The organism is Clostridium caldaquaticum, assembly GCF_023806125.1.
Lineage (GTDB): Bacteria > Bacillota > Clostridia > Clostridiales > Clostridiaceae > Clostridium_AT > Clostridium_AT caldaquaticum.
In genome coordinates, this window is the sequence record NZ_JAMSKT010000021.1 from 1 (window position 1) to 54,043 (window position 54,043).

44 protein-coding genes, 1 tRNA gene, 1 other RNA gene and 2 riboswitches are annotated in these 54,043 nt (G+C 32.1%); of the genes, 5 read left to right on the forward strand and 41 right to left on the reverse strand.

Annotation, left to right across the window (positions count from 1 at the left end; genetic code table 11):
• Nucleotides 1–8 precede the first annotated feature (8 nt).
• The 9 genes from M2651_RS12315 to smpB form a co-directional block, all read right to left on the reverse strand.
• Nucleotides 9–554 carry a hypothetical protein gene (locus tag M2651_RS12315; protein WP_252132652.1) on the reverse strand — a complete coding sequence of 182 codons (546 nt, stop codon included), beginning with the start codon at nucleotides 552–554 and terminating at the stop codon, nucleotides 9–11.
• A gap of 333 nt (nucleotides 555–887) precedes the next feature.
• Nucleotides 888–1,244 (reverse strand): DUF4351 domain-containing protein, encoded by a 357-nt coding sequence (locus tag M2651_RS12320; RefSeq protein ID WP_252132653.1) that lies wholly within the window; start codon nucleotides 1,242–1,244, stop codon nucleotides 888–890.
• Between the two features lie 37 nt (nucleotides 1,245–1,281).
• A complete protein-coding gene (locus M2651_RS12325) occupies nucleotides 1,282–1,521 on the reverse strand; it encodes a hypothetical protein (RefSeq protein ID WP_252132654.1) in 240 nt (79 codons plus the stop codon).
• 222 nt (nucleotides 1,522–1,743) lie between these two features.
• Nucleotides 1,744–2,137: a transfer-messenger RNA gene (ssrA, locus tag M2651_RS12330) on the reverse strand.
• A 234-nt stretch (nucleotides 2,138–2,371) separates the two neighbouring features.
• A complete protein-coding gene (locus M2651_RS12335; RefSeq protein WP_252132655.1) occupies nucleotides 2,372–3,298 on the reverse strand; it encodes an ABC transporter permease in 927 nt (308 codons plus the stop codon).
• Nucleotides 3,298–4,347: an ABC transporter permease gene (locus M2651_RS12340; RefSeq protein ID WP_252132656.1), complete on the reverse strand. Its 1,050-nt coding sequence runs from the start codon at nucleotides 4,345–4,347 to the stop codon at nucleotides 3,298–3,300. The genes M2651_RS12335 and M2651_RS12340 overlap by 1 nt, the downstream gene beginning before the upstream one ends.
• A gap of 20 nt (nucleotides 4,348–4,367) precedes the next feature.
• Nucleotides 4,368–5,873 carry an ABC transporter ATP-binding protein gene (locus M2651_RS12345; protein ID WP_252132657.1) on the reverse strand — a complete coding sequence of 502 codons (1,506 nt, stop codon included), beginning with the start codon at nucleotides 5,871–5,873 and terminating at the stop codon, nucleotides 4,368–4,370.
• A 75-nt stretch (nucleotides 5,874–5,948) separates the two neighbouring features.
• A complete protein-coding gene (locus tag M2651_RS12350) occupies nucleotides 5,949–7,061 on the reverse strand; it encodes a BMP family ABC transporter substrate-binding protein (protein ID WP_252132658.1) in 1,113 nt (370 codons plus the stop codon).
• Between the two features lie 127 nt (nucleotides 7,062–7,188).
• A riboswitch (purine riboswitch) is annotated at nucleotides 7,189–7,290 on the reverse strand.
• A 78-nt stretch (nucleotides 7,291–7,368) separates the two neighbouring features.
• On the reverse strand, nucleotides 7,369–7,839 hold the full coding sequence (gene smpB, locus M2651_RS12355) for an SsrA-binding protein SmpB (protein ID WP_252132659.1): 471 nt from the start codon (nucleotides 7,837–7,839) through the stop codon (nucleotides 7,369–7,371).
• Nucleotides 7,840–8,053: 214 nt separating this feature from the next.
• On the opposite strand from smpB, the gene M2651_RS12360 reads away from it, so the two are divergent.
• Nucleotides 8,054–9,454, forward strand: coding sequence for an aspartate ammonia-lyase (locus M2651_RS12360; RefSeq protein ID WP_252132660.1), 1,401 nt, complete (start codon nucleotides 8,054–8,056; stop codon nucleotides 9,452–9,454).
• 55 nt (nucleotides 9,455–9,509) lie between these two features.
• Nucleotides 9,510–10,745, forward strand: coding sequence for a [FeFe] hydrogenase H-cluster maturation GTPase HydF (gene hydF, locus M2651_RS12365; protein WP_252132661.1), 1,236 nt, complete (start codon nucleotides 9,510–9,512; stop codon nucleotides 10,743–10,745).
• 47 nt (nucleotides 10,746–10,792) lie between these two features.
• Here hydF and hydG read toward each other — a convergent pair whose 3' ends face one another.
• The 24 genes from hydG to M2651_RS12485 form a co-directional block, all read right to left on the reverse strand.
• A complete protein-coding gene (hydG, locus tag M2651_RS12370) occupies nucleotides 10,793–12,169 on the reverse strand; it encodes a [FeFe] hydrogenase H-cluster radical SAM maturase HydG (protein WP_252132662.1) in 1,377 nt (458 codons plus the stop codon).
• Nucleotide 12,170: 1 nt separating this feature from the next.
• A complete protein-coding gene (gene hydE, locus M2651_RS12375) occupies nucleotides 12,171–13,217 on the reverse strand; it encodes a [FeFe] hydrogenase H-cluster radical SAM maturase HydE (RefSeq protein WP_252132663.1) in 1,047 nt (348 codons plus the stop codon).
• On the reverse strand, nucleotides 13,214–13,471 hold the full coding sequence (locus tag M2651_RS12380; RefSeq protein ID WP_252132664.1) for a TM1266 family iron-only hydrogenase system putative regulator: 258 nt from the start codon (nucleotides 13,469–13,471) through the stop codon (nucleotides 13,214–13,216). The genes hydE and M2651_RS12380 overlap by 4 nt, the downstream gene beginning before the upstream one ends.
• A gap of 268 nt (nucleotides 13,472–13,739) precedes the next feature.
• A complete protein-coding gene (gene rnr / locus M2651_RS12385) occupies nucleotides 13,740–15,893 on the reverse strand; it encodes a ribonuclease R (protein WP_252132665.1) in 2,154 nt (717 codons plus the stop codon).
• A 153-nt stretch (nucleotides 15,894–16,046) separates the two neighbouring features.
• On the reverse strand, nucleotides 16,047–16,280 hold the full coding sequence (gene secG / locus M2651_RS12390; RefSeq protein WP_252132666.1) for a preprotein translocase subunit SecG: 234 nt from the start codon (nucleotides 16,278–16,280) through the stop codon (nucleotides 16,047–16,049).
• Between the two features lie 103 nt (nucleotides 16,281–16,383).
• Nucleotides 16,384–17,799 carry a glutamate synthase subunit beta gene (locus M2651_RS12395; protein WP_252132667.1) on the reverse strand — a complete coding sequence of 472 codons (1,416 nt, stop codon included), beginning with the start codon at nucleotides 17,797–17,799 and terminating at the stop codon, nucleotides 16,384–16,386.
• Nucleotides 17,800–17,801: 2 nt separating this feature from the next.
• Nucleotides 17,802–22,340 (reverse strand): glutamate synthase large subunit, encoded by a 4,539-nt coding sequence (gene gltB, locus M2651_RS12400; RefSeq protein ID WP_252132668.1) that lies wholly within the window; start codon nucleotides 22,338–22,340, stop codon nucleotides 17,802–17,804.
• A 261-nt stretch (nucleotides 22,341–22,601) separates the two neighbouring features.
• On the reverse strand, nucleotides 22,602–23,897 hold the full coding sequence (gene eno, locus M2651_RS12405; RefSeq protein ID WP_252132669.1) for a phosphopyruvate hydratase: 1,296 nt from the start codon (nucleotides 23,895–23,897) through the stop codon (nucleotides 22,602–22,604).
• 120 nt (nucleotides 23,898–24,017) lie between these two features.
• Nucleotides 24,018–25,553, reverse strand: coding sequence for a 2,3-bisphosphoglycerate-independent phosphoglycerate mutase (gene gpmI, locus M2651_RS12410; protein WP_252132670.1), 1,536 nt, complete (start codon nucleotides 25,551–25,553; stop codon nucleotides 24,018–24,020).
• A gap of 19 nt (nucleotides 25,554–25,572) precedes the next feature.
• Nucleotides 25,573–26,319: a triose-phosphate isomerase gene (gene tpiA / locus M2651_RS12415; RefSeq protein WP_252132671.1), complete on the reverse strand. Its 747-nt coding sequence runs from the start codon at nucleotides 26,317–26,319 to the stop codon at nucleotides 25,573–25,575.
• Between the two features lie 130 nt (nucleotides 26,320–26,449).
• A complete protein-coding gene (locus tag M2651_RS12420) occupies nucleotides 26,450–27,640 on the reverse strand; it encodes a phosphoglycerate kinase (protein WP_252132672.1) in 1,191 nt (396 codons plus the stop codon).
• 101 nt (nucleotides 27,641–27,741) lie between these two features.
• Nucleotides 27,742–28,752, reverse strand: a complete 1,011-nt coding sequence (gap, locus tag M2651_RS12425) for a type I glyceraldehyde-3-phosphate dehydrogenase (RefSeq protein WP_252132673.1) — start codon at nucleotides 28,750–28,752, stop codon at nucleotides 27,742–27,744.
• A 93-nt stretch (nucleotides 28,753–28,845) separates the two neighbouring features.
• Nucleotides 28,846–29,880, reverse strand: a complete 1,035-nt coding sequence (locus tag M2651_RS12430) for a sugar-binding transcriptional regulator (protein ID WP_252132674.1) — start codon at nucleotides 29,878–29,880, stop codon at nucleotides 28,846–28,848.
• Nucleotides 29,881–30,038: 158 nt separating this feature from the next.
• On the reverse strand, nucleotides 30,039–31,403 hold the full coding sequence (rpoN, locus tag M2651_RS12435; RefSeq protein WP_252132694.1) for an RNA polymerase factor sigma-54: 1,365 nt from the start codon (nucleotides 31,401–31,403) through the stop codon (nucleotides 30,039–30,041).
• 113 nt (nucleotides 31,404–31,516) lie between these two features.
• Complete coding sequence (locus tag M2651_RS12440; RefSeq protein ID WP_252132675.1) at nucleotides 31,517–32,467, reverse strand: ABC transporter permease; 951 nt, start codon at nucleotides 32,465–32,467, stop codon at nucleotides 31,517–31,519.
• The gene (locus tag M2651_RS12445) at nucleotides 32,467–33,564 is read right to left on the reverse strand and encodes an ABC transporter permease (protein WP_252132676.1); all 1,098 of its coding nucleotides are present in this window, start codon (nucleotides 33,562–33,564) and stop codon (nucleotides 32,467–32,469) included. Before M2651_RS12445 ends, M2651_RS12440 begins: the two co-directional genes overlap by 1 nt.
• On the reverse strand, nucleotides 33,557–35,077 hold the full coding sequence (locus tag M2651_RS12450; RefSeq protein WP_252132677.1) for an ABC transporter ATP-binding protein: 1,521 nt from the start codon (nucleotides 35,075–35,077) through the stop codon (nucleotides 33,557–33,559). The genes M2651_RS12445 and M2651_RS12450 overlap by 8 nt, the downstream gene beginning before the upstream one ends.
• Before the next feature lie 84 nt (nucleotides 35,078–35,161).
• Complete coding sequence (locus tag M2651_RS12455; protein WP_252132678.1) at nucleotides 35,162–36,289, reverse strand: BMP family lipoprotein; 1,128 nt, start codon at nucleotides 36,287–36,289, stop codon at nucleotides 35,162–35,164.
• 321 nt (nucleotides 36,290–36,610) lie between these two features.
• Entirely contained in the window at nucleotides 36,611–37,450 is an 840-nt protein-coding gene (locus tag M2651_RS12460) for a DegV family protein (protein ID WP_252132679.1), read from the reverse strand.
• Nucleotides 37,451–37,467: 17 nt separating this feature from the next.
• On the reverse strand, nucleotides 37,468–37,935 hold the full coding sequence (gene trmL / locus M2651_RS12465; protein WP_252132680.1) for a tRNA (uridine(34)/cytosine(34)/5-carboxymethylaminomethyluridine(34)-2'-O)-methyltransferase TrmL: 468 nt from the start codon (nucleotides 37,933–37,935) through the stop codon (nucleotides 37,468–37,470).
• Nucleotides 37,936–38,029: 94 nt separating this feature from the next.
• Nucleotides 38,030–38,854, reverse strand: a complete 825-nt coding sequence (locus tag M2651_RS12470) for a Cof-type HAD-IIB family hydrolase (protein WP_252132681.1) — start codon at nucleotides 38,852–38,854, stop codon at nucleotides 38,030–38,032.
• Between the two features lie 109 nt (nucleotides 38,855–38,963).
• A complete protein-coding gene (locus tag M2651_RS12475; RefSeq protein WP_252132682.1) occupies nucleotides 38,964–40,007 on the reverse strand; it encodes an N-acetylmuramoyl-L-alanine amidase family protein in 1,044 nt (347 codons plus the stop codon).
• A gap of 218 nt (nucleotides 40,008–40,225) precedes the next feature.
• Nucleotides 40,226–40,310: transfer RNA gene (locus M2651_RS12480), tRNA-Leu, on the reverse strand.
• Between the two features lie 134 nt (nucleotides 40,311–40,444).
• On the reverse strand, nucleotides 40,445–41,893 hold the full coding sequence (locus tag M2651_RS12485) for a VanW family protein (RefSeq protein WP_252132683.1): 1,449 nt from the start codon (nucleotides 41,891–41,893) through the stop codon (nucleotides 40,445–40,447).
• A gap of 155 nt (nucleotides 41,894–42,048) precedes the next feature.
• On the opposite strand from M2651_RS12485, the gene M2651_RS12490 reads away from it, so the two are divergent.
• Nucleotides 42,049–43,089 carry a M42 family metallopeptidase gene (locus M2651_RS12490; RefSeq protein WP_252132684.1) on the forward strand — a complete coding sequence of 347 codons (1,041 nt, stop codon included), beginning with the start codon at nucleotides 42,049–42,051 and terminating at the stop codon, nucleotides 43,087–43,089.
• A 39-nt stretch (nucleotides 43,090–43,128) separates the two neighbouring features.
• Here the strand turns inward: M2651_RS12490 and M2651_RS12495 are convergent, their stop codons facing one another.
• Nucleotides 43,129–44,199 (reverse strand): TolB family protein, encoded by a 1,071-nt coding sequence (locus M2651_RS12495; protein ID WP_252132685.1) that lies wholly within the window; start codon nucleotides 44,197–44,199, stop codon nucleotides 43,129–43,131.
• A 149-nt stretch (nucleotides 44,200–44,348) separates the two neighbouring features.
• A complete protein-coding gene (locus M2651_RS12500; RefSeq protein WP_252132686.1) occupies nucleotides 44,349–45,152 on the reverse strand; it encodes a CPBP family intramembrane glutamic endopeptidase in 804 nt (267 codons plus the stop codon).
• 283 nt (nucleotides 45,153–45,435) lie between these two features.
• Nucleotides 45,436–45,560, forward strand: a riboswitch (cyclic di-AMP (ydaO/yuaA leader).
• A 3-nt stretch (nucleotides 45,561–45,563) separates the two neighbouring features.
• Here M2651_RS12500 and M2651_RS12505 point away from each other — a divergent pair.
• Nucleotides 45,564–46,403: a hypothetical protein gene (locus M2651_RS12505; protein ID WP_252132687.1), complete on the forward strand. Its 840-nt coding sequence runs from the start codon at nucleotides 45,564–45,566 to the stop codon at nucleotides 46,401–46,403.
• Between the two features lie 42 nt (nucleotides 46,404–46,445).
• Here M2651_RS12505 and M2651_RS12510 read toward each other — a convergent pair whose 3' ends face one another.
• From M2651_RS12510 to M2651_RS12530, 5 genes are all read right to left on the reverse strand, one after another.
• Nucleotides 46,446–47,441, reverse strand: a complete 996-nt coding sequence (locus tag M2651_RS12510) for a serine hydrolase (protein WP_252132688.1) — start codon at nucleotides 47,439–47,441, stop codon at nucleotides 46,446–46,448.
• 212 nt (nucleotides 47,442–47,653) lie between these two features.
• Entirely contained in the window at nucleotides 47,654–48,799 is a 1,146-nt protein-coding gene (gene thiI, locus M2651_RS12515) for a tRNA uracil 4-sulfurtransferase ThiI (protein ID WP_252132689.1), read from the reverse strand.
• A complete protein-coding gene (locus M2651_RS12520) occupies nucleotides 48,796–49,935 on the reverse strand; it encodes a cysteine desulfurase family protein (protein ID WP_252132690.1) in 1,140 nt (379 codons plus the stop codon). Before M2651_RS12520 ends, thiI begins: the two co-directional genes overlap by 4 nt.
• A gap of 115 nt (nucleotides 49,936–50,050) precedes the next feature.
• Nucleotides 50,051–50,818 carry a prolipoprotein diacylglyceryl transferase gene (gene lgt, locus M2651_RS12525; protein WP_252132691.1) on the reverse strand — a complete coding sequence of 256 codons (768 nt, stop codon included), beginning with the start codon at nucleotides 50,816–50,818 and terminating at the stop codon, nucleotides 50,051–50,053.
• Between the two features lie 130 nt (nucleotides 50,819–50,948).
• Entirely contained in the window at nucleotides 50,949–51,650 is a 702-nt protein-coding gene (locus tag M2651_RS12530) for a phosphatase PAP2 family protein (protein WP_252132692.1), read from the reverse strand.
• A 405-nt stretch (nucleotides 51,651–52,055) separates the two neighbouring features.
• Between M2651_RS12530 and M2651_RS12535 the strand changes: the two genes are divergently transcribed.
• Nucleotides 52,056–53,051, forward strand: coding sequence for an alpha/beta hydrolase (locus M2651_RS12535; protein ID WP_252132693.1), 996 nt, complete (start codon nucleotides 52,056–52,058; stop codon nucleotides 53,049–53,051).
• A gap of 58 nt (nucleotides 53,052–53,109) precedes the next feature.
• On the opposite strand, the gene M2651_RS12540 is transcribed toward M2651_RS12535, so the two are convergent.
• Nucleotides 53,110–53,943, reverse strand: coding sequence for a TerC/Alx family metal homeostasis membrane protein (locus tag M2651_RS12540; RefSeq protein ID WP_252132695.1), 834 nt, complete (start codon nucleotides 53,941–53,943; stop codon nucleotides 53,110–53,112).
• Between the last annotated feature and the right edge of the window lie 100 nt (nucleotides 53,944–54,043).

Below are 54,043 nucleotides of genomic sequence, written 5' to 3' on the forward strand. Positions count from 1 at the left end.
TGCCTATATTATTGACAGAGTTTGTACAGAATATACATTTTCATAAATTTTTGTGCCTTGAGCACAGCGAAAGGAATGATAGTTAATATGCAAAGTGCAAATGAAAATATTAAAAAGTAAAAACATGCTTTTTTTAACTTCTTTGCTTTCATCATTATTATTAAATTATATCCAAGCTGCATACCAACGGTAAAAGCTGAAATAAAAAGCATTACAGGTATATATACCTTAAAAAGAATTGCTAAAATTTGATTTATTAAAAGTAAAATAAGATATGATATAATGAAGAATTTATTTTCTCTGCAATAAATAATTTTATCCTTACACTCAAATTTAATAAAAAATCCTGAAATTATACCAATAATAAGACCTGAAAATATCCAGAAGTATGGGACATCACTTTTTATTGTTTTTGTAAATAATATATATGAAAAAAACTGCAAAAACATTGAAATAAAAATTAACCATATGACAATTTTTCTGCTTTTGTTAGACTGGAAAATAGCCATAGTAATACTTAAAAGTACAAGAGCAATGCCTAAAAAAGATATCATACATCCTCCTCCATATGACATTGTTTTTTATACATTATTTTTGAGCCAAATTATAAATAAAAAGTAACTCATCTCCTTCTATAATACGGTAAAATGATCTGTTCTATTTTATATTTTGTAATATTATACCATATTTTTCAACATAATAACATCTATAATTTTACAACAAATTCCAACAAAAAGCACATAGTTTAGGGTTAATTCACCATTTATCATACTTCATAAATTCCACTTAACTTTTTCAAAAAAGCCCTGATTTCTCAAGGCTTCAGGCTGTTGAATTTTTACTTTTTTCGCTGTCTACTTAACTGAGAAGGATTCAATAAAAAGTTATCATTTGAAATATTTCATTACTTCATCTATACTTTCTATTTCTAATATATCCTCAACTATTATCTCTAAAACTGCAACATCTACAGTTTCAATTTTATTTTTTATTTCATTAGGTAATATCCCAAATTTTTTTGTAAGAAGTTTTATTACTGATTTTGTCAATACCTCTTTTTTTCCTTCTTTTCTTCCCTTTTCTAAACCCTCTTCTAATCCCTTTTCTAACCCTTCTTTTCTAAAAATATCTGCTAATGTCATGATATTCTCACTCCCCTCAATAAATGTTTTTTCTATCTCCTTTGCTATTTTTTCAAAATCATTTCTTGTCATATCATTATATGAACTAAATATGTATCTCATATAGGTCTCAAAATATTGTACGCCTGTTTATTTATCTTCAAGTTCTGATAAATAAGTTGCTGCCTTTACAATAGAATCCTGTATCCCTCTCACATCTTTTGTAAATATGTCTCTGTGCAAGCAAAAAAAATGCTAAAAGTAAATATCTGCCCACTTTTCTATCATTGTGTTTTAATTTTTCTCTGTTTAGTTCCATCTTAACAACCATTAGCCATATTAAAATTAAATAAGTTATATTAAATATTATTTCTGTCATTCCTCTAATACTCTCTGACATAAGTCATCCCCCATAAAAATAAAATTACATTATATACATATTTACTAAATAATAAATTAAGTACTAATCCTTTTAATTATCTTTAGACAACTATTTAAATTCCTATATAAGTTATAAATGAATATGTACTGTTTCCTGTCAAGTAAATAGTGATATGCTCATTCAAAAAAGCCCTGATTTCTCAAGGCTTCTATCTATTGTATCAAAATCGTAGTTCAAATATGGTGGAGGCGAGGGGAGTCGAACCCCTGTCCGAAAGCAGAAATACCTAAGCATCTCCGAGTGCAGTTCTTGTATTAGTGGTTAGGCGACACACCTGAAGGTATTGTCCCCAACCTGTTCCCTCTGCTAGACGCCCAAGAACTGGCTTCTAGTTTCAGTAGCTTCATAAATTCCGTTCCCTAGGCAAAGCTTACTAGGGCTCGTTTCACCGCTGTCGACGCCAGACTCTAAGCCGCGGTACTCTTAGGCTGACGTTAGCAGACTAAGCTGCTAAAGCTAAATTATCGTTTTTAGCGTTTATATTTAATCCCATAGTTTTTTAAGGCGGGTCCACAGGTTCCCTCCACTCGCTTCCCAGATACTCCGTACCCCCGTCGAAACCAAGTACGCCCCCAGGTCATAATCAGATAACCTGTATCTGATTTATTATTATGAATTATAATTTAAACTTATGCTAAATTAAATTCATATGTCTTATCGACAATACTTATAATACAGCATATAAAGTAAATTATCAATAGTTATTTTAGTTCAATATAATCAAGTTTTGCCCTAAAATGAACTATTTACCTTACATGGTTAGTTTATTATATTCCATAAATAAATATTTTGCAATATCTATTCATTTTTATCTTTCTTCTCTAAAATAAGCTAATCCTAGAGATTTTGGCGAAGAGTTCTTTTTTGACTTTCTAACAGATAAAACAACTAAAATAACTATAGTCACTAAATAAGGAAGCATTCCTAAAAAATAAGGTGAAATAAAGCTGTTTTCGATTCTGAAGCCTATTATGTCAAGTCCTCCAAAGAGATATGAACCTAAAATCGCTTTATAAGGATTCCAGGCTGCAAAAATAACTAATGCTACTGCTATCCAGCCTCTTCCTGCAGTTATGTTTTCCTGCCAGGTTGGCACATGAACTAAGGATAAATATGCCCCTCCAAGACCTGCTAGAGCTCCCCCTAGAAGTATATTTACATATTTATACAAATTCACATTTATGCTTACAGCATCTGCTGCAGCTGGGTTTTCACCTACAGCCTTAAGGTTTAAACCTGCATTAGTTTTATACATATACAAACCTACTACTATAACTATTATATATGATAAATAAATAAACAAATCCTGCTTAAAGATTACTTCACCAAAGAAAGGTATATCTCCAAGCAAAGGCAGCTTTATCGGCATAAAGAAATTTTTTATACTTTCAGGAAGAGATTGACCTACGACCTTTTGTCCAAGCAAACTTGAAAGTCCTGAACCAAATATAGTTAAAGTAAGTCCTGTTACTACTTGATTTGCTCTTAAAGATACAGTTAATACTGCATAAATTAAAGCTCCAAAGGCGCCTGCTGCCATAGCAGCAATTAACGCAGCAAATGGATTTCCAGTATTATGTCCTATTAAAAAGCCTAAAACTGCACCAATAAGCATCATGCCTTCTACTCCTAGGTTTAAATGTCCTGCTTTCTCTGTTAATATTTCCCCTAAAGTTGCAAGTAGAAGCGGAGTACCAGCAACTATTGCTGCATGTAAAAAAAGCCCTAAATCCATTACTGAACCCTCCTTAAAGTCAGTTTATACCTCATAAATAGTTCACTGCCTAGTACAAAAAATAATATTAAAGCTTGAATAACATAAGCTGCAGCATTAGGAATTCCAAATGCTGTTTGTATATAAGAGCCCCCTTCTACAAGTCCTGCAAAAAGTAAAGACACAATTAAAATAATAATAGAGCTTAGATTTGAAAGCCATGCTATGATGATAGCTGTATTTCCTGCTCCGCCAGTTACTTCAATAGATAATGTCTGCGAAACTGCAGAAGCTTGTATAAATCCAGCAAGTCCACATAAGGCCCCACTTATGCAGATAGCTATAAGCATAGTTTTATTAATATTAATTCCTGCATACCTTGCAGTATTCTTACTTTCTCCAAGAACCGCTATTTCATAACCCAACTTGCTTTTCTTCATTATTATATAGAACACTATTACTATAATAAGTGCAATTATCCAGCCTGCGTGTATACCGAAAACTTTAGGAAGTATAGCATTTTTAGAAAAGTTAGCTATTTTAGGGAAATTCATCGCCTTTTTATCTCTCCATGCATCATACTGAAGAAAAGTTATAAATTTCAATGCTATATAATTAAGCATCAAAGTTGTTATAGTTTCATTAGTATTTAAATACACCTTTAAAGCACCTGACAACATTGCCCAAAGAGCACCAAATACTACGGCTGATACTGCCATCAGAATAAGAAGCAAAGGTTTTGGAAGTGTACTTAAATTTAACCCAACCAATGCAGCTCCAAAGGCTCCCATTAAAATCTGACCTTCTCCTCCTATATTCCAAAACTGCATTTTGAAAGCTACAGAAATTCCTATGGCTGTTATAACTAAAGGAATTGTTTTTATAATAGTTTGTTTACTCCTATAAAATGACCCAAAAGAACCCTTTATCATACCTGCAAAAACCTTAATAGGATCAAAGCCCATAATGGCTAAAAATATGCCTGCAGCTGCTAAAGCCAGAATTATAGCAATAATTCTTACCTTTATACTACTAATTTTACTTATTTCTTCTCTTTTAATAAGCCTCATTAAAGCAATACCTCCATTCCTTAACTTACACCAACCATCATAAGTCCGAGCTTTTCTCTTGTAGAATTCTCTGAATTTATTATTCCACTTACTTTTCCGTCGCAAAGTACCATAATTCTATCGCAAAGCTGCATTAATACATCTAAATCTTCTCCTATAAATAAAACTGAAGTACCACTTTTTTTAGCTTCATTTATTAAATTGTATACAGTAAAACAAGTATTGATATCCAATCCTCTAACAGGATAAGCCATCACTAGAAGCCTAGGCTTTAAACTTAATTCCCTACCTAACAGGATTTTTTGAATATTTCCACCTGATAGATATTTAATTGGGTAATTAATACTAGGAGTTTTAATTTCTAAGGATTTTTTAAGTTCCTTCGCCTTTTCCGCTACTGGTTTTCTATCAATTATAAACCCTTTTTGAAGATGATAAGACTTTAAAAGAAGATTATCTACCATATCCATAGAAGCTACCAATCCCATACCAAGTCTGTCTTCAGGTATAAAACTCATGCTTATACCTCTTTTTATAAACTCTCTAGGGTTTTTACCTTCTATATTTTCACCATCAAAAATAATAGCTCCTGACTTTGCACTTGCTATACCTGCTATAGCTTCGCAAAGCTCCTTTTGACCAGAACCAGCAATGCCTGCAACACCTAAAACTTCTCCTTCTTTTATTGAGAAGGAAACATCTTTGACAGCCTCAGCACCTTCTTCGTTTAAAACTGTAAGATTTTTAACTTCTAAAAGTTCTGCACCTACTTTAGTATTAAGCTTTTCTATTGATAAATCTACAGCTCTTCCAACCATCATTTCAATTATTTCATTTTCATTTGTTTCTTCTTTAAGTACAGTTTTTATTGTTTCGCCTTTTCTAAGGATAGTTATTTTATCACAAACTTCCATAACCTCGTCCATTTTATGAGAGATAAAAATAATGGCACAGCCCTGCTCCTTCATTTTTCTCATTATTTTAAAGAGCTTTTCTGTTTCCTGAGGAGTAAATACAGTGGTAGGTTCATCTAAAATCAATAGTTTTGCCCCTCTATACAGAACCTTTAATATCTCTAAATTTTGTTTTTCACCTACAGACATATCTGAAACATACTTATCTAAATCTATTGCTAGTCCATACTTTTCGCAAAGATTTTGTACGTCTTTATCTATTTTTTCTTTTTTACTAAATAAATTTTTCTTTTGTCCCAGCATAATATTTTCTCTAGCTGTCATTGCATCAACAAGCTTAAAATGCTGATATATTGTTCCTATACCGCATTCTATGGCATCCTTTGGTGAAGTAAATCTAACTTCCTTATTATTATATTTAATTGTTCCGCTGTCTGGTGTATAAACACCTGAAATAATACTAATTAATGTACTTTTTCCTGCTCCGTTTTCACCAAGCAGAGCATGAATTTCTCCTGGATAAATAGAAAGATTTATATTTTTGCTGGCAGTAACCTTGCCAAAACTTTTATGAATATTTTCTAGAACTATTAAAGGAGTGGTCTTGTTCATTTTTACCTCCATATATAAATTGGAACTGAAGCCTAAGCTTCAGTTCTCTCTCATTCTTTTATAATATTACTAAATTTAGTTAGCTGGTATAGTTCCATCTACACCTTCTACAAACCAATTCATATTCCAAACTTCATCATCTGATAATGTATTTCCTTTTTCAACTTTTACATTACCCTTTTGATCTTTAATTTCTCCAGTAAAGATCTTAAGTTTACCATCCTTGATATCTGCTTTTGCTTTTTCAACAGCATTCTTTGCTTCTTCTGGTACAAGTGAAGTTAATGGGGCTTGATCTACTACACCATCTGCATATGATCCCCAGTACTTCTCTGACTTCCAGGTTCCATCCATAATAGCTTTAACTTGTTTTACATAATATGGTCCCCAATTCCAAACTGCAGATGTTAAATTAGCCTTTGGAGCTGTCTTGCTCATATCTGTATTATAACCAATAGAAAATACACCCTTAGCTTCTGCTGCCTGTTGTGGTCCTGCTGTATCCTGGTGTTGTGCAATTACATCTGCACCGCTATCAATAAGTGCTAAAGCTGCATCTTTTTCTTTTGCTGGATCATACCAAGTATTTGTCCAGGTAACTTTTACTTTTATATTTGGATTAACTGATTTAGCTCCTAAAGTAAATGCATTAATATTTCTTATTACTTCTGGTATAGGGAAAGCACCTACAAAACCTAGTGTATTTGTTTTAGTTTTTAGTCCAGCTACAATACCGTTTAAGTACATCATTTCATGAATTTTTCCAAAATACTGTCCCATATTATCTGCCATCTCATAGCCTGAACAATGTAAGAACTTTATATCTTTATGTTCATTAGCAGCTGCAAGAAGACCTTCTTGAAAACCAAAGCTTGTACCAACAATAACCTTAGCACCTTGCTCTATCATGTCTTCAACTACTTTTTGAACTTCTGCCTTATCTTCTTTTACAGATTCCTTATAAATGGTTTCTACCTTACCCTTTAATTCATTTTCAAGATAAAGTCTTCCTTGATCATGAGCATATGTATAGCCCCCATCACCTATAGGCCCTACATATATAAAACCTACCTTAAGCTTAGTTTCCTCTTTGCTTGATGCAGGTTCTGTTTTTTGTGTGCTGCATCCAGTTAATACTAATGAAGCTGCTGCAATTGTAGTAACAAATAATTTTACAATTTTATTCATAATTAAGTTCCTCCTTTAAAAAATTTATTATTTAACTTAACTTACTAAATAATGTTAAAAAAACAAAATTCCTGAACACTACCTGTCCAGGAATGCATAATTACTTTATATTTATATAAATAAAATTAAAAAGCAATTACACATTCGTAGTCAGGTAATTTACGGCAACCTGGTAGAAACGCCTGAACCATATCATCAAGCATATACGAAGTGAATATTTTTTTATTTTTTTTAAAAAACGTTCGTGTAACCCACAGCTATATATTATACTAATAATAGATAAAAATCAACAGTTATTTTTATTTTTTTAATATCTATATTTTTCTTTCATTTGTCTATCAATATCTCTCTTAGCAGCTCTTTCCAGCATATCTTCTCTCTTATCATAATTATGCTTACCTTTTGCTACTCCAAGAGCTACTTTTACTCTTCCGTTTTTCAAGTAAAGCGATAATGGTATTAATGTATAGCCTTTTTGTGCTATATAACCTGCAAGTTTCATTATTTCCCCTTTATGAAGGAGAAGCCTTCTGTCTCTTAATGGATCTTTATTGAAAATATTTCCTTTTTCATAAGGACTTACGTGCATATTTCTAACTATAACCTCTCCATTTTTTACTTCAGCATAGCTATCCTTTAAATTCGCTTTTCCGCCCCTTATTGATTTAACCTCAGTCCCTACAAGCTCAATTCCCGCTTCATAAACTTCTTCTATAAAATAGTCATGTCTTGCTTTTCTATTTTCTGCAAGAGTTTTATTGCTCTTATCCTTTGCCATAAAACCACCAACTTTTTAAATATTTATAGTAATTTATTATATTACATTCAAGTAGTACAAGTCAACATTGCATTTCATCATAACTTCAATAACAATATAGCTTTAATAAAATTATAATGCTATAATTATTTAGAGATTTATTGGGAGAACCAGTTTCAAGTATTAACTTGTACTTGTTGTTCCCTATAGATAAAAGGGTAAAGGATTGATTAAAGTGGACTTTAGAATAGAGAAAGATTTATTAGGTGAAAAATATATTGATGATTCAAATTATTTTGGTATAAATACTGTAAGAGCTATTGAAAATTTTGATTTAAAAGGCAAGTTTGTCAATTTAAATTTAATTAAAGAAATTGCTCTTATTAAAAAAGCTGCTGCTATTGTAAATAAAAGTTTAAAAAAACTTCCAGAAGAAAAAGCTGATGCAATAATAAAGGCTAGCGAAGAAGTTCTAGAGGGTAACTTTGATGATGAATTCAAGATTAGTGCACTTCAAGGCGGTGCAGGAACTTCTACTAATATGAATGTGAATGAAGTAATTGCAAATAGAGCAATTGAAATACTTGGAGGAAAAAAAGGCGAGTATAATATTATACATCCGCTTAATGATGTTAATATGTCTCAGTCAACAAACGATGTATATCCAACAGCTTTAAGAATTGCTGCTATTCGTCTTATAAGAATTTTAAGTAATTCTCTTGCGGATTTGCAGGAAGCTCTTCAGGTAAAAGAAAATGAATTTTCCCACATAATAAAATTAGGCAGAACTCAGCTTATGGATGCACTTCCTATGATGGTTGGACAGAGTTTTGGTGCCTATGCCAAAGCCATTGAAAGAGACAGATGGAGAATATACAAAGTAGAAGAGAGACTTAGACAAGTTAATATTGGCGGAACTGCCATAGGAACAGGGTTGAATGCAACAAATAAATTTATATATATGCTTACAGATGTAATTCAGGACTTAACCAGGCTTGGTATTGCAAGATCAGATTTTCCTATGGACATTACTCAAAATTGCGATGTGTTCGTAGAAGTTTCAGGCCTATTAAAATCCTGCAGTGTTAACCTTTTAAAAATCTCTAATGACTTAAGGCTTTTAAGTTCAGGTCCAAAGGGTGGAATCGGAGAACTTAATCTGCCGCAAATGCAGGCTGGTTCAACTATAATGCCAGGCAAAGTAAATCCTGTAATACCTGAAATGGTAGCCCAAATTAGTATAAAAGTAATTGCAAATGACAGTGCAATTACTATGGCAAGCTCCATGGGCCAGCTTGAGTTAAATGCCTTCACTCCTCTTATAGCTGAAAGTCTTCTTGAGTCTTTAGAATTATTAAATAAAGGTGTTATTATTTTTAAAGAAAAATGTATACAAGGAATAACTGTCAATGAAACAAGATGCAGAGAAAATCTTGAAAAATCTACTGCACTTGTAACAGCTCTTGTACATCACATTGGATATGACGCTGCCAGCATTATTGCAAAGAAATCATTATCTGAAGGAAAGACTATAAGAGAAATTCTTTATGAAGAGAATATACTAACTAAAGAAATGATAGATAAAATATTGAGTCCATATGAATTAACAAAGCCAGGCATACCTGGTAAAAAGTAAATTTCAGGTGAAGCATAACTTTATATGCACCCCATCATTTAAAGGAGGAATTCTAATGAGTTTAAATGAAACACCACGAGGTGAAAGAGTTCATATTGCATTATTCGGAAGGAGAAATGCTGGTAAATCAAGTATTATAAATGCAATAACAGATCAGGAAATAGCCATAGTATCAGATATAAAGGGAACCACTACTGATCCTGTATATAAGTCTATAGAAATATTGCCCATTGGCCCCTGCGTTATAATTGATACTGCTGGGCTTGATGATGCAGGAGAACTTGGAGAACTTAGAAAGAAAAAAAGTCTAGAAGTATTAAGTAAAACAGATATTGCTCTTGTAGTAATAGATATGTCTGTTGGAATCACAGATTATGATAAATTTATTATAGAACAAATAAAAGAAAAGAAAATTCCTCTTCTATGTGTTTTGAATAAGATTGATAAAGCTGAAATAAAATATGAAGAAATACAATCTCTTGAGAAGAAACTAAATATACCGGTAGTAACTGTATCTGCAGTTACAAAGCAAGGTATAAAAGAACTTAAAAATAAAATAGTTTCTATATTACCTGAAGACGAAGATAAATTCAAAATTGTTGGAGACCTTCTTAGCCCTGGTGATTTTGTTGTGTTAGTTACTCCTATTGACAAAGCTGCACCAAAGGGAAGATTAATACTTCCCCAACAGCAGACTATAAGAGATATATTGGAAAGTGATGCCATTTCCATAGTTACTAAGGAATACGAATTGAAGGAAACCTTAGAAGGTCTTTCTAAAAAGCCAAAATTAGTTATTACAGATTCTCAGGTTTTTCTTAAAGTAGCAGCAGATACTCCAAAAGATGTTCTAATGACCTCATTTTCAATACTATTTGCAAGATATAAAGGTGACTTGGTAGAACTCATTAGAGGTGTCAAAGCTTTAGAAAAGTTAAAGGATGGAGATAAAATTCTAATATCAGAGGGCTGTACTCATCATAGACAGGCTGATGATATAGGCAGAGTTAAAATACCTAGATGGATAAGACAAATTACTGGAAAGCAAGTAGATTTTGAGTTTTCCTCAGGGGTAACTTTTACTGAGGATGTTAAAAAATATGCGCTTATAGTACACTGCGGCGGCTGCATGTTAAATAGAAATGCTATGATCTCAAGAATAAACGATGCCAAGGAGTATGATGTACCTATAGTTAACTATGGAATTTTAATTGCTTATGTTCATGGTATTTTAGACAGAGCCCTTGAACCTTTTCCATTAGCAAAAATGATTTGGGATGAAGAAGAATAATACAACACAAAAAATACCAGAGCACACTCTGGTATTTTTTGTAAATTCTAAATAAATAAATCTCTTTCTCCAGCTTTAATTCTCTCAATATTATCTAATACAAGCTTTTTAATATCTTCTCTAACTATTTTTTCAGCTTCACTTTTTATCAATTCTTCTGCTTTTTTATATAATTCTTCATCTCCATAATCCATTACGTACTCCATAAGAGTCATCATAGCATTAGGTCCACAGACATTCTGAATTTGCCCTGATTTAGCAAGTCTCATAAATCTGTCCCCAGTCCTTCCACTTCTGTAACAGGCTGTACAGTAGCTTGGCAAATGCTTATCATCAATCAGCTCTTTTAATATTTCCAAGGGGCTTCTATGATCTGATATGTCAAATTGATCTACACTTTTATTTTGCTCTCTTTCCTTATATCCCCCAACGCCTGTAGAAGAACCTGCGCTTATTTGAGATACCCCATACTTAATAAGCTCTCTTCTCATCTCTGCACTTTCTCTAGTAGACATAATGATGCCGGTAAAAGGTACTGCAATACGAGTAACAGCAACTATTCTTTTAAAGGTTTCATCATCAATTAAATATGGGAACTCATTCAGGTTCATACCCTCAGCTTTTTTAAGCCTTGGGAAAGATATTGTGTGAAAACCTACCCCAAATTTTTCTTCCAGGTGCTCGTTGTGCAGCATAAGTGCCAAAACTTCAAATTTAGGATCAGCCAGCCCAAACAAAACTCCTGCACCAACATCATCTATACCAGCTTCCATTGCCCTGTCAAAAGCAGTAAGATGATATTCATAATCACCTTTTATACTCTTTGGATGCATTTTTTCATAAGTTGGCTTATGATAGGTTTCTTGAAACAAAATATATGTGCCTATCTTCGCCTCCTTGAGTTTTTTATAATCCTCAACTGTAGTTGCAGCAATATTAACATTAACTCTTCTTATACTTCCTGTATCAACTTGTGTACTGTAAATAGCTCCTAAAGCCTCAACAATATAATCAATATTACAGTTTACAGGATCCTCTCCTGCCTCTAGTGCTAATCTTTTATGTCCCATTTTTTCTAAAATTTTAACTTCTTCCTGTATTTGCTCCATAGTAAGCTTTTTCCTAGGAAATTTATTATCTCTTTTATAGCCGCAATAAATACAGTTATTTACACAATAATTGCTAACGTATAATGGTGCAAATACAACTATTCTATTTCCGTAAATAGATTCTTTTATTTCCCCTGCTATAGAAAACATCTCCTTAAGCAATTCCTCATCCTCTAGATGAAGAAGAACTGCTATATCCCTGTGCGAAAGCCCTTTTCTTTCTCTTGCTTTTTCTAATATAGCTTTAACTTCTTCTTTCGTACTATTTTTAGTTTCCTTTAACAAGCCTTCAATATACTCATGATTAATAAACATATTAAAATTTCCCCCAATCTTTATAATCTCCTCTTGACATATCAACAGAAAATCCTGCTTTTTTAATTCTTCCTTCTATGCACATTCTGCATTCAGCCGCTTCATCACCTGTGCAAATCTTGCCATCATACAATGCATATTTTTTTCTTACACTCGTTGGCGACAAATTAGGCATCACTACATTAGCTCCTGCCTTAATTCCTTTTTCTCTTCCTATTGGATCAATGCTTCCTAAAGCTGTAGTAGCTGGCAGCAGTACCTTAGGCAGCAAAAGCCTTATTATAGCAAGCATTATAATAGTTTTTTCAAGTGTTCCTCCTTTTTCCTTACCTAATGGAGTATCCTTATGAGGAATAAATGGTCCAATACCAACCATATGAGGTTCTAATCTCTTTAAAAATACTAAGTCTTTAACATAATCTTCATTTGTCTGTCCAGGCAGTCCTATCATAAAGCCTGCCCCTACCTGATAGCCAATAGCTTTTAAATCAAATAGACATCTAATCCTGTTATCAAAACTCATTCCAGGATGAAGCTTTTCATAAAGCTCCCTTGAGGCAGTTTCGTGTCTTAAAAGATATCTGTCTGCCCCTGCTTCATAAAACCTCTTATAAGAATCATAACTTTTTTCACCTATAGAAAGGGTTATTGCAGTGTCTGAATATCTATTTTTAATAGCCTTGACTATTTGAACTATTTTCTCATCTGTAAAGTAATCGTCTTCTCCACCTTGAAGCACAAAGGTTCTATAGCCTAGTTTATAACCTTCACTGCAGGCTTCTAAAATTTCATCCTGTGTAAGTCTGTATCTATCGGCAAGTTTGTTTGCTGCTCTAATACCACAGTATTTGCAGTTTCTTTTACAGTAGTTAGTAAACTCAATAAGACCTCTCATAAATACTTTATCTCCGTAAGTATTCATTCTTGTTTCATGAGCTTTTTCTATTAAATAATTCTTATCCTCATCATTTAAGTTATTAAGAAGCTCAAGAAGTTCCTCTTCCGATAAGTTGTGCTCTAAATAAAGTTTATCAATAATGAATTTCATCCTTGAATCTCCTTTTTTGATATAGCCGTTTTCACTAAAACATGGTTAATATTACCTAACTTACCAGTTAAACTGTTTATATCATTTAGTTCTCCAAGTACTGTTATGCTAATAACTGCAATACCTTCCTCTTCAAAAGGAATTCCCATTCTACCCTTTACTATTCCTTTAAAACTAGAAACAACTTCATTAAACTCTTTTTGACATAGTTTAGGTTCTTCTAAAATTGCACTTATTACAGCAATCTTTTTCATGTATTACCTTCATCCTCCCCATACAACCTATAGTTTTAAAATAAAAAAGCTTTCCAAAAGGAAAGCTAAATTTACATAAAACTACAGCCTATGAAATAAAGCAAGGCCAATATGTATATTTCTTTCCTTTCAGATTAGAATTCTCTTTTCTGTTAGGTAATATATGCATTTATCAAATATATGAAGAATGCTCTTTATATATTTGAAGTTCTACTATGTTAATATTTTATCAATTTTTCACTGCTGTTGTCAAATAAATTTAATGATTTTAAAAATTAATTTTTTCATCAGTTTCCTCTTTATCTTCCTCTTCCTCAACCAGCTCAAAATATATTTCTCTTAAGTCTATATCTACCTTTGATACTTTAACTTTAGCCTCATCTCCAAGCCTGTATATCTTCTTAGTTTTCTCACCTATAAGACTTAATTTTTTTTCATCAAATATATAATAGTCATCATCAAAATCACTTATATGTATCAAGCCTTCAATAGTATTAGGCAGCTCTACAAACACACCAAAGCCGGTTACAGAAGATATTATACCATCAAAAACTTCACCAATTCTATCAGCCATATATTCAGCTTTTTTAAGATCATCTACTTCTCTTTCAGCCTCCTGAGCTACTCTTTCCATTTCTGAAGATTGCTTCGAGGCATATTCTACTTCTTTATTTAATCTATTAATCCTATTTTCATCAATTTGACCATTTATATATTCTTTTATAATTCTATGAATAATAAGGTCTGGATATCTTCTAATTGGAGAAGTAAAGTGGCAATAATACTTTGCAGCCAAGCCAAAATGGCCTACACACTCTGGAGCATATCTTGCCTGCTTTAAGGAGCGAAGGAGAAGAGTGCTTACAACTGTTTCTTCTTTTTTACCTTTAATTTTTTCAATTATCTCCTGCAGTGATTTAGGATGTACATCTTTAGTCCACTTTACAGCATAACCTAAATTGTGCACAAATTCATGAAATATATTTAATTTTTCTTCGTCTGGATCTTCATGAATTCTGTAAACAAAAGGTATATTAGCCCAAAACATGTGCTCAGCTATTGTTTCATTGCAAACAAGCATAAATTCTTCAATTATTCTATTGGCAATTTCTCTTTCATAAGGTTTTATTTCTATAGGTTTACCTTTTTCATTTAAAATTATTTTACTTTCTTCAAACTCAAAGTCTATAGCACCTCTGCCCATTCTTTTTTTATGAAGTATATTGCAAAGCTCCTCCATAGCCTTGAAATCATCATACAGATACTCATATCTTTTTATCAAATCTTCATCTTTATCCCTTAAAATCATTGTTACATCAGTATATGTCATTCTCTCGTTTGTTTTTATTACGCTTTCAACGATTTTATGATCTAAAACCTTTCCGCTTCTATCAATTTCCATAAAACAGCTTAATGCTAATCTATCTACCTTTGGATTTAAGCTGCATATTCCATTTGACAGCTTTTTAGGAAGCATAGGAATAACCCTGTCTATTAAGTATACTGAAGTACCTCTTTTAAGAGCTTCTCTATCTAACGGATTTTTTTCTCTTACATAATGAGATACATCGGCAATATGAACCCCTAGTCTAAAGTTACCATTTGACAGTCTTTCTATAGATACAGCATCATCCAAATCCTTTGCATCTTCTCCGTCTATAGTTACCATCTGAAGATTTCTTAAATCCTCACGTCTTGTATATTCTTCCTCTGGTATTTCATCAGGTATATTTTCAGCATATCTTTCAACTTTAGAAGGAAACTCTTCAGGCAATCCATGCTTTTTAATTATAGTTAGGATATCTATACCTCTGTCTCCTTTGTTTCCAAGTACTTCTACTATTCTTCCTTCCGGGTTTCTCCTCTTTTCAGGCCAGCTTGTTATCTCTACAATTACTATTTGACCTGTCTTAGCACCGTTCCTTTCACTTTTAGGTATAAAAATATCTTGGTATATTCTTTTATCATCAGCTACTACAAAACCAAAATTTTTACTATCTTCATAAGTACCTATTATCGTTTTGCTTCCTCTTTTAAGAATTCTGATTATTTCCCCTTCTCTTCTCTTTCCTCCCTGTTCTTCTTTGGTTATCTTTGCTATTACCTTATCACCGTGCATTGCACCAGCCATATTAGCTATAGAAATAAAAACATCTGGTTCATTTATTTCTGGAATAACAAATCCATAACCCTTCTGATGTCCCTGCAGCTTTCCTACCACCAATCCCATTCTTTCGGGAACACCATAATGGTTTGTTCTAGTTTTAATTATTTCACCGTCCTTCTCCATATCATCTATAGTATCCTGAAACATCATAAATTCATCTTTACTAATATTAAAAGCATAAGCTAATTCATATACTGACATAGGCTTATAAGCCTTCTCTCTCATAAATTCTACAACAGCTTCTCTTATATTCAATGTAACATCTCCATTCTCAATACATTATTACTTTTTCTTATTTTTCCTATTTATTGAAATTATATTCTTAGAGTTATCCTATTTTGACGTTTATCTTGATTTTATAATAAAATAAAAAAGTACGGCCTCACAGACCATACTCTAGCAGTTTTACTATTCTACTAAATTTAACGCAATTACAACTGCGGCAAATAAAATAGAACATATAACAGTTAATCTTGCCATAACAGCTTCATAAGTTCTAGCTTTATTTTTGCTGTAATATGTATCTGTACTTCCTCCACCTATAAATCCAGATAAGCCACTAGTTTTGCTTGGCTGCAACAATACTGAAACTATTAATACCATTGAAATTATTACAAGTGCAACTATTAGTGCAATTCTCATATCAATATACCTCCCATAAAATTATACATTGATATTCTATCACAATAAAACTAATATTACAATCTTATTAGTGTTTCAAAAGGGGCGCAAAAAAGCGCCCCTTTTAATCATTCATCAAATATTCATCAACACACTGTGCTACCTGTCTTCCGTCATTTATTGCTCTTACTACCAAAGATTGACCTGTTCTCATGTCTCCTGCAGCAAATACACCTTTTCTTGAACTCATATAATTTTTATCTGTTTGTACGTTGCCTCTTGCATCAAGAACAAGTCCAAACTCTTTCAACATTCCTTCATGCTGTGGTCCCAAAAATCCCATAGCAAGTATTACTAAATCTGCTTTCTGCTCAAATTCTGTACCTTCAAGCTCCTTCATTACAAACCTGCCGTCCTTCTTTTCCCACTCTACTTTAACGCCATGGATTTTTGATACTTTTCCATTAGTACCTGTCAGCTTCTTAGTAGATACACACCACTCTCTAGTGCATCCCTCTTCATGAGAAGTAGATACCTTTAAAGTTTGAGGATACATTGGCCAAGGCATTGTTGCATCTCTTTCAACAGGTGGCTTTGGCAGAATTTCATATTGAATGACTTCTTTTGCCCCCTGCCTTATAGCTGTACCAATGCAGTCTGCACCTGTATCTCCTCCCCCAATAACTACTACAGTTTTATTCTTTGCATTAATTTCTGTATTCTTAATTTCACCTGCATTACATTTATTTTGCTCTGTTAAAAACTCCATAGCAAAATGTACACCTTCAAGCTCTCGTCCTTCTACCTGTAAGTCTCTTCCTACAGAAACACCACCGGTTAATAAAACTGCATCAAATTCCTTTTCCAAATCCAAAGCAGAATAATCCTTTCCTATATAAGTATTAACTTTAAATACCACTCCTGCCTCTTCCATAAGCTTTACTCTTCTGTCTATAACCTGTTTTTCAAGCTTAAAATCTGGAATTCCGTAGCGTAAAATTCCGCCAGGCTTATTATCTTTCTCAAATACAGTAACTGAATGTCCAAAAGAATTCAACAAATCAGCAGCAGCAAGCCCTGCTGGTCCTGAACCTACAACAGCAACTTTTTTACCAGTTAAAACCTTCGGCTGATTTGGTTTTACCCATCCATTTTCAAAAGCCGTCTCAATTATAGCAAGCTCTATTTGTTTTACAGTTACTGCCTCTCTGTTAACTCCTAAGGTGCAGGAACCTTCACAAAGTGCAGGACAGATTCTGCCTGTAAACTCTGGAAAATTACTTGTAAGAGAAAGCTTTTTATAAGCCTTCTCCCATTCAGATTTATATACCATATCATTAAAGTCTGGAATTAAATTTGCAACCGGACAAGCCCAATTACAAAACGGAACTCCACAGTTCATGCACCTAGCTGCTTGAGTTTTAAGTTTATCTTCACTTAGTTGACCAACTATTTCCTTATAATCCTTTGTTCTCTCTTCTATTGGTCTTTTTGGAGGATTTTCTCTTTCATAATCTTTAAAACCTGTTAACTTACCCAAAATCAAGCACCTACCTTTCCAACTGCAGCTTCAGTCTCTTTAAGCTCATTTAATATTTTCTTATAAGCAGTAGGAATTACTCGTTTGAATTTTTCTATATACTTATCCCAATTTTTAATAATTTCCTCTGCTCTTTTACTGTTAGTATTTTCAAAATGTTCTACTATCAGGCTGTATACTTTATCAGCATCCTCTTTTGGAAGTGCTTCAATTTCAACCATTTCCTTATTGCATCTTTCTTCTAGATTAGAGTTTTCATCCAGCACATAAGCTATTCCTCCGCTCATTCCTGCTGCGAAGTTTCTGCCTACACTTCCTAAAATAACTGCTGTTCCGCCTGTCATATACTCGCAGCCATGATCGCCAACACCTTCAACTACTGCAGTAGCACCACTGTTTCTCACTGCAAAACGCTCTCCTACAAGACCGTTTATAAACAATTTACCACTAGTAGCTCCATAAAGTATAGTGTTTCCTGCTATAAAGTTTTTGTGCTGCTCATAGGAAATTCCTTCTGGAGCTTTTAGAATTATTTTTGCTCCTGACAAGCCCTTTCCAACGTAGTCATTTGCCTCACCTTCAAGTATTAAGGTTAATCCCTTAATACCAAATACACCAAAGCTTTGACCAGCAGAGCCTTTGAATCTGAATGTCAAAGTATCTTCTGGAAGACCGTCATGACCATATATTTTAGCTATTTCACCGCTTAACATAGCACCAACAGATCTATGTGTATTTCTTATTTCAAAATTTGCACTTATTTTATTCTTTTCATTACCCTCAAGCACATTTTTGGATAATTGAATAAGTCTAAAATCTAAAGAAGTTTGTAAACCATGATCTTGAGACATAACACAATAGGATTTAATTCTCTTTGGAACGTCTGGTTTATATAACACTGTATCATTAAGTTTCAATAATTTAGCTTTTTTATTTTCTATATTAGTCTTAACTTCAATTTTATCAGTTCTTCCTATCATTTCATTAATAGTTCTGAAACCTAAACCTGCCATTATTTCTCTAACTTCTTGTGCAATAAAAGTTAAGAAGTTTATTACATACTCTGGCTTACCCTTAAAGTTTTTCCTTAACTCTGGATCCTGAGTTGCTATACCCATATCACATGTATTGCTATGACATTTTCTAAGCATAGTACAGCCTAAAACTACTAGTATGCTTGTAGCAAAACCAAATTCTTCCGCACCAAGAAGTGCTGCTATAGCTACATCTCTTCCTGTTTTTAACTGTCCGTCAGTTTGAATTCTAACTCTGCTTCTAAGATTATTTAAAAGCAGTACTTGGTGAGTTTCAGAAAGACCAAGTTCCCATGGAATACCTGTATGCTTGATAGAAGATATAGGTGAAGCTCCTGTACCGCCATCATAACCGCTTATTAAAATAACATCTGCGTGAGCTTTTGCAACACCAGCTGCGATAGTTCCAACACCTACTTCTGATACCAGCTTTACGCTTATTCTAGCAGAAGGATTAACGCTCTTTAAATCAAAGATAAGCTGCGCTAAGTCTTCAATAGAATATATATCATGGTGCGGCGGTGGTGATATTAGGTCTATTCCTGGTATGGAATGTCTCACTCTTGCTATTTCTACATCTACCTTACCTCCAGGAAGCTGACCTCCTTCTCCCGGCTTTGCTCCCTGAGCAATTTTTATTTGAAGTTCCTCTGCATTTACTAAATACTCTGTAGTAACTCCAAACCTTGCAGAAGCCACTTGTTTTATAGCACTTCTTCTATTATCTCCATTAGCATCCTTATTGTACCTTGTAAAATCTTCTCCGCCTTCTCCAGAATTGCTTTTACCTCCAAGCCTATTCATTGCAATTGCAATAGTTTCATGAGCTTCCTTGCTAATAGAACCGAAGGACATAGCTCCAGTACAAAAACGCTTAACAATTTCGCTTACAGGTTCTACTTCCTCAATAGGAATAGGATTGCTGTATTTTAAATTAAACATTCCCCTTATTGTAGCTAAGTTATCTTCCTGATTGTTAATAAGGGATGCGTACTCTTTATATTTATTATAATCTCCTGTTCTTGCAGCTATTTGTAACTTTGAAATAGTATCAGGATTAAATAGATGGAATTCTCCGCCTTTTCTCCAGGAATATTGACCTCCTACATCTAAATCTGATACCGGCTTTCTAACACTATTAAAAGCTTTCTTATGTCTTTCAAGTGTTTCTTCTGCTAAAACTTCCAAGCCTATACCGCCTATTCTAGAAGGTGTTCCAGTAAAGTATTTATCAATTAACTCTTGCCCTAAACCTAAAGCCTCAAATATTTGTGCTCCTTGATAGCTTTGAAGTGTACATATTCCCATTTTAGATAATATTTTTAGCAATCCTTCATTTATTGCCTTCAGATAATTGTATTTTGCTTTTTCACTATCTAAATTTCCCAATCCATTTTCTTTAGCTAAAGCATCAATAGTTTCAAAAACAAGATAAGGATTTATAGCTGTAGCACCATAACCCAATAATAACGCAAAATGAGTTGTTTCTCTAGCTTCTCCCGTTTCTACAATTAAAGAAACCTTAGTTCTTGCTTTCTTTCTTATAAGGTAATGATGCACTGCTGATACTGCAAGCAAGCTAGATATAGCAGCCTCATCAGCACTTATATTTTTATCGCTTAATATTAAAATATTATATCCTTGCTCTACTCTTCTGTAAGCTCTTGCACACAACTCATCGATTGCTTTTTTAAAGCCTTCTACTCCTGTATCATATTTAAATGTTGTAGACACAGTAACTGTTCTGAAACTTTTATTTCTTAATCCTTTTAATTTATTTATTTCTGTATCTGTAAGTATTGGCTTTTCAATTTCAATAAAAGCACTTTCTTCTCCGTCATGATTTAATATATTTTCTTGAGTTCCTATATAGTTAGCTAATGACATTACTATAGATTCACGAATTGGATCAATAGGAGGATTAGTAACCTGTGCAAATAGCTGTTTAAAATAAGAAAATAAAATCTGATTTTTATTTGAAAGCACAGCTAATGGTGCATCATTTCCCATTGAACCTACAGGTTCCTTACCTTGTACTGCCATAGTTTTTATTATAGTATTAACATCTTCAAGACTGTAACCAAAGGCAACCTGCTTTTCCTTAAGTGAATGAGACTCTACATCTTTATCTTCTTCTGAAACCTCAATATCATTTAATCTGACTTTTGCTTTTTTCACAATATTTACATAGTCTACAGTTGAACATATATCTTTCTTTAGTTCTGCATCCTCAATAATTCTGCCTTGATTTGTGTCAATTAAAAACATTCTTCCAGGCTTAAGTTTTCCCTTTTCAGATATTTCTTCAGGGTTAAAATCTAACACTCCTGCTTCGGATGCTATTACTGCAAGTCCATTTTTTGTAATAACATATCTTAAAGGTCTTAATCCGTTTCTATCTAAAGTTGCACCTACTCTTACTCCATCGCTGAACATTACAGCTGCTGGTCCATCCCAAGGCTCTATTAGTGAACCATGATACTGATAAAAAGCTTTTTTATACTCTTCTAAATCATGTTTTCCCTGCCATGCTTCAGGTATTAACATCATCATAGCATGGGTGATATTTCTTCCATCCTTCTCTAAAAGTTCTAAAACATTATCTAAGGACGCAGAGTCACTGCCATTTGGATCTAAAATAGGAAAGAGTTTTTTAATTTCACTGCCAAAAGTTTTAGATTTTAAAACTCCTTCTCTTGCATTCATCCAGTTTCTGTTACCTCTTATAGTATTAATTTCTCCGTTGTGTGCTAAGTATCTAAATGGCTGAGCCAATTGCCAGTTTGGGAAGGTATTTGTACTATATCTTTGATGCACTAAGGCAATTGCACTTTTAAAATTAATATCGTCTAAATCTATATAATATCCTTTAATTTGATGAGCTTGAAATAAACCTTTATATACTATTGTTCTGCTGGAAAGACTGCATACATAAAAGTACTCAGAACCTCTTTTTACACGAGTTCTTACCTCATTTTCTGTTCTTTTTCTTATTATATATAGCTTTCTCTCAAAAACCTCTTGATTTTCACAAGTACTTTCAATAAAAATTTGTCTTATAGTAGGTTCTGTGCTTTTTGCCTGTTCCCCAATGACTCTGTTATCAACAGGCACATCTCTCCATCCAAGTACCTTTTGTCCTTCTTCTTCAACAATTCTTTCTAAAATACCCTCACAGCTTATTCTATAAGCTGGTTCTTTAGGCAGGAAAATCATCCCTACAGCATATTTATCTTTAGAAGGCAGATTAATTCCTATACTGTCACATTGAATTCTAAAGAATTCATCAGGAAGCTGAACTAAAATACCTGCTCCATCTCCAGTATTAGGATCTGAACCAACTGCTCCTCTATGAACTAAATTTACTAAAACTTGTAGTCCTTTTTTTATAATGTTATGACTTTTTTCTCCTTTTATATTCACTACAGCTCCTACACCACAGCTGCCTTTTTCATATTCAGGTGAATAAAGCCCTTGTTTTTCCGGGAAACCTAAAGTATAACTCATGCAATTACCCCCTATCTATTTATATAATATTAATTATATAGAGAAAATGAATTTTTTCAATATAATTCTTGCATTTTTTTAATAATTATTTTAGTTTTTGATATCAATCTACATTTGAAAACAAATACATTGACAAAAATTTATTAATCAGCATCTACGGTTATGTGGAAAAAAATTGAATTTGTAAAATGTAATGGTTTCAAGTTTAATATGTGCTAAATAAAAAATGTGAGGGTCTAACCCCTCACATTTTTTATTTAACTATTTCTTTATATTATAGAAAGCTTTAAGTCCTCTATACTCAGCCATATCTCCTAATTCTTCTTCAATTCTTAGAAGTTGGTTGTATTTAGCAACTCTTTCGCTTCTTGCAGGTGCACCAGTTTTGATTTGTCCTGCATTAACTGCAACAACTAAATCTGCAATTGTAGTATCTTCAGTTTCTCCAGATCTATGGGAAACTACTGCAGTATATCCTGCTCTTTGTGCCATTTCTATAGCATTAAGAGTTTCTGTTAATGTTCCGATTTGGTTAAGCTTTATTAGTATTGAATTAGCAGTACCTCTTTGAATACCCATTTCAAGTCTTTGAGTATTAGTTACAAATAAGTCATCACCAACTAATTGTACTTTATTACCAAGTTTTCCAGTAATAAGTTTCCAACCTTCCCAATCTTCTTCTGCCATACCATCTTCTATAGATATTATTGGGTATTTATTAACAAGATTTACATAGTAGTCAACCATTTCAGCTGGAGTAAGAACTTTTCCTTCTCCTTTTAGATTATACTTTCCATTTTCAAATATTTCTGATGATGCTGGGTCAAGTGCTATAAATATTTCTTTTCCTGGAGTATATCCAGCTTTTTCTATTGCTTCAACTATAACTTGAATAGCTTCTTCGTTTGACTTAAGATTTGGAGCGAATCCTCCTTCATCTCCTACTCCTGTTTCATATCCTTTGGCTTTTAAATTAGCTTTTAGTGCATGGTAAACTTCAGCACACATTCTTAGTGCCTCACTGAAAGATGGTGCACCTGCTGGCATTATCATGAATTCTTGAAGGTCAACATTGTTGTCAGCATGCTTTCCACCGTTGATAATATTCATCATTGGAACTGGTAGTACTTTAGCATTAACTCCACCTATGTATTGATATAAAGGAAGTCCAAGGTAATTTGCAGCAGCATGAGCTACAGCAAGTGATACTCCAAGCATAGCATTAGCTCCAAGTTTTGATTTATTATTTGTTCCATCAAGAGCTATCATAGCTTTATCAATTGCTACTTGATCAAATACATTCATTCCTATTAGTTCTGGTGCTATAACGTTATTTACATTTTCAACAGCCTTAAGAACTCCCTTACCATTATATTTTTCCTTATCTCCATCTCTTAATTCAACAGCTTCATAAATTCCTGTTGATGCTCCTGATGGTACAGCAGCTCTTCCTATTGTTCCATCTTCAAGTGTTACTTCTACCTCAACAGTTGGGAAACATCTTGAATCAAGAATTTGTCTTGCAACTACATCAACAATGTCTACATGCATTTTCATTTTAAAAACTCCTTTCAAACTTTCAAATATATATAGTCTCTGTAGAATGTTAAGATACAGGTATATATTTAATAGGTAAATACCCAATCTATATTTTTCTACAGTAGATTAACTAAATAATTATTTTATTAAAGATTTTCCAGTCATCTCAGCTGGTATCTGAAGTCCCATTACCTGAAGCATTGTTGGAGCTAAATCAGCAAGTATTCCATTACTTCTTAGTTCTTTTCCTTTTGCTTCCTTTGAAATATATAGAAGAGGAACCGGATCAGTTGTATGAGCTGTCATAGGTTCTCCTGTAGAGAAATCTATCATTTGCTCAGCATTTCCATGGTCTGCAGTTATAAATACAGTACCATCCTTTTCTAATATTCTCTCCACTACTCTTCCAAGGCATACATCAACAGCTTCAACAGCTGCCTTTGCTGCCTCAAACACACCAGTATGTCCTACCATATCTGGATTAGCATAGTTCAAGATTATCATATCATACTGATCAGTGTCAATTCTTCTGATAACTTCGTCTGTAACTTCATAAGCACTCATCTCAGGCTTTAAGTCATATGTTGCAACCTTTGGAGAAGGTATTAGTGCTCTATCTTCTCCTTCATTAGCAGCTTCTACACCGCCGTTAAAAAAGAAGGTAACATGTGCATATTTTTCAGTTTCAGCAATTCTAAGCTGTTTTTTGCCTAATTTACTAATATATTCACCTAAAGTATTAGTATAGGATTCTGGCTTAAAAGCAACTGAAACATTTTCTATTGTTTTATCATACTGTGTCATACAAACAAAATTTAAATTTAAGCTTTCTCTTTGGAAACCATCAAATACTTTGTCGTTTATAGCTCTGGTAATTTCTCTAGCTCTATCAGGTCTAAAGTTAAAGAAAATTACTGAATCTCCATCAACTATTCTTCCTATAGGAGCTTCATTTTCAAGAATAACTGTTGGAAGTACAAATTCATCAGTTTTATTGTCATGATAGGATTTTTCTATAGCTTCTGCTGAAGAACCTGCTGTTTCTCCTTCACCAAGTACCATTGCGTTATAGGCAAGCTGAACTCTCTCCCAACGCTTATCTCTATCCATTGCATAATATCTTCCTGATATTGTTGCAATCTTTCCACAGCCTATCTCTTTCATATAATTTTCCAAGTCAGCTAAAAAATCCTTTGCTGAACCTGGCTGAACGTCTCTTCCGTCCAGGAAAGCATGAATATATACTTTCTTTATACCTTTTTCCTTGGCAAGCTTAATAAGTGCTTTAAGATGATCTATATGTGAATGAACACCTCCATCAGAAAGCAGTCCAAGAAGATGTAATGAGTTATTTGTTTTCAAAGCTTTCTCTATAGCTTCATTAAATTCCTTCTTTTCAAAAAAATCTCCATCTTCTATCGCCTTAGTTATTCTTGTCAATTCTTGATAAATTATTCTTCCTGCTCCAATATTTAAATGTCCAACTTCAGAATTTCCCATCTGACCTCTTGGAAGCCCAACATCCATACCGCTAGCTCCCAATTGAGTATGTGGATATTCCTCATAGTATTTATCAAAATTCGGCTTATTTGCAGCAGCCACTGCGTTACCATCTACTTTATCTGATATTCCAAATCCGTCTAGAATCATTAGCATAACTGGTTTCTTTGACATGGCTTTTCCCCCTACCTAATTAAAAATTAACAATTGCTGCGAAATCTGCTGCTACTAAGCTTGCTCCTCCAACTAATGCTCCATCTATATCTGACATTCCCATTTGCTCAGTTATAGTTGAAGGCTTTACTGAACCTCCATATTGAATTCTTGTTTTATAAGCTACTGCAGAACCATAAAGTTCAGCTACAACCTTTCTTATAAATGCTATAGTTTCATTTGCCTGCTCTGAGGTTGCAGTTTTACCTGTTCCTATAGCCCAAATTGGTTCATAAGCAATAACTATTTTCTCAGCCTGCTCTGCTGTCAATCCGGCTAAATCAAGCTTTATCTGCCTTGCTATAACCTCTTCTGTTATGTTTGCTTCTCTTTCTTCAAGAGATTCTCCAACGCAAAGGATTGGAATTATGTTGTGTGCAAAAGCAGCTTTAACCTTTTTATTTACACTTTCATCAGTTTCATTAAAGTATTGTCTTCTTTCACTATGTCCTATTATAACATAATCAACACCTATAGCTTCAAGCATTCCAGGAGCAACTTCACCTGTAAAAGCTCCTTTTTCTTCAAAGTGAAGATTTTGAGCTCCTACTTTTATATTAGTTCCTTTAACAGCTTTAACTACAGCATCTAATGCTAAAAACGTAGGACAAACTACAACTTCACACTTAGCATCCTTTACCAAAGGCTTTATTTCTTCAATGAAGCTTACAGCTTCATCAACAGTCTTATGCATTTTCCAGTTACCAGCTATAATTGGCTTTCTCATTTAAAACACTCCTGACTAATTTTTTTGCATATATCTATCTCCATATATCATAAAAAAATATATAGAGATAGATTTGTATATAACTTCAGAATTCTTGTACCTTGTAAATTGTATTAATTACAATTTTTTATTATTTATCATTTAAAGCTGCAATTCCAGGAAGAACCTTACCTTCTAAGAATTCTAATGAAGCTCCTCCACCAGTTGAAATGTGAGTCATCTTGTCTCCAAAGCCAAGATTATTAACAGCTGCAGCACTGTCTCCTCCACCAATAATTGTAGTAGCTCCTGATTCAGCCATAGCCTTGGCAACAGCTACAGTACCTTCAGCAAAATTCTTGAATTCTGCAACTCCCATAGGTCCATTCCAAATAACTGTTTTAGCAGTTTTTACAGCATCAGCAAACAACTTCTCTGATTTTGGTCCAATATCTAAGCCCATATATCCTTCTGGAACGTTTTGATCTTCTGTAATTTTAGCTTCAACATCTGCATATTCTGGTGCTACTCTATTATCTACAGGAAGCAGTAATTTAACTCCCTTAGCCTTAGCCTTTTCCATCATTTCCTTAGCATAGCCAAGCCTTTCTTCATCAAGAAGAGACTTTCCTATTTCATAACCTTGAGCCTTAAAGAAAGTATAAGCCATTCCTCCACCTATTATAAGTGTGTCAACTTTTTCAAGAAGATTATCTATAACTGCAATTTTATCAACAACCTTTGCACCTCCAAGTATTGCGCAGAAAGGTCTTGCTGGATTTTCAACAGCATCTCCAAGGAATTTTAATTCCTTTTGAATTAAGTATCCACATACAGCTGTATCAACAAACTTAGTAACCCCAACTGTTGAACAGTGAGCTCTATGAGCTGTTCCAAACGCATCATTTACATATACATCAGCTATGGAAGCTAAATCTTGTGAGAAAGAATCTTCATTCTTTCCTTCTTCTTTTCTAAATCTAGTATTTTCAAGAAGTATAACGTCTCCTTCTTTTGCATTTTCTACAGCCTTTCTAGCATTTTCACCAACTACATTGTCGTCTGCAGCAAATACTACTTCTTTGTTTAAAAGTTCAGATAATCTCTTTGCAACTGGAGCAAGAGTTAAATTTGGATCTGGTCCCTTAGCCTTTCCTAAGTGAGAGCAAAGAATAACTTTTGCTCCATTTTCCATTAAGTACTTAATAGTAGGAAGTGCTCCATTTAATCTATTTTCATCTGTAATCTTTCCATCCTTCATTGGAACGTTAAAATCGCATCTTACTAGTACTCTCTTGCCTTTAACTTCGATATCTTCAATAGTCTTTTTATTAAAATTCATACAACTCTCTCCTTTACATTATAATTAATATATGTAAACTGAATAAAGGTCTGGGTTTATAGCCCGAACTACAAAACCAGACCTAAATATTATGCTCTAAATTATAGTCTATCAGCTACGTACTTAGTTAAATCAGCTAATCTGTTTGAATAACCCCACTCATTGTCGTACCAGGATATAACTTTAACCATGTTTCCACCTATAACCATTGTAGATGGTCCGTCAATGATTGATGATCTTTCATCTGCTCTGTAATCCATAGATACTAGTGGTAATTTTTCAAATCCAAGTATTCCCTTTAATGAACCATTAGCAGCTTTTTCAAGAGCAGCGTTAACTTCTTCTACAGTAACGTCTCTTTCAAGCTCAGCAACTAAGTCTGTGCAGGAAACTGTTGGAGTTGGAACTCTTAAGGAGAATCCATTTAATTTTCCTTTTAATTCTGGAAGAACTAATGCAACTGCTTTAGCAGCTCCAGTAGTTGTAGGAATCATTGATTCTGCTGCAGCTCTAGCTCTTCTTAAATCGCTGTGAGGTGCATCAAGAATTCTTTGATCGTTTGTATATGAGTGAACAGTTGTCATTAAACCTTTAACTATACCGAATTCTTCATGAAGAACCTTAGCAAATGGAGCTAAGCAGTTTGTAGTACATGAAGCATTTGAAATTATGTTGTGGTTAGCTGGATCGTATTTATCTTCGTTAACCCCAAGAACTATTGTTATATCTTCGTTCTTAGCTGGTGCTGAAATAAGAACTTTCTTAACTCCAGCCTGCTCCATATGAGCTTTAGCTTTAGTTGCATCTGTATAGAATCCTGTTGATTCTATAACTATTTCTGCTCCAACAGTTGCCCATGGAATGTTCTTTGCTTCTCTTTCAGCAAATATTTTTATTTCTTTTCCATCAACTACTATTGAATTGTCAGTAGCTTCTACAGTACCATCATACTTTCCAAATAATGAGTCATACTTTAAAAGGTGTGCAAGTGTTGCTGGAGTAGTTAAATCGTTTATTGCAACTACTTCAAGTTCGCTGCCATACTTTTTAACTAATGCCTTGAACACATTTCTTCCTATTCTTCCAAAACCATTAATACCAACTTTTACCATTTGATATTACCTCCTATGATTTAAAATTAAAATTAATTATATATAAAATATAATTTGACAAATTTAATAAAATATACAGCAAACAATAATAGTTTACCCTTTTTTGTCTATAATATTTATTATTTCTTTAGCAGCACCCTCATCAGTTATAAGAACTGTATTCTTAATATTTCTAGCCGCGGCTACTATAGACTCAGCCTTGCTGCTTCCAGCAGCTACTGCTACTAAGTTATTAACATTCTTAAGGGCTGCGGTATCAACCATTATGGTAGATGCTGAAAATATTATTTCTCCAGCTTCATTGAAATAATACCCAAAAGCTTCCCCAACTGCACCTTTTCTTTTTAATTCTTCTATTTTTTCTTCCGTTAGCCCTCTTCTAGCAGCCATAACTTCTGCCCTTCCTATGCCATAAATAATAATATCTGAATTTTTAATATTATCAACAATTTCCTTTACATCATTTTCATTTAATATGGCATTTAAAGCTGTACTGCTTAAATTATCAGGGACATGTAATAATTTGTAATAGGCTCCAAGTTTCTGGGCTAAATTGGCAGCAAGATTGTTTGCCTGCAGCTCAACACTTCTACCCATTCCGCCTCTTGCCGGCACAACTAGAACATTTTTTAGATTAGAAATTCTTGGAACACTGTCAATTACTGCTTTAATAGTAGAACCACCTGTTAAAGCTATAATGGAATTATCTTTTATAAGCTCTTTTACAAAAGCAGAAGCAGCTTTCCCTAATTCTGAAAGTACAGTTTTATCATTATCTACATCTCCTGGAACTACTATAACCTTTTTTAAACACAATTCTTTTTTTATGTACTCTTCAATCTCTGAAAGACCTTTAAGTTCATGAATAAAATCTTTAAGCTTTTCTACTACTTCTTCACCTTCGTCTGTTAAACTCATACCTGCAGTATTTATATCTATAAGATTTTGATTTTTTAAAAAGTTAATCTCTGTTCTTACGATTCTTTCTCCAAGTTCTAAACTATTAGCAAGTATCCTTCGTCCTATGGGCTGATTATAATAGATAGTTCTTAAAATGTTATATCTCTTTTGTAAAAGTTCTAATATTTCAGGAACAATTTTCTGAGCAGATTTCAAAATATCATGCAATAAAAACACCTCTTTGGCCCTCAAACGTCCCAGTCATTCATTTCTTGTCCCACTTATATTATAAATTAAATACTAACTTTTTTAAATTAGTATTTTTAAAAAAAATGTTAACAAAGTGTAAACAAATTAGATTATATATGTAAGAAGGGAAGAAAATACTAAAATCTCCTTCTTTTGCTTGAGGACTTTATATTCATTTCTTCCCTATATTTTGCCACAGTTCTTCTTGAAATATTCATTCCTTTTTTATTTAAATAATCACATATTGCTTGATCTGATAAAGGCTTGGACTTATCTTCTTTATCTATTAATTCTTTAATTTCTTTTTTTATAATAGTAGTTGATACATCCTCTTGGCTATTATGGGATAGTTTAGTTGTAAACAAATCTTTTATTTTTATAGTACCTCTATTAGTATTTATATACTTTTCTTTTATAGCCCTGCTTACAGTGGATTCATGCATATTTATACTTTCACTTATATCCTTTAATGTCATTGGTTTTAAATATTTTTCACCATAATCAAAATAATCCTTTTGCATTTCTAGTATCTTTGCAAGAACTTTATAAATAGTGCTTTTTCTATGCTCAATACTTTTAATTAAAAATAGAGCATTATTTATTTTATCCTTTACATAGGAAGCAGCTTCACTATCCTCGTCCACTTGGATAATTTCCTTGTATTTTTCATTTATGGTAAGTTTTGGTGATAAATCCTCATTCATTATTATATGGTAGTCATCACCTATTTTCCTAATATACGCATCAGGCGTAATATATTTTACTTCATCTCCTGTATAAAACCCGCTAGATGGCTTAGGATTTAATGTTTTTATTATATCAACATACTCCTGAACTTTTTTTAAATCGATTTCCAGAGTCTTGGCAATAACCCCGTATCTGCTTTCACCTAAATTCTCTAAGTGATTTTCTATTATGGCATATAAATTTATATCCTGACATCCTTTTCTCTGAAGCTGAAGCTTAAGACATTCTTTTAAATTTCTTGCAGCTATTCCAGGCGGATCTAAACTTTGTACGAGAGAGAGAGCTTTATTTGCCAACTCCTTTTTTATTTTTAATTCTTTTGAAATTTCTTCAATTTCTAAGTCCAAATATCCCTTGCTATCTAAGTTGTCTATTATAAATTCACAAACTTCTTTAAGCTTTGCTTCTATAGACATATCGATAAGCTGCTCTATCAAATACTGTCTTAATGATTTTTTCTCATAAACAAAATTAAAAGGTGAAATTTCCTCTTCATCATTTTTATAATAATATTGATGACTATAGTTATCAAATTGAAGATATTTTACAAGTTCTTTATAATCCAGCCTATTTTTTATCTCGCTTTCATTTGAGCTATCATTATAAGAAATCTCTAAAACAGGATTTTCCTGTGCTTCTCTATCTATATGCTCTTGAAGTTCCAATCCCGACATCTGCAAAATTTTTATAGAAAGCTGCATCTGCTGAGTCATCACTAATTTTTGCTCTTGAGTTAAATTCAAATTGAAGTTCATATTCATGATATCTCATCACCATTTCTAATATAGACTTATAACTATTATAACATACTTTAAAATATAAGCCATACTTATGAAGTATGGCTTATAAGTTTAATTATTAAATTTTTCTAACGCTTTCCTGGATCATAAGGTTCTCCTGCAGCTCTTGGTCCTGCTGCATTTTTAGAAAACAACACCAAGGCTACTAAAGTAGCTACATAAGGAAAGGTATTAAATACTATATTAGGCATATTTTTTATTGCAGGAAAAAGCACTGACATTTCTGCAACAGTTTTAGCGAATCCAAAAAATATAGTTGCTGCCGCAACGCTCCAGGGCCTCCACTTGCCAAAAATTAAAGCAGCTAAAGCTAAAAATCCTAATCCCGTAAAGGTGAGGTCAGAGAACTCCTTATAAACAGTGTTTAAAAGTATTCCTCCTCCAAGTCCAGCAAGCATACCAGAAAGCACAACTCCTATATATCTTATTTTAAGTACATTAATACCTAATGAATCTGCTGCATGAGGATTCTCTCCACAAGCTCTCAGTCTTAATCCAAAGGGGCGATAGTATAATACATACCAGCTTACAGCCACAATAGCTAATACTATAAACGTTGTATAATAAACGTCTTTAAAAAATAAAGGTCCAATTACAGGTATATCCGAAAAAAACGGAATATCAGCCTTATCTAAGCCTATTACCTTTATTATGGCTCTTCCTTCATTTAAACTTCTAGCTAAAAAAATTGTTAATGCTGCTGACAATATATTAATGGCAGTCCCGCTAACAACCTGGTCAGCTCTCATAGTTATGCTTGCAAAAGCATGAAGAAGAGAAAAAATACCTCCTGCTAAAGCTGCAGCAATTAATGAAACATACACAGTTCCTCCCCCTAAAGAGTCTTGAAGTTTAAGCGTTACAATTGCTCCCGCAAAAGCACCAACTCCTAAGAGTCCTTCAAGACCAATATTTACAACTCCGCTTCTTTCACTGAATAATCCACCAAGAGCAATGATAAGCAGAGGTGCTATATATGCAACAGCTAAAGGAACAACAGTAATTAATATTGGCCACATTATTTGCCGCCTCCTTTTTTATTATATATTTTTGTAAATCTTTTCATCAAATTTTCTAGCATTAAACTTGTTGCTGCAAAATAAATAATTATAGCTATAATTATTGAAACAAGCTCGTTTGGTACCCCTGCAGATGAGTTCATAAATAAACTTCCTGCATTCATTAAACCAAACAAAAGAGCTGATAAAACAACTCCAAAAGGGTTATTAAGTCCTAAAAGAGCTACTGCAATGCCATCATACCCTTGAGCTGGAAGAGCTCCCAGTTTTATATTTCCTGCATATCCCAGGTAAAAGGTAGCACCAGCAAGTCCTGCAAATGCTCCTGAAATCATCATAGAAAGAACCATATTTCTATTTACCTTCATTCCAGCATACTTAGAAGCATTTATATTAAACCCTACTGCTTTTAACTCATATCCAAAGACAGTTTTCTCTAAAATAAACCAAACTATAACAACTGCTGCAAAGGCTAAAAACAAACCTAAATTTATATTGGAACCATGAAAAAATTCAGTCATCCATTTTGTTCTTAAAGAGGCAGTACTTTTAATCATTGCAGATTCTGTTTCAAACTCTCCAGGTACAATAACAGGAACAAAATAGTACACGCTCCATAAAGAAATGTAATTCATCATAATGGAAGTTACAACCTCATGTATTCTATACCTAGCCTTAAGAATTCCAGGTATAAGAGCCCATAAGGCTCCACCTATAATTGAAGAAACTACAGCAAGAGGTACATGAGCAAAAGCAGGCACAGATAGTTTTACTCCAATTAAAGTACCAAAAAAACCTCCAATAAGCATCTGTCCTGCAACACCTATATTAAATAATCCTGTTCTAAAAGCAAAGGACACAGAAAGACCAGTTAAAATAAGGGTTGTCATATTTAGCAAAGTATCACCAAAACGTTTGTTGAATATTATATCAAATATAGTAGCATCTGCTTTTACTGTAACTATTAATCCTGCTCCCTTTAATAATGACTGGTAGCCTTTTATTGGGTTATAACCAGTTAAAGCCATTACAAATGCTCCTGTTATAAGTCCTGAAATCACAGCCAGCAACGAAATTACAAACTTATTTTTATGCATTAAAACTACCTCCTCCAGCCATCATTAAACCTAATTCATTCTCATTGGTTTTATCAGCATCTACAATACCTACTATCTTCCCCTCATACATTACAGCAATTCTATCAGATATATTGAGAATTTCGTCAAGCTCTAAAGAAAATAACAAAATTGTTTTGCCTTTGTCTCTTTCTTCAATAAGCCTTTTATGTATGTATTCTATAGCACCTACATCGAGTCCTCTAGTAGGTTGAGCTACAATAAGCACATCAGGAGATCTGTCAACTTCTCTTGCAATAATAGCCTTCTGTTGATTTCCTCCAGACATACTTCTTGCTATAGTTGCTGCACCTTCTGCAGAACGCACATCAAACTGTTTAATTAAATACTCTGCGTAAGAATGAATTTTTTCCTTATTTAATATTCCCTTATTTGAGAAAGGCTGTTTATAGTAAGTCTGAAGTATCATATTATTTTCCAATGTAAAATCAAGTACAAGTCCATATTTATGTCTATCTTCCGGAATGTGCCCAATTCCCATTTCACTTCGCTTTCTAATAGACATATTAGTAATATCTATTCCATTTAATATGAGTTTACCTGAATCAATGCTTCTTAATCCTGTAATTGCCTCTATAAGCTCTGTCTGACCGTTTCCTTCTATACCTGCTACGCCTAAAATTTCTCCTGTTCTTACAGACAAGCTTACATTTTTTACTGCCTGAATTCCCCTGCTGCCAAAAACATTTAGATTCTCAATTTTAAAAACTTCTCTGCCGGGTTTTGCATTTTTTTTATCAACCTTGAAATTAACTTGTCTTCCAACCATAAGCTCAGCCATTTTTTGTTCTGAAGTCTCTTTTACGTTTACAGTTGCTATTGATTTTCCTTTGCGTATAACTGTACAGTAATCTGCAACTTCCTTTATTTCTCTTAATTTATGAGTTATAAGCAAAATAGTCTTTCCTTCTTGAGCCATCTTCTTCATTACTGCCATCAGTTCTTTTATCTCTTGCGGAGTTAGTACTGCTGTAGGCTCATCAAATATTAATATTTCCGAGTCCCTGTACAGCATCTTTAATATTTCAACTCTCTGCTGCATTCCTACTGTAATATCTTCAATTACTGCATCAGGATCTACGCTTAATTTATAACGATTTGACAACTCCTTTATCTTTTTAGAAGCAGAAGCTATATCTATTTTCATCCCTTTCACTTTTTCAATTCCTAATATTATGTTTTCAGTTACTGTAAAATTATGTACCAATTTAAAATGCTGATGAACCATACCAATTCCTAAATCATTAGCAATATTAGGGTTTGTTATTTTAACTTCTTTTCCTCTAACCTTGATAACACCTTTATCGGGTTTATATAAACCAAATAAAACAGACATTAGAGTAGACTTTCCAGCCCCGTTTTCCCCTAAAAGAGCATGGATCTCTCCCGGCTTAACCCGAAGAGTAATGTTATCATTAGCAACAATGCCTGAAAATTCTTTTCTTATATTAAGCATTTCAATAATATACTCCATGTTCTAACCTCCATGAAAAATTATCCTATTTTTAAAAAAGGAAAACAGCCTAACTTATGCAACTGTTTTCCTTTTATTGTTATTTTATTTTAAAAACTTAGCTAAATCTTCTTCAGTTCCTGGAACTATTATTTTACCATCCACTATATCTTTTTTAACTGCATCAATTTTAGACGTAACATCTGATGATAAATTAGGATTTTCCTTAGGAAGACCAACACCATCTTGTTTTAATGAAAGTGTAATTACTTCTCCGCCTGGGAACTTGTTGTTTAATTTAGCATCTATATAGTTATAAGCTGCAACATCGACTTTCTTTATTGCTGAAGTTAAAGTTACAGAAGTTTTTCCATCCTTAAGAAGACCGTCAGCATATTGATCAACATCAACACCAACTACATAAACTTTTTCTCCCTTTTCTGCTCTTTGTTTTGCTTCATTGAATACTCCTACACCTACTCCACCTGCAGCATGAAATATAATATCTACGCCTTTACTGTACATACCTGCTGCAAGAGTCTGACCTGCTGGTACATTATTGAAAGAGCCTTGATATTGAGCATCAACTATTTCAGCCTTAGTTCCAAGATTTTTGTTAGCATACCTTACACCAGCCTCAAATCCCCAGTGAAATCTTTGAACTGGTGGTATTTTCATACCTCCTATAAAGCCTAATTTATTGCTTTTAGTGGATAGTGCTGAAGCAACTCCAGCAAGAAAACCAGCTTCATGCTCATTAAAAAATACGGAAACAACATTATCATGTTTAACAAAGTCAGTTTTCCCTTCTTCATGAGGCTGACCATCAATCAATATAAAAGCTGTATCTTTATGGGTTGCTGCTGATTTATTGATAGCAGTTTCAAACTTATACCCTGGTGTTACAATTAATTTATAACCAGAGTCGATAAGATCATTTATAGCATTTATATAGTCTGTTTCCTGCTCCCCTTTTGGTTTAAGATACTGCTTTTCTATAGTGCCTTTTTCCTTTTCGTACCTAACAATACCTTCCCAAGTACCTTGATTAAAGGATTTATCGTCAATAGTACCAGAATCGGTTACCATACCCACCTTAGTTTTGGCAGCAGGTGCTTTCGTTTCTCCTCCCGCTGGTGTAGGTGCAGGACTTTCCTTTGTAACACAGCCTGAAAACAATGTTATAACTAAAGCAGTAACTAAAAATAAAGAAACTAATTTCTTTTTAGACATAAAAAATTTCCCTCCTGTAATTTTTAATGTGATGATTTAAATTTTTTCTTAATTGATATAAATTTTAAAAAGCAATTTATATCAAAAAATTTTTGTATAGCATATCTACCGTAACTATATACATAGTATTCCAAAAAATTAATAAAATACGACATATTTTTTCATTCTCAATTATTTTCTTAAAAATCAATAGTTCAGCTTAAAATAAAAAGTTGTGCTAATATTTTAATCAGCACAACTATAAAAATTATTAAATATTCCCATATTTTCATTTATATGACATATTACTAATACACATAGTACTTTGGCTTTTATTTATTTTTAATATTCTTCTATAAAAAATATACCACATGCTCCTGTTCCTGAATGTGTACCAACTACACAGCCAACCTCACATTCAATAAACTCAACATTTCTTGAAATTAGATTATCTCTTAATGGTTCAAATATATCTTTATTCTCTACCTTAAGCGTAGAAGAAATCTCACCCTTTTTTATTCCTTTTTCATCTATATAATCTAAAATTGTCCTTAAAGCTTTCTTGCTTCCTCTAACCTTATCTAATACACCTAATTCTCCGTCTTTAATCTCAATTATAACTCTTATACCAAGAATATTTCCTATTATACCAGCAGTTTTTGAAAGTCGTCCACCTTTCACAAGATTATCTAAACTTTCAAATACTAAAGCGCTTCTAACATGGGGTATAACTTCCATAATCTTTTCTTCAATAGCTTTTAAACCAAGACCTTCTTCTCTAAGCTTGCAAGCCTTTAAAACTAAAATGCCTAAACCAGCAGTTACATTTAAACTGTCTATAACTACTATATCTTCACTTTCCAGCATATTTTTAGCTATACAAGCAGACTGGTAGGTTCCGCTTAATTTTGAAGAAATATGAATTGATATAATTTTATACCCTTTTTCTAAATACTCTTTATAACAATCATAAAATCTTTGAGGATTTATTTGAGAAGTAGTAGGAAACACATCACTGGTTTTCATCTTCTGTAGAAACTCAGGAAGTTTTATATCCACGCCGTCTCTATAAGTTTCCTCTCCGAAATGAACTGTAAGATGAAGAACTTCGATATTATATTTTTTTACTATCTCTACAGGTAAATCTGATGTGCTGTCAGTAATTATTTTTATCTTGTCCACAGGCTTATCTCCTTTCATTACTTCATATCTGGAAAATTCATTTGACGAAGTGCTTCATATGCAAAAATAGATACTGTATTAGATAGGTTTAATGAACGGGTACTAGTTTCTAACATTGGAATCCTTATTAAATTTTCTAAATTACTGTTTCTTATACTATCTGGCAATCCAGAAGATTCTCTTCCAAATACGATAAAATCTCCTTTTTTATACTGCACTTCAGTATAAAATTTCTTTCCCTTGGTCGTAGAAAAATAAAAGTTTCCTTCCTTGTACTTATTTCTGAACGCTTCATAAGATTCATGCAACTCTAAATCTAGATACTGCCAGTAATCAAGTCCCGCCCTTCTTAAATGTTTCTCCTCAAGACTAAATCCTAAAGGTTTTATAAGATGCAGCTTTGAATTTGTAAGAACACATGTCCTTGCTATATTCCCTGTATTTTGAGGAATTTCAGGTTGAAATAAAACTATATTTAAATTCAATTTTTTTCCTCCTCTATATGTATGCTATCTAATTTTCCTATATACATATTACTTCATTAGATTCTAATAGTAAAGATATTGAAACATACTGCAGCTATTCTAAAATGAATTTCTCAATAGCCTTAGCTACACCATCATCATCATTTGTATCAGTAACAAAATCTGCTATTTCCTTAACAAAGCTTTCTCCATTTCCCATAGCTACACCCAAACCTGCATAGCTTAGCATAGAAATATCATTTTCATTATCTCCAATGCACATTATTTCTTCCCTGTTTATATTATAAAATCCAGCCAAAACTTCAACAGCTCTTCCTTTTGATACACCTTTACACATTACCTCAAAATTATTGTTCCATGAACTTACAACCTCAAATTCTTCATACTTTAACAGTTCCTCCTTTGCTTTTAAAATCTTTTCCTTATCATCATCAATTGTTATACATTTTAATATTTCATCACTATATTTCTCAAAGGTATCATTCCAATTCTTTACTAATTCTATAGCTATCTGCTTATCCTTAGGCATAGTTTCGTTCATTTTTGCATATTTTTCAGAAGAATGTATTATTTTTTCAGTTATAACTACATCTGGTGTGTTAAAGTGCAAATATAATCCATATTTTTTTGCTATGTTCAAAATCTTAATACAATTTTCTTTGCCAAGTACAGATTTATATATAACTTCATTTTTATCTTTTTCTCTTATATAAGCTCCATTTAAAGCAATTATTGGAGCCTTTACACCAATTAGTTCTGCATAATATTTAGCTGAAGTATATATTCTTCCAGTACAAACTGTTACTATTACTCCTTTTTTATGAGCTGATTTTATTGCTTTTAACGTTCTTTCAGTTACATTGCCTTCACTATTTAAAAGCGTTCCATCCATATCAATACATAAAAGCTTATACATCACTACAACTCCTTATAATAAAATACATTTAAATTATAACAAAAAATCAAAAATAAATAAAACACAGGAAATTTCACCTGTGTTTAGCTTTAACTATATTAATTGTTTTATTCTATTCTGTCTTATTTTTATCTTCTGCTAAATAGTTGTCTACTCCATTTGCTATATTTACAGCAAAATTTTTCAAAACCTCATCCTTCGTAAGCTTATTCCTATCTTGAGGGTTACTTAAAAATCCTAATTCCAAAAGTACACTTGGCATCTTGGTTTCTCTAAGCACTTGAAAATTCTCACTGATTATTCCTCTGTCTTCCCAATTATCATTTTTCACTAATTCTTTTTGAATAGTCTCTGCAAATCTAATCCTTTCTTTTTGCTGATACCCATTAGGAGCATAATAATATGTTGAAATCCCTTTATATATACTGTCAGTGTTAAAATTATTATGAACTGACACAAACAAATCCGCTGATGCCTCATTTGCAATTTTACCTATTTCTGATAAAGGTACTAGCCTATCTTCATCTCTTGTTTTTATAACTTTAAACCCTTTAAATCTAAGCTCCTCCTCTGCATAATTAGCAATTTTTAATGTTATATCCTTTTCAAATATATTGCCTACATTTGCTCCCTTATCTTCACCGCCATGTCCAGCGTCCAAAGCTATTGAATGATGGAAAGGATTTTCTTTTTTTGACAGCAGTACAATGATTTTCTTCTTATTGCTTTTGTCTATGTAAACAAAATTATTTTCACTAAAACTTTTCTTAAATTTTATTATTAAATTACCCTTTGAATTGTCATAAAAAACATCTTTAACTTCTTGATTATTTTCTCCTCTCAAGCTAAGCTTTGCTATATCTGATTTACTTAAATGTATATTAATAAATTCTTTATACTCTTCAGTTTCTACATTATCAATATAATTTCTAGTATTTATTACATATCTTTTAAAATATTCATTTTCTTCTAAAGATATGCTTCCACTTTTATCAGCAGCTAGAACAACACTGGATTTAGTTAATTCAATACCTACAGTAATATCTTTTGTACCGCTAAGACGCTTGCTGACTGCAAAAATAAAATTAAATATTATCAATGCAAAAACACAGCAGCTTATAGTAAACCTTCTTTTATTAGCGACTCTAACCCTCATAGTTCCCCCCGAAATATCTTTAGCTTGTCCTTTTTATTTTAATATATTATAAACAGCATAAAAAATCAATTTAATATTTAACTTATTAACAGCATTTAACATATAATTATCATGTTCAACAATGCAAAAACTGTACCTGCTACTCATAATTATCAAGAAAATTTAAAAGGTATCAACTAATTTGTAAGTTAGTCGATACCTTTAACAATTCAAATCATTGGTGCGGATAACAGGAGTCGAACCTGCATGGAGTTACCCGCTGGAACCTGAAACCAGTGCGTCTGCCAATTCCGCCATATCCGCTGAATCTTTACTCATATTTTACCTTTATATAATAACACAATTTTAAATTTAATGAAAGATATTTTTTATTAAATTTAAAATTTTATTAAATATTCCAAAAAAATTTTTTCTTAAATTTTCTTATACTACCTGAATTATTGCTGTGTCACCGTTGTCTCTGGTGAAGCTGATGGTGCTGGTGATGCTGGAGCTGGTGTAGGTTCTGCCTCTGATGGTTTCTTTTTAGTTCCTCTTTTAATGACACCATCAATTTTTTTGTAAGTATCATCACTAATTTTTTCTTTTGATATCATTTTTCCGTTTTCATATGTTATTTTATATACTCTTACCTTATATCCTACATAAGCTTTCTTTACTATCTCTGTTTGCCCTTCATACATATTAGCATCATCTATATATTGAATATTCGGCTGAATAGTATCATAGGTCTCACTGACTAAATCATAAGTTCTATTTGTTAAACTTTTATCAGAGTATATATTAAAAGTTACTTTATTCCCTCCAACATATCCTTCAATAAATACAGGATATTGAAGAGTGTTTGTAAATTTGTAATCAATGTTGCCGTAATCTACAGTTGCATCCATCCCAAGTCCAACATAACTAGACGGCAAAGAGTGATGCTGTCTTTCTGTAGAATTTATATTAGCTCTAATAACTGCATTATATAATGTAGTAGAAACCTGACAAATTCCTCCGCCTATTCCTGACTCTAACTGATTATTTATTATAACACCAGCTTCTTTATACCCTCTTTCTGCGGTTCTTCTTCCTACTACCTCATTAAAGCTAAAGTTTTCCCCCGGCATTAAAAGTTTGCCGCTTACACTCTTTGTAGCTAATGCTATATTTGATATTCTGTTTGCATTTGAACCAGAAAAACTTGTACTGAAAGATGATATTTTTGTATTTACTTTTGAAAGAACTTCTGAAGTAACAGTAGCTTGTATATCATCTATAGGAGCTTGAACCTCAATATCTGAAGTTACGTGATTAATAAAATCTTGTTCTATTTTATCGATTATATCTCTTTCTAATTTTTCCGTATTCAATTTAGCACCTAGTTTTTCTGGAGTTATAGAAAATTTGCCGCTTCCAGCCATGGTTAAAGAAGCGTTTACAGGAGCCTTATCTGTTTCCTTTTGGATACCAGCTATTAGCTCTTTTAAAGGTTCAGAATCATAATTAGATTTTAACTTAAATTGTTTTGATACAGGACTTTTAATAAGCTTGTACCTCTCAAAAATCCCGTTAGTCTTACCATAATTAAAAGCCTCTTCTACTGTTTCTTCAATATTGTACTTTGCATTTAATTTAGAATAATCTATAGTATAAGTCTTTCCTGTGCCATTTATATTAATTTTTTTCTTCGACATAGGCTCACCATACTTTTCAGTAATCAGCTTTACTGCTTCATCTTTAGTCTTTCCTGATAGATCTAAATCTTCTATTGCTACACCTGGATAAATTATGTTGTCATAGGCTTTTGTAGCATTTTGCATATGTAAAATACCTGCACCAGCAGCTCCTCCAGCTATTACAAGAGCTGAAACTAAAGTGATTAATATGTATTTTTTCTTCAAGTAAATCCCCTCTTTCTTTTCAATGTTATTATACTATAAAACCTACATATTTCATATATATATTTACATATTTTGTTTGTTTTTGTTCAACTTTTTATTTTGTTATGATAATATTATTTTAACAATATGGCAAACTAAGTTATGGGAGTGATTTTATGGATTATAATAGCGAAAAAATAAGGTATTACCTGCAAAACATATTGAATCTTCCTAGTCCTACAGGAAATACCGAAAGAGTAATGGATTTTCTCAAAGAAGAGCTAAATGCTCTAAATGTACCATTTACAGTTACAAATAAAGGTGCTCTGATCGTTACATTAGAAGGCAAAAATAATGAATATCAAAGAACCTTCTCTGCTCATGTTGACACTTTAGGTGCCATGGTTAAAGGAATTAAATCAAACGGAGCTTTAAGTCTAGTTCCTATTGGTGGATTTATGATGTCATCTATAGACGGAGAAAATTGTACTATTGAAACTCTAGATGGTACAACTTACACAGGAACTATACATACTACAAAGCCCTCAGTACATATAAGTGGTCAGGAAGCTCATGATTTAAAAAGAAGTCCTGAAAACATGGAGGTTATACTTGATGAAAAGGTTTCTTCAAAATCAGATGTAGAAGCTTTAGGTATTAACGTAGGTGATTTTATATCCTTCGAAGCAAGAACTATAATTACAGAAAAGGAATTTATTAAAAGCAGACATCTAGATGATAAAGCCAGTGTTGCAATACTTTTATATGCAATACAATATATTACTGAAAATAAAATAGAGCTTCCTTATACTACTAATTTTTTTATAAGCAATTATGAAGAAGCAGGTCATGGCGCTTCAGCTTCAATTCCTATAGCCACAAAAGAATTTATCGCTGTAGATATGGGAGCTCCTGGACTTGATCAAAATTCTTCTGAATTTGCTGTCTGCATTTGTGCAAAAGATTCTTCCGGTCCCTATGATTTATGGCTTAAAAAGAAATTAATAGAAACCTGTAAAAACAATAATATTGACTATAGAATAGATATATATCCTTATTACGGATCAGATGCCTCAGCTGCTTTAAGAGCAGGATGGGATATAAAAACAGCTCTCATCGGACCTGGAGTTTTTTCCTCCCATGCCTATGAAAGAACTCATATGGATGCTATTATAAGCACCTTAGATTTAGTTGTAAAATACAGCAAAGAAAACTAAAACAAAGCACACTGAAAAATTAACCAGTGTGCTTTAATTTTACTTCTTATCTACTTTAAATTTAACAAGTTCAAATCCCGCTTTATCTCCATTATATACGGACACGTATAATTCACTATCATCCTTTGACCAAAAACTATCAAAATAAGCAATTTTAGATACTACCAAAAAATGCTGTTCTGTATTAGTTTCCTGTAAATCTTTTGCCCAATTCTTTATTTCTTCCTCTCTATTATCATATTCCTCTTTTGTAATGTTATACTTATCTTCTATATTTTCAATATTTGCAATAACAATATTAGAATATTCCTTATCAATATAAAGCTTTTTATTACCATTGATTTTTTTATAAGGTTCCGTTTCTCTTTCAAATTTAGCATAGCTTAAATAATTTCCACAATTAGATACAGATGCATATTTACCAGAATCTATAAGTTTTTTATTTTTACTTTCTAAATCCATTAAAAATATTTTATCTCCAGATTCATAAACTAAAGCTTTTCCTGATCTTATTAGAAGAGGATTATAACCTTCTATAATTTTTTCCTCATTTTTACCATCCTTTGATATTTTATATATGGATGGTTCTTTTTCCGTAAAACTATGACCATCCTCACTTGGCTGAACAGTAACTTTAAAATATACTACATCCCCTTCTGGAGTAAAATTAGGTTTTGCAAAGGAAACTTGAGGGTTGTTCGATGATACTAATTTTGTAGTAATTTTTTTACTTATATTCATTAAATATATCCCATCATTTCTTGCAAAGGCTATAAGATTATTATCTTTTTCAAAATATACAGGATTGTAGCAATTTCCCAAAGTTGTAAGCTGCTTTATATCTTTTTTTAAAAGATCCATCTCATATATATCGTCTCCAGAACTATATAAAAGCTTAGTACCATCATAATTCAAACAAGGAGTAAAGAACGTCCCCTCTGCTACTAGTTCAGGTAATTGTTTTTTCTCAGTCAGTATACTAGCCTTAACCTCTTTTTCTTTTAAATTCATTACACCGCTTTTTATATTATGTAAATTTAAACTTAAAACAACTGCAGAATAAGTTAATACCACTGCAGCTAAACTTAATTTTAAAAATCTTTTATTCAATATAATCACCAAGCTTTCCTGGAATTTTACTATTTATTTTTATATTTCCATGAAAGCCCTGTTTTTATCCATAAAAAAACAGCCTAAAACTATTATCTCCTGTATAATAAATTTTAGACTAAAGTCCATCCTAATAAAGTTTCTTATTTTTATTTATCATGAGTTAATAAATATAAATATCTTATACCTATTGCAAATATTGCTGCTCCAATCAACATATATACTAATATGTTAATCTCTGCTGTGATTTTGCTTAATATTAAATTTGAACTGTTAAACAATATATGAATTGTTATTGGAGCCCATAATGTGTCCGTCCATAAATACACAATACCTAAAAATATTCCTAGAATTGATGCATATATAAATTGGAGCATATTACCATGATACACTCCAAATATAAGAGCTTGTAAAATAACAGCCAGCTTCAAATTCATATTTCTGCGAAGTTCGTTAAATACCATACCTCTCATCAAAAGCTCTTCAAATATGGGTACAGCTATTCCTACAGTAATTAAAGTTAAAGTGAAATTCCTGCCTGCTGTTATTGAATTTACAATTTCCTGATGTGAAGGAAACCATTTGTCTACAGGAATAAAAGATAATACACTGTTTATTATCATATCAAGGCCTGCACCTAATAATATAATCATTGAAAACTGCTTCACGTTTAGTGCTTTAAATCCACATTCTTTAAAAAGACTTTTTCTTTCTAAAGCGAATATTATTATATAAGCAATCATACTTAAAGCTATAGCAATAATAATAATTGGACTTGTATTATCAAGAAGAAGCTGCTCGACCTTATTTTTCATAAAGCTCATATCTTTTCCAAGCAATAAATCTTTTAACATTACAAAAATCAAAATACTATAACCTACAACAAATTGCATTATCATATAAATTATTAAATATATAATAATATTTACAATCATTCTAAAAATTCTTTTCATACATTATCCCCCTTCATCTTTTAAATTAACCCTCTTACAAATAATATGTCCATATATACATGCTATATTCTTTTTTATGCATTGTTTATATTATATCAAAATAACCCCATAAAATGTAATATTATTTCTATTATGCTTATCCTATAGCTGAACCAATAACAAAAAAACTTTAAATAACACTTTTATTTTATAATTATTAATTTTAAAGTTTTAAAATAACAGTAATCTAACATAAATTACCTATATAAATTTCTATTATTTTAATTTATAATATTTATTTGTAAAATAAATTTAGCCTAATGCCTATAAGGCAGCGGAGGATATTTTTATGGGGTGAATCCAGTTCTTGGTAAGGATACTCTCTTCCTGAACCCGTCAACTAACTTCGTAGGCTTAAGGAGAGATTTAAATATGAAAAAAAAGCTAGCTCTTATATGGGCTTCCTATTTTATTGTTGCTGCTATAGCCATGCCTATTTCCGGGTACAAAAAAAATGCTGTGAGTAAAACCATTGAGTCTGCTTTGTATTCGCAAGAGCAAACTACATATATTGAAAATACAGAGAAACAAATAGCAAATAATACATTAGAACAGGCACAAAACATACCTTCAACTGCTTCAGCTGAAAAATCTTCTGTTGAAAAATCATCTACAGTTGTGGAGACACAAAATGCTGAAAATGTTAAAAAATCTGTATCTACATCAAGAGGAGGCAGTGGTCTGTCTAAAACTAGTACAGTAAGTTCAAACACATCTTCATCTGAATCAAAGTCATCTTCTGATAATACAAACATCGAAGTCTTAGATTGGTGGAAACAGGCTCAATATGTATTCCCAAAGGGTGCAACTGCAATAGTTCAGGATGTTTACACCGGAAAAACTTTTAAAGTTGTTAGAACTATGGGGACAAACCATTCAGATACAGAAGCAGCAACAAAGGCAGATACTGAAATTATAAAAAGTATTTGGGGAGGTTTTTCCTGGAATAGGAGACCTGTTATAGTAATCATAGGTGAAAGAAGGCTGGCAGCTTCTATGAGTGCTATGCCCCATGCTGGAGTTGATTCTGCTCCTGCCTATGCTATAGTAAACAACCGTTCGGAAGGCTATGGTAGAGGAGAAAATTTAGATGTTATAAAAGGTAATGGTATGGATGGACATTTCGATATACACTTTTTAAACAGTACCCGCCACAAAGATGGACAAGTTGATCCTCAGCATCAAGAAATGATTAAAAAAGCAGCAAAGTAAACCGGTATAAAAAAGCATGGTCTTCCATGCTTTTTTATATTATCATTTATGAACTTCATACAACATCTTATTTATTTGAGCTATTGTTTCATTTGCATTTGCCAGACCTTCTGTATAAACTGCAATAATATATGGTTTTGAAGCATATACTATACCTACATCATTAACAAAGGCTCCATAGTTTCCTATTTTATGAGCTACTATATTTTGAGGTACATATTTATCAAGTCTATCATGAAACACAGTTTCTTTCATTATACCTATAAGTCTTGTATAATATGAATTATTATTTTTATTTTCGTATAACTGCTTAAGGAAAGTTAATTGTTCATTTGGAGTTATAGTATTTTGAGTAGGAACAGTATGTCCAACTTTCTGTCCAAAGCGTTTTTTCATTTCACTTCGTCCTATAGTTCTTATTATCATTCTTGTTGCTATATTATCTGAATATATTATACTGTAATCACTTAAAGTCTGAAGAGGAATAGGCTTTGACTTATCCATTCCCTGCAAAATTCCAGTACCGCCTTCATAATCAGTGTTTGCATTATATTTTACAGATTTACTAATATCAATTTTACCCTCTTTTACCATATCAAAAAGAACCATGTTCATAGGTACTTTAACAGTACTGGCAGCATTAAAATACTTGTCTCCATTTATTGAAAAACCTTTTCCGCTTTCAATATCATAATATGCTAGACCAACTTTGGATACATTTTTATCCAAGTACTTTTTTATTTGAGCTTCTAAATTTTTAAGCTGCTCAGCTTTTTTTGCCTCTTCAAGCTTTTTTTGTTCTTCAAGTTTTCTTTGTTCTTCAAGTTTTCTTTGCTCCTCAAGTTTTCTCTCTTCTTCCTCTTTCTTTTGCAGCTCTAATTTTTTTTGTTCCTCCTGCTTCTTTGAAGATGTACTTTGTTCTTCAACAGCAGCTCTAGACTTTTGCTGCTGAAAATAATTGTACCCTCCATAAGCTCCAACTCCAATGAGTATAAGAACCACTAAAATAATTAGTTTCTTTCCAAATCCCAAGTTCATACCAGAACCCCCTTTAAGTTACTTTTTATAGAATATATTTAGTGTTATAATTGGATTTTCTTAATATAATGAACCGCATACAAAATATTATATCATATTAATCTATTATATTTATTACTAAAATATTGGTTTTATTCAGTTTACAATTACTTTTTAAAATATGTGCCTTAAAACAAATTAAACTCCACCTAAATGCTTAGATGGAGCTTTTATTACAGATTATATACTTCCATATTTTTAATAGCTTCTTCAACCAAATTATCAACATCAAGTACACTTTCTGCTTTTCTCATCTTATCTAAAGCTGGCTTTGTCTTAGGATGCTTTGGAACAAATATAGTGCAACAATCTTCATAAGGAAGAATTGAAGTTTCATAAGTTCCTATTTCTCTTGATATGTTCATTATATCCTGCTTATCCATTGCTATGAGAGGTCTAAACATAGGTCTGTCTGCTACATCAGTACTTACAACAAGTCCCTCCATAGTTTGACTCGCCACCTGACCTATGCTCTCTCCTGTAGTTACTGACTGTATATTGAACTTATGTGCCAGCTTGCAGGCTATTCTAGTCATAAACCTTCTCATTATTATTGTTAATTCATCTTCTCTGCACTTCTCTATTATAGCCATTTGAATATCTGTAAAAGGTACCACATATAATGTTACTTTTCCTGTATAACTGCTAAGTATAGCAGCTAGCTGCTTAACTTTCTCCTTTGCCCTCTCACTAGTATAAGGATGACTGTGATAATAAACACAACTTATCTCAACACCACGCCTTGCCATCATGTAACCAGCTACAGGAGAATCTATTCCTCCTGAAAGCATAAGCATAGTACTTCCATTCATTCCATAAGGAAGCCCTCCAACAGCCTTAATTCTATTGGAGTAAACATAGGCTTTATCTCTTATTTCTACATTTATTGTATGCTGCGGCTTGCTTATTTGTACTGTTAATTCTGGTGCATTTTTTAAAATATAAGCACCAACTTCCCTGCTTATATCCATAGATGTCCCTTTAAAATTTTTATTTGCTCTGTTTGTCTCAACTTTAAAAGTTGCAGCTTTAAGCCCTTTAACTTCTTCTAAAGCCTGTTTTTTTATTTCCTCCATAGAAGCTTCAACTTCTGTTACAATACATACTTCTGATATACCAAAAACTTTTATTACTTTGTGAACTACTTCTTCTAATTTCTCTGAATAAATAAACCATCTTCCTTGATCTATAACAAACTCATAATCTGTGCCCTCCAGCACTTTTTTAATATTATCTTTTAATTTTTTTTCAAATCTGTTTCTATTTAATCCTTTAAGAAATATTTCCGGGGCGTATTTTACTAAAACTAGCTTTCTCATATTCTAACTCTCCTTAAAAATCTTAATGACCTGTTTAATAAATCTACAGTATAGTCCACTTCTTCTTTTGTACTGTATTCACTGAAACTAAAACGAATAGTACCTTTTATTTCATCATCTTTTAGCCCAATAGCTTTAAGCACATGACTATCCTTTGTATCCTTAGAAGAGCAGGCAGAACCTGTAGATACATAAACTCCACCCTCTTCCAAAAGATGAAGCAGAACTTCAGCACGAACACCTTTAAATGATATACTTAATATATAAGGTGAAAAATCTTCATCCATTGGGCTATTTATCTTAACTCCCTGCATTTGTGCAAGCTTAGTTATAAAATAATTCTTAACTTCTATTATTTTTTGAAAGTTTTCCTCTCTATTTTCGTAAATAATCTGTGCTGCTTTTGCAAAGCCTGCTATAGCAGCTAAATTTTCTGTACCTGAACGAAAGCTTTTTTCCTGCCCTCCTCCAAAAATTAAAGGTTTTGGAACAAGCCCTTTTCTTACATAAGCTAAACCTACTCCCCTAGGTCCATGTATTTTATGACTACTTACTGATAAAAGATCAATTTTTGTTTTTTGAACATCAATTTTAAATTTTCCATAGCTTTGCACAGCATCTACATGAAATTTGATACGGCTGCTTTTTTCCTTCAAAAGCCTACCTATAGTTTCAATATCCTGAACTACTCCTATTTCGTTATTTACATGCATTATGCTTACAATAACAGTATCCTTGTTTATAGAACTTTCTAATTCATTTATATCTATTTTCCCTCTGCTGTCTACATTTAAATATGTAACAATAGCTCCTAAACTTTCAAGTTCTTTACATATATTTATTACGCTTGGATGTTCTATTTTTGTTGTAATTATATGAGACCCCTCTTTAACAAAGCCTCTAATAAGAAAATTATTGCTTTCACTTCCTCCTGAAGTAAATATAATTTCATCTTTGCTGCAATTTAATGTTTTAGCTAAAACTTCTCTGCTTTCATTCATCCTGCCTTCTGCTTTTATACCCAGACTATAAGCTGAGGATGGATTTGCATAGTAATTTTTCATTGTATCAGCAACTATATCTATAACCTCATCATAAGGTTTTGTAGTAGCACTATTATCTAAATAAATTTCCATGGCATCACTTCCTAGAATTTATTATTTGTGTATATAAATAATTTTATTTATGTCATAAAAAATGAATAGGCATTTAACCTATTCATCTTAATATAATACTATTTTATTTTTGGAATTACAATATATTTTTCTTCCTAAAATATGCAAAGTATATGTACAATAAGCTAATAACAACACCAGTTATACTAACTAGCTGTGCAACTCTTATAGGTCCTAACATTAAACTATCTGTTCTAAGTCCTTCAATAAAAAATCTTCCTATAGAGTATAAACCAACATAAGTGAAAAATATTGTTCCATCTTTCTTTACTCTTTTAATAAGCATAATAAGTATAAAAGATACCAGAAGATTCCACAAAGATTCATATAAAAATGTTGGATGATAGTATATACCATTAATATTCATACCCTTTTGAATAAATTCAGGGAATCTTTTTATAAATTCATAGGAAACTTCTCCGCCATGAGCTTCTTGATTAAAGAAGTTACCCCATCTTCCAACAGCTTGAGCTAAAATTATGGACGGTGCTGCAGCATCCGCATAGCTTAAAAATTTTATTTTTTTCTTTCTTGCATACAAAAAACCAGCTAACAGTGCAAATAAAACACCGCCGTGTATTGCAAGTCCCCCCTGTCTTATATTTATGATTTCTGCAGGATACTTTCCATAGTAATCTAGATTAAATAAAACATAATACAATCTTGCTCCCACAATAGCAGAGGGCAAAGCAATAAGTATAATATCCATCATCATGTCATAACTTATATTTTTTACTTTACAGGTGTATGAAGCTAACAGAATTCCAAGTATCATACCACATGAAATTAATATTCCATACCATCTTATAGGAATACCAAATAGATTAAAAGCCTCCGGATTCATAATTTACCTCCTATGTAATTCCTTAATATAAAATTAATGATATCATAATAACATAAATTTATGAAGATTTTTAATTTAAAAAAATTAACCCTCTAAATTTGAGAGTTAATAGTTTTACTATAATTTAACATTAAACTTCCAGTTTCTTTTTCATCATAAATAAAATAATTTGTTTTTTAATCCAGAAGTAAACTCTACCACTATAAGCCTCTGAAACTCTAAATATTAAATCTGCATAAACTATGCCTGAAACAACGTCTAAAATTACATGCTGCTTAACAAAAAGAGTAGAAATTATTATTATTATTGAACAGAACCATACTGCTGAAATAATAGATTTACTTTTAATATTGCTTGCCATAACTGCTTTTATCATTAAATAACTTGTTAAAACATGTATACTTGGAAAACAGTTATAAGGCTGATCTGCACTGTATATGATTGACATAAGTTTTGTTAATATATCACTGCCAACAAGCTCTGGTCTTGGAACAGTGGTTTGAAAAAAGAAGAAAGTTATATAACAGGCAATTAGACCTAAATTATAGCTTACAACAGTTACAAAATAAGTTTTCTTATCCTTAATGCACAAATAAGCCATAACTAAGAAAATAAAAACATACCAGACAATATACGGAATTATAAATACTTTCATAAATGGTATAGCTTTATCTAATTTAGTTACTAAACTGTATACTCCTCTTTTGGAATTATTAAGCAATACATAAAAAATATTTAAAGGTACAATAAATAACATGGCACTAGCAGCCAGTAAATTTTCTTTGATTTTTTTTATACTCTCTTTTTCCTTACTAGAAACAACTTTTTCCATAATCTTCCCCCAAATTTATTTTATTTATTTTTTATATATCATCTCTATATACTGTTATTATGTATTATAATTTTTGCATCATATTCCAATTATAAACTTTTTCTTTATTTAAAACAATATATACATATATTAATATAAATTTCTTAAAAAAATAGTGCAAAATTCTTAAAAATATATTAAAATAATAATAATTATTATATGCTATTTATTGTATTTTTCTATTGTTGTATTATTATAGTTTTATAGTTTCAATTCACTCCATATTATATACCTTTTCTCCATATAACATATTTCCAAAGTTTCCATAAATATTTTTATACAAAAAATCATAAAACTATTCAACAAAATTTTTAATAATGATAAAATGTTAATTGATTAATTTTGGACAAGGGTGGGTAGCCAATAATGCAAGTTCAATTTACATCATTAAAAGATGTTAGAAGAAATAAGAAAAAAAAATGGCCTAGAATTGCATTCGATGTAATTTTTGTAGTTTTTATAATTACTAACGTGATAAGTCTTTATATCGGAAATAATTACTATAAAAAAATTTTCGAAATAAATACAAAAACAGATTTAGATCAGTATGAAACTTATAAATCTACCTTCAATGAAAGAAGATTCAGCGATATTCAAAGGGAAGAAGTATCTGTAGCCTCTAAAAACAACTATAAACTTTATGGAACCTATATTAAAAATCCTAAAGCTACCAATAATACAATTATACTTTTGCACCGCTTAGGAGGAAGCCGATGGTCCTCAATGAAGTATACAGATATGTATTTGGACAAAGGTTTTAATGTTTTAGTTTACGATGGAAGACACCATGGTTATAGCGGTGGTGATAATGTTACCTATGGTTTTTATGAAAAAGATGACTTGGATAAGTGGGTAGATTGGGTTTACAGAAAAAATAAAGGCGGAATTATTGGTGTCCACGGTGAATCCACAGGGGCAGCTGCAGCACTGCTCCATTCAAAAATAAATGAGAATAAAAAAAAGGTAAGTTTTTATATAGCAGACAGTGCTTTTTCAGACTTAAACGAATTTTTTACCATACGAATAAAACAAGATTATAATTTAAAATCTAACCTCCTGATTAAGCCTTTAATCTTCTATATAGACAAAATAAATAAACTAAAAAATGGATTTTATTTAACAGAAGTTTCTCCTATAAATATTGTTGGTAATATTAAAACTCCTATTATGTTTATTCATGGTGCAAATGATACTTATGTACCTAAAACAATGAGTGAAGATTTATATAAAGCAAAATCAGGAACAAAGCAAATTTATATAGCACCAGCTTCTGATAATAATGAAGCGTACTTAAATAATCAGGATGAATATAGGGATAGAGTATACACCTTTATAGATTCAGTTATTTCTATCAATAACTAAGAAGGACAGCCTCTTTTAGCTGTCCTTTAATCTTTAGAGCTGTATTTTATTATCAATTTCATATTCCACTATATTTTTTCTGTGGAAAAAGTACTGATATTGCAATACTCCCTATTAATATTAAAAATATAATCAAAAGTGATATTACTAAAGGTATTTGTATATCAAAAAATAATATTAATAGTTTAACTCCTGTAAAAGAAAGTATTAAAGCTACTCCATATTTTACATAGCAAAAAAGACTATGCAGTTTTTGCAGCACAAAATACATACTTCTAAGACCAAGTACAGCAAAAATATTTGAAGTGTATACAATAAAAGGATTTGTTGTTATAGAAAAAATAGCTGGTATTGAGTCTATAGCAAATAATATATCGGAGGTTTCAATAATCAAAATAATTGCAAATAACGGTGTAGCATAAATTTTATTTTTAATTCTAACAAAAAATTTCTCTCCATAAAGTTTCTCTGTAACAGGCAGCAGTTTTTCAATAATCTTTATTACCTTACTGTTTTTTAAATCTATGTTGCTTTCTCCTCCAAACATCATTTCTACTCCGCTTACTAATAATACTGCACCAAACAAATATAGTATCCAATGAAACTTATTTATTACAGAAATACCTAATATAATAAAAACAAGTCGAAGAATAATAGCTCCTATAATTCCATAATCTAATACTCTTCTTTGATACATTGAAGGAATTTTAAAAGCCTCAAAAACCATTAAAAACAAAAAAAGGTTGTCCGCACTTAAACTAAACTCTATCATATACCCTCCTAAAAATTGAAGGGCACTTTCTTCACCTAAAATTATGTATACTATAATGTTAAAAAGTATAGACATACACATCCAAAATAAAACTGAAAATAATGCATTTTTTGCTCTCAATTTAACTATCATTCCTTTCGCTGTGCTCAAGGCACAAAAATTTATGAAAATGTATATTCTGTACAAACTCTGTCAATAATATAGGCAAGTATGCAGATAT

Coding starts and splice junctions, on each gene's coding strand:
- M2651_RS12315 (WP_252132652.1), bottom strand. CDS start 554: ATGATATCTTTTTTAGGCATTGCTCTTGTACTTTTAAGTATTACTATG.
- M2651_RS12320 (WP_252132653.1), bottom strand. CDS start 1,244: ATGAGATACATATTTAGTTCATATAATGATATGACAAGAAATGATTTT.
- M2651_RS12325 (WP_252132654.1), bottom strand. CDS start 1,521: ATGTCAGAGAGTATTAGAGGAATGACAGAAATAATATTTAATATAACT.
- M2651_RS12335 (WP_252132655.1), bottom strand. CDS start 3,298: ATGGATTTAGGGCTTTTTTTACATGCAGCAATAGTTGCTGGTACTCCG.
- M2651_RS12340 (WP_252132656.1), bottom strand. CDS start 4,347: ATGAGGCTTATTAAAAGAGAAGAAATAAGTAAAATTAGTAGTATAAAG.
- M2651_RS12345 (WP_252132657.1), bottom strand. CDS start 5,873: ATGAACAAGACCACTCCTTTAATAGTTCTAGAAAATATTCATAAAAGT.
- M2651_RS12350 (WP_252132658.1), bottom strand. CDS start 7,061: ATGAATAAAATTGTAAAATTATTTGTTACTACAATTGCAGCAGCTTCA.
- smpB (WP_252132659.1), bottom strand. CDS start 7,839: ATGGCAAAGGATAAGAGCAATAAAACTCTTGCAGAAAATAGAAAAGCA.
- hydF (WP_252132661.1), top strand. CDS start 9,510: ATGAGTTTAAATGAAACACCACGAGGTGAAAGAGTTCATATTGCATTA.
- hydG (WP_252132662.1), bottom strand. CDS start 12,169: ATGTTTATTAATCATGAGTATATTGAAGGCTTGTTAAAGGAAACTAAA.
- hydE (WP_252132663.1), bottom strand. CDS start 13,217: ATGAAATTCATTATTGATAAACTTTATTTAGAGCACAACTTATCGGAA.
- M2651_RS12380 (WP_252132664.1), bottom strand. CDS start 13,471: ATGAAAAAGATTGCTGTAATAAGTGCAATTTTAGAAGAACCTAAACTA.
- secG (WP_252132666.1), bottom strand. CDS start 16,280: ATGAGAATTGCACTAATAGTTGCACTTGTAATAATTTCAATGGTATTA.
- gltB (WP_252132668.1), bottom strand. CDS start 22,340: ATGAGTTATACTTTAGGTTTCCCGGAAAAACAAGGGCTTTATTCACCT.
- eno (WP_252132669.1), bottom strand. CDS start 23,897: ATGAAAATGCATGTAGACATTGTTGATGTAGTTGCAAGACAAATTCTT.
- gpmI (WP_252132670.1), bottom strand. CDS start 25,553: ATGTCAAAGAAACCAGTTATGCTAATGATTCTAGACGGATTTGGAATA.
- tpiA (WP_252132671.1), bottom strand. CDS start 26,319: ATGAGAAAGCCAATTATAGCTGGTAACTGGAAAATGCATAAGACTGTT.
- M2651_RS12420 (WP_252132672.1), bottom strand. CDS start 27,640: ATGAATTTTAATAAAAAGACTATTGAAGATATCGAAGTTAAAGGCAAG.
- gap (WP_252132673.1), bottom strand. CDS start 28,752: ATGGTAAAAGTTGGTATTAATGGTTTTGGAAGAATAGGAAGAAATGTG.
- rpoN (WP_252132694.1), bottom strand. CDS start 31,403: ATGAACTTCAATTTGAATTTAACTCAAGAGCAAAAATTAGTGATGACT.
- M2651_RS12440 (WP_252132675.1), bottom strand. CDS start 32,467: ATGTGGCCAATATTAATTACTGTTGTTCCTTTAGCTGTTGCATATATA.
- M2651_RS12445 (WP_252132676.1), bottom strand. CDS start 33,564: ATGCATAAAAATAAGTTTGTAATTTCGTTGCTGGCTGTGATTTCAGGA.
- M2651_RS12450 (WP_252132677.1), bottom strand. CDS start 35,077: ATGGAGTATATTATTGAAATGCTTAATATAAGAAAAGAATTTTCAGGC.
- M2651_RS12455 (WP_252132678.1), bottom strand. CDS start 36,289: ATGTCTAAAAAGAAATTAGTTTCTTTATTTTTAGTTACTGCTTTAGTT.
- M2651_RS12475 (WP_252132682.1), bottom strand. CDS start 40,007: ATGAGGGTTAGAGTCGCTAATAAAAGAAGGTTTACTATAAGCTGCTGT.
- M2651_RS12490 (WP_252132684.1), top strand. CDS start 42,049: ATGGATTATAATAGCGAAAAAATAAGGTATTACCTGCAAAACATATTG.
- M2651_RS12500 (WP_252132686.1), bottom strand. CDS start 45,152: ATGAAAAGAATTTTTAGAATGATTGTAAATATTATTATATATTTAATA.
- M2651_RS12505 (WP_252132687.1), top strand. CDS start 45,564: ATGAAAAAAAAGCTAGCTCTTATATGGGCTTCCTATTTTATTGTTGCT.
- M2651_RS12510 (WP_252132688.1), bottom strand. CDS start 47,441: ATGAACTTGGGATTTGGAAAGAAACTAATTATTTTAGTGGTTCTTATA.
- thiI (WP_252132689.1), bottom strand. CDS start 48,799: ATGAGAAAGCTAGTTTTAGTAAAATACGCCCCGGAAATATTTCTTAAA.
- M2651_RS12520 (WP_252132690.1), bottom strand. CDS start 49,935: ATGGAAATTTATTTAGATAATAGTGCTACTACAAAACCTTATGATGAG.
- lgt (WP_252132691.1), bottom strand. CDS start 50,818: ATGAATCCGGAGGCTTTTAATCTATTTGGTATTCCTATAAGATGGTAT.
- M2651_RS12530 (WP_252132692.1), bottom strand. CDS start 51,650: ATGGAAAAAGTTGTTTCTAGTAAGGAAAAAGAGAGTATAAAAAAAATC.
- M2651_RS12535 (WP_252132693.1), top strand. CDS start 52,056: ATGCAAGTTCAATTTACATCATTAAAAGATGTTAGAAGAAATAAGAAA.